The 57,487-nt window shown below is 61.2% G+C and carries 47 protein-coding genes, 7 tRNA genes and 1 pseudogene (2 of these 55 cut by a window edge); 37 read left to right on the top strand and 18 right to left on the bottom strand.

Annotation, left to right across the window (positions count from 1 at the left end):
* From tssH to tssB, 7 genes are all read right to left on the bottom strand, one after another.
* On the bottom strand, window positions 1–663 hold the beginning of the coding sequence (gene tssH, locus AWM79_RS21115; RefSeq protein ID WP_060783718.1) for a type VI secretion system ATPase TssH. It extends 1,896 nt beyond the left edge of the window; only the first 663 of its 2,559 coding nucleotides appear in the window; it begins with the start codon at window positions 661–663; its stop codon lies beyond the left edge, outside the window.
* A 2-nt stretch (window positions 664–665) separates the two neighbouring features.
* A complete protein-coding gene (gene tssG / locus AWM79_RS21110) occupies window positions 666–1,685 on the bottom strand; it encodes a type VI secretion system baseplate subunit TssG (RefSeq protein WP_060783717.1) in 1,020 nt (339 codons plus the stop codon).
* Window positions 1,649–3,442, bottom strand: a complete 1,794-nt coding sequence (gene tssF / locus AWM79_RS21105; RefSeq protein ID WP_060783716.1) for a type VI secretion system baseplate subunit TssF — start codon at window positions 3,440–3,442, stop codon at window positions 1,649–1,651. Before tssF ends, tssG begins: the two co-directional genes overlap by 37 nt.
* On the bottom strand, window positions 3,426–3,875 hold the full coding sequence (gene tssE, locus AWM79_RS21100) for a type VI secretion system baseplate subunit TssE (protein WP_060783715.1): 450 nt from the start codon (window positions 3,873–3,875) through the stop codon (window positions 3,426–3,428). The genes tssF and tssE overlap by 17 nt, the downstream gene beginning before the upstream one ends.
* A gap of 15 nt (window positions 3,876–3,890) precedes the next feature.
* Window positions 3,891–4,388 carry an Hcp family type VI secretion system effector gene (locus AWM79_RS21095; protein ID WP_017133680.1) on the bottom strand — a complete coding sequence of 166 codons (498 nt, stop codon included), beginning with the start codon at window positions 4,386–4,388 and terminating at the stop codon, window positions 3,891–3,893.
* 76 nt (window positions 4,389–4,464) lie between these two features.
* Entirely contained in the window at window positions 4,465–5,952 is a 1,488-nt protein-coding gene (gene tssC, locus AWM79_RS21090) for a type VI secretion system contractile sheath large subunit (RefSeq protein WP_017133679.1), read from the bottom strand.
* A 28-nt stretch (window positions 5,953–5,980) separates the two neighbouring features.
* Window positions 5,981–6,529: a type VI secretion system contractile sheath small subunit gene (gene tssB / locus AWM79_RS21085; RefSeq protein WP_017133678.1), complete on the bottom strand. Its 549-nt coding sequence runs from the start codon at window positions 6,527–6,529 to the stop codon at window positions 5,981–5,983.
* Window positions 6,530–6,832: 303 nt separating this feature from the next.
* Here tssB and AWM79_RS21080 point away from each other — a divergent pair, with 303 nt between their 5' ends.
* From AWM79_RS21080 to AWM79_RS21055, 6 genes are all read left to right on the top strand, one after another.
* A complete protein-coding gene (locus tag AWM79_RS21080; RefSeq protein ID WP_244159586.1) occupies window positions 6,833–7,207 on the top strand; it encodes a type VI secretion protein in 375 nt (124 codons plus the stop codon).
* Window positions 7,208–7,250: 43 nt separating this feature from the next.
* The gene (tssK, locus tag AWM79_RS21075) at window positions 7,251–8,582 is read left to right on the top strand and encodes a type VI secretion system baseplate subunit TssK (RefSeq protein WP_026013368.1); all 1,332 of its coding nucleotides are present in this window, start codon (window positions 7,251–7,253) and stop codon (window positions 8,580–8,582) included.
* A gap of 18 nt (window positions 8,583–8,600) precedes the next feature.
* Window positions 8,601–9,362, top strand: coding sequence for a DotU family type IV/VI secretion system protein (locus AWM79_RS21070; RefSeq protein ID WP_017133675.1), 762 nt, complete (start codon window positions 8,601–8,603; stop codon window positions 9,360–9,362).
* Window positions 9,359–13,168: a type VI secretion system protein gene (locus AWM79_RS21065; protein WP_060783713.1), complete on the top strand. Its 3,810-nt coding sequence runs from the start codon at window positions 9,359–9,361 to the stop codon at window positions 13,166–13,168. The genes AWM79_RS21070 and AWM79_RS21065 overlap by 4 nt, the downstream gene beginning before the upstream one ends.
* Window positions 13,165–14,256 carry a type VI secretion system protein TssA gene (tssA, locus tag AWM79_RS21060; protein ID WP_060783712.1) on the top strand — a complete coding sequence of 364 codons (1,092 nt, stop codon included), beginning with the start codon at window positions 13,165–13,167 and terminating at the stop codon, window positions 14,254–14,256. Before AWM79_RS21065 ends, tssA begins: the two co-directional genes overlap by 4 nt.
* A gap of 322 nt (window positions 14,257–14,578) precedes the next feature.
* Window positions 14,579–16,786, top strand: coding sequence for a PKD domain-containing protein (locus AWM79_RS21055; RefSeq protein WP_026013367.1), 2,208 nt, complete (start codon window positions 14,579–14,581; stop codon window positions 16,784–16,786).
* Window positions 16,787–16,845: 59 nt separating this feature from the next.
* Here the strand turns inward: AWM79_RS21055 and AWM79_RS21050 are convergent, their stop codons facing one another.
* From AWM79_RS21050 to AWM79_RS21040, 3 genes are all read right to left on the bottom strand, one after another.
* Window positions 16,846–18,168 (bottom strand): Nramp family divalent metal transporter, encoded by a 1,323-nt coding sequence (locus AWM79_RS21050; RefSeq protein WP_017133672.1) that lies wholly within the window; start codon window positions 18,166–18,168, stop codon window positions 16,846–16,848.
* 244 nt (window positions 18,169–18,412) lie between these two features.
* A complete protein-coding gene (locus tag AWM79_RS21045; protein WP_017133671.1) occupies window positions 18,413–20,239 on the bottom strand; it encodes a glycoside hydrolase family 15 protein in 1,827 nt (608 codons plus the stop codon).
* A gap of 334 nt (window positions 20,240–20,573) precedes the next feature.
* Complete coding sequence (locus tag AWM79_RS21040; RefSeq protein ID WP_060783711.1) at window positions 20,574–21,518, bottom strand: 2-hydroxyacid dehydrogenase; 945 nt, start codon at window positions 21,516–21,518, stop codon at window positions 20,574–20,576.
* Between the two features lie 374 nt (window positions 21,519–21,892).
* On the opposite strand from AWM79_RS21040, the gene AWM79_RS25135 reads away from it, so the two are divergent.
* The 9 genes from AWM79_RS25135 (at window position 21,893) to AWM79_RS20995 (ending at window position 27,521) form a co-directional block, all read left to right on the top strand.
* The gene (locus tag AWM79_RS25135; protein ID WP_167375438.1) at window positions 21,893–22,801 is read left to right on the top strand and encodes an HET-C-related protein; all 909 of its coding nucleotides are present in this window, start codon (window positions 21,893–21,895) and stop codon (window positions 22,799–22,801) included.
* Between the two features lie 235 nt (window positions 22,802–23,036).
* Window positions 23,037–24,518: a glutamate--tRNA ligase gene (gltX, locus tag AWM79_RS21030; protein WP_017133668.1), complete on the top strand. Its 1,482-nt coding sequence runs from the start codon at window positions 23,037–23,039 to the stop codon at window positions 24,516–24,518.
* Window positions 24,519–24,739: 221 nt separating this feature from the next.
* Window positions 24,740–24,815, top strand: a tRNA-Ala gene (locus tag AWM79_RS21025).
* Window positions 24,816–24,901: 86 nt separating this feature from the next.
* Window positions 24,902–24,977, top strand: a tRNA-Glu gene (locus tag AWM79_RS21020).
* Window positions 24,978–25,033: 56 nt separating this feature from the next.
* Window positions 25,034–25,109, top strand: a tRNA-Ala gene (locus AWM79_RS21015).
* A gap of 80 nt (window positions 25,110–25,189) precedes the next feature.
* Window positions 25,190–25,265: transfer RNA gene (locus AWM79_RS21010), tRNA-Glu, on the top strand.
* Window positions 25,266–25,489: 224 nt separating this feature from the next.
* Window positions 25,490–25,924, top strand: a complete 435-nt coding sequence (locus AWM79_RS21005; protein WP_060783710.1) for an acyl-CoA thioesterase — start codon at window positions 25,490–25,492, stop codon at window positions 25,922–25,924.
* A gap of 76 nt (window positions 25,925–26,000) precedes the next feature.
* Window positions 26,001–26,960: a tRNA dihydrouridine synthase gene (locus AWM79_RS21000; protein ID WP_060783709.1), complete on the top strand. Its 960-nt coding sequence runs from the start codon at window positions 26,001–26,003 to the stop codon at window positions 26,958–26,960.
* A 111-nt stretch (window positions 26,961–27,071) separates the two neighbouring features.
* On the top strand, window positions 27,072–27,521 hold the full coding sequence (locus AWM79_RS20995) for an Hsp20 family protein (protein ID WP_017133665.1): 450 nt from the start codon (window positions 27,072–27,074) through the stop codon (window positions 27,519–27,521).
* Between the two features lie 47 nt (window positions 27,522–27,568).
* Here the strand turns inward: AWM79_RS20995 and AWM79_RS20990 are convergent, their stop codons facing one another.
* Both AWM79_RS20990 and AWM79_RS20985 read right to left on the bottom strand, forming a co-directional pair.
* On the bottom strand, window positions 27,569–30,853 hold the full coding sequence (locus AWM79_RS20990) for an EAL domain-containing protein (RefSeq protein WP_017133664.1): 3,285 nt from the start codon (window positions 30,851–30,853) through the stop codon (window positions 27,569–27,571).
* A gap of 69 nt (window positions 30,854–30,922) precedes the next feature.
* Window positions 30,923–31,813, bottom strand: coding sequence for a LysR family transcriptional regulator (locus AWM79_RS20985; protein WP_060783708.1), 891 nt, complete (start codon window positions 31,811–31,813; stop codon window positions 30,923–30,925).
* A 152-nt stretch (window positions 31,814–31,965) separates the two neighbouring features.
* On the opposite strand from AWM79_RS20985, the gene leuC reads away from it, so the two are divergent.
* The 18 genes from leuC (at window position 31,966) to AWM79_RS20895 (ending at window position 49,964) form a co-directional block, all read left to right on the top strand.
* Window positions 31,966–33,384, top strand: a complete 1,419-nt coding sequence (leuC, locus tag AWM79_RS20980) for a 3-isopropylmalate dehydratase large subunit (RefSeq protein ID WP_060783707.1) — start codon at window positions 31,966–31,968, stop codon at window positions 33,382–33,384.
* Window positions 33,385–33,394: 10 nt separating this feature from the next.
* Complete coding sequence (gene leuD, locus AWM79_RS20975; protein ID WP_060783706.1) at window positions 33,395–34,039, top strand: 3-isopropylmalate dehydratase small subunit; 645 nt, start codon at window positions 33,395–33,397, stop codon at window positions 34,037–34,039.
* Window positions 34,040–34,207: 168 nt separating this feature from the next.
* The gene (leuB, locus tag AWM79_RS20970) at window positions 34,208–35,290 is read left to right on the top strand and encodes a 3-isopropylmalate dehydrogenase (protein ID WP_060783705.1); all 1,083 of its coding nucleotides are present in this window, start codon (window positions 34,208–34,210) and stop codon (window positions 35,288–35,290) included.
* 68 nt (window positions 35,291–35,358) lie between these two features.
* Window positions 35,359–36,471: an aspartate-semialdehyde dehydrogenase gene (asd, locus tag AWM79_RS20965; RefSeq protein ID WP_017133661.1), complete on the top strand. Its 1,113-nt coding sequence runs from the start codon at window positions 35,359–35,361 to the stop codon at window positions 36,469–36,471.
* Between the two features lie 265 nt (window positions 36,472–36,736).
* Entirely contained in the window at window positions 36,737–37,738 is a 1,002-nt protein-coding gene (locus AWM79_RS20960; RefSeq protein WP_060783704.1) for an aspartate-semialdehyde dehydrogenase, read from the top strand.
* 205 nt (window positions 37,739–37,943) lie between these two features.
* Window positions 37,944–40,466 carry a FimV/HubP family polar landmark protein gene (locus tag AWM79_RS20955; RefSeq protein ID WP_060783703.1) on the top strand — a complete coding sequence of 841 codons (2,523 nt, stop codon included), beginning with the start codon at window positions 37,944–37,946 and terminating at the stop codon, window positions 40,464–40,466.
* Window positions 40,467–40,640: 174 nt separating this feature from the next.
* Complete coding sequence (gene truA / locus AWM79_RS20950) at window positions 40,641–41,465, top strand: tRNA pseudouridine(38-40) synthase TruA (protein WP_060783702.1); 825 nt, start codon at window positions 40,641–40,643, stop codon at window positions 41,463–41,465.
* 64 nt (window positions 41,466–41,529) lie between these two features.
* Window positions 41,530–42,150, top strand: a complete 621-nt coding sequence (locus tag AWM79_RS20945) for a phosphoribosylanthranilate isomerase (protein WP_060783701.1) — start codon at window positions 41,530–41,532, stop codon at window positions 42,148–42,150.
* Window positions 42,151–42,257: 107 nt separating this feature from the next.
* On the top strand, window positions 42,258–43,178 hold the full coding sequence (gene accD / locus AWM79_RS20940) for an acetyl-CoA carboxylase, carboxyltransferase subunit beta (protein ID WP_060784031.1): 921 nt from the start codon (window positions 42,258–42,260) through the stop codon (window positions 43,176–43,178).
* Window positions 43,175–44,482 (top strand): bifunctional tetrahydrofolate synthase/dihydrofolate synthase, encoded by a 1,308-nt coding sequence (gene folC, locus AWM79_RS20935; protein ID WP_060783700.1) that lies wholly within the window; start codon window positions 43,175–43,177, stop codon window positions 44,480–44,482. Before accD ends, folC begins: the two co-directional genes overlap by 4 nt.
* Entirely contained in the window at window positions 44,466–45,140 is a 675-nt protein-coding gene (locus tag AWM79_RS20930) for an SPOR domain-containing protein (protein WP_060783699.1), read from the top strand. The genes folC and AWM79_RS20930 overlap by 17 nt, the downstream gene beginning before the upstream one ends.
* Window positions 45,141–45,234: 94 nt before the next feature.
* Window positions 45,235–45,792: a CvpA family protein gene (locus tag AWM79_RS20925; protein ID WP_017133655.1), complete on the top strand. Its 558-nt coding sequence runs from the start codon at window positions 45,235–45,237 to the stop codon at window positions 45,790–45,792.
* 41 nt (window positions 45,793–45,833) lie between these two features.
* Window positions 45,834–47,339 carry an amidophosphoribosyltransferase gene (gene purF / locus AWM79_RS20920; RefSeq protein WP_017133654.1) on the top strand — a complete coding sequence of 502 codons (1,506 nt, stop codon included), beginning with the start codon at window positions 45,834–45,836 and terminating at the stop codon, window positions 47,337–47,339.
* A 63-nt stretch (window positions 47,340–47,402) separates the two neighbouring features.
* Window positions 47,403–48,614 (top strand): O-succinylhomoserine sulfhydrylase, encoded by a 1,212-nt coding sequence (locus AWM79_RS20915; RefSeq protein WP_017133653.1) that lies wholly within the window; start codon window positions 47,403–47,405, stop codon window positions 48,612–48,614.
* Window positions 48,611–49,390: an SDR family oxidoreductase gene (locus AWM79_RS20910; RefSeq protein ID WP_017133652.1), complete on the top strand. Its 780-nt coding sequence runs from the start codon at window positions 48,611–48,613 to the stop codon at window positions 49,388–49,390. Before AWM79_RS20915 ends, AWM79_RS20910 begins: the two co-directional genes overlap by 4 nt.
* Window positions 49,391–49,537: 147 nt before the next feature.
* A tRNA-Val gene (locus AWM79_RS20905) sits at window positions 49,538–49,613 on the top strand.
* A gap of 83 nt (window positions 49,614–49,696) precedes the next feature.
* A tRNA-Asp gene (locus tag AWM79_RS20900) sits at window positions 49,697–49,773 on the top strand.
* Between the two features lie 114 nt (window positions 49,774–49,887).
* Window positions 49,888–49,964 (top strand) — tRNA-Asp (locus AWM79_RS20895).
* Window positions 49,965–50,269: 305 nt separating this feature from the next.
* On the opposite strand, the gene AWM79_RS20890 is transcribed toward AWM79_RS20895, so the two are convergent.
* The 4 genes from AWM79_RS20890 to AWM79_RS20875 all read right to left on the bottom strand — a co-directional run bounded on the left by AWM79_RS20890 (window position 50,270) and on the right by AWM79_RS20875 (window position 52,046).
* Window positions 50,270–50,728 carry a RidA family protein gene (locus tag AWM79_RS20890; RefSeq protein WP_017133651.1) on the bottom strand — a complete coding sequence of 153 codons (459 nt, stop codon included), beginning with the start codon at window positions 50,726–50,728 and terminating at the stop codon, window positions 50,270–50,272.
* Window positions 50,729–51,089: 361 nt separating this feature from the next.
* A complete protein-coding gene (locus AWM79_RS20885; protein ID WP_017133649.1) occupies window positions 51,090–51,410 on the bottom strand; it encodes a putative quinol monooxygenase in 321 nt (106 codons plus the stop codon).
* Window positions 51,411–51,436: 26 nt separating this feature from the next.
* Window positions 51,437–51,712: a hypothetical protein gene (locus AWM79_RS20880; RefSeq protein WP_060783698.1), complete on the bottom strand. Its 276-nt coding sequence runs from the start codon at window positions 51,710–51,712 to the stop codon at window positions 51,437–51,439.
* Between the two features lie 70 nt (window positions 51,713–51,782).
* Complete coding sequence (locus AWM79_RS20875) at window positions 51,783–52,046, bottom strand: thioredoxin domain-containing protein (RefSeq protein ID WP_156430136.1); 264 nt, start codon at window positions 52,044–52,046, stop codon at window positions 51,783–51,785.
* Between the two features lie 296 nt (window positions 52,047–52,342).
* Here AWM79_RS20875 and AWM79_RS20870 point away from each other — a divergent pair, with 296 nt between their 5' ends.
* A complete protein-coding gene (locus AWM79_RS20870) occupies window positions 52,343–52,927 on the top strand; it encodes a TetR/AcrR family transcriptional regulator (protein WP_017133646.1) in 585 nt (194 codons plus the stop codon).
* Window positions 52,928–52,962: 35 nt separating this feature from the next.
* Here the strand turns inward: AWM79_RS20870 and AWM79_RS26010 are convergent.
* Window positions 52,963–53,419: pseudogene (locus tag AWM79_RS26010) on the bottom strand (zincin-like metallopeptidase domain-containing protein); the annotation flags it as partial.
* A 262-nt stretch (window positions 53,420–53,681) separates the two neighbouring features.
* On the opposite strand from AWM79_RS26010, the gene rbsK reads away from it, so the two are divergent.
* From rbsK to AWM79_RS20850, 3 genes are read left to right on the top strand one after another with little or no spacing between them, the layout of a single operon-like run.
* A complete protein-coding gene (gene rbsK / locus AWM79_RS20860) occupies window positions 53,682–54,602 on the top strand; it encodes a ribokinase (RefSeq protein ID WP_060783696.1) in 921 nt (306 codons plus the stop codon).
* 57 nt (window positions 54,603–54,659) lie between these two features.
* Complete coding sequence (fucP, locus tag AWM79_RS20855) at window positions 54,660–55,991, top strand: L-fucose:H+ symporter permease (RefSeq protein WP_060783695.1); 1,332 nt, start codon at window positions 54,660–54,662, stop codon at window positions 55,989–55,991.
* Window positions 55,988–57,061, top strand: a complete 1,074-nt coding sequence (locus tag AWM79_RS20850; RefSeq protein WP_017133643.1) for an aldose 1-epimerase family protein — start codon at window positions 55,988–55,990, stop codon at window positions 57,059–57,061. Before fucP ends, AWM79_RS20850 begins: the two co-directional genes overlap by 4 nt.
* Window positions 57,062–57,067: 6 nt before the next feature.
* On the opposite strand, the gene deoR is transcribed toward AWM79_RS20850, so the two are convergent.
* Window positions 57,068–57,487 carry the 3' portion of a DNA-binding transcriptional repressor DeoR gene (gene deoR, locus AWM79_RS20845; protein ID WP_017133642.1) on the bottom strand. It continues 345 nt past the right edge of the window, so 420 of the gene's 765 nt are visible here — the last part of the coding sequence; the start codon falls outside the window, past its right edge — the gene reads right to left on this strand; it ends in the stop codon at window positions 57,068–57,070.

Genomic DNA, 57,487 nt, shown 5'->3' with positions numbered 1-57,487 from the left:
GTTGTTCTGCCGGCGCCGCAGGAGGATATCGATGCACTGGCGGATCTCGCCGTCGCGGCCGACGATGGGGTCGATGCGCCCAGCGTGGGCATCGGCGGTGAGGTCCTGGGTGTATTGGTCGAGCACTGAGTCCCGCGCCGTGTTCTGCTGGGCGGGCTTCTCCTTGGCAGCGGCAGTCGAACGTTTCGGCCCGCTGTGTTCGCGAGAGTTCTCCGTCCATTCCAGCAGATTGGCGCGCAGGGTATCGCGAGGAATCTTCAGCAGCGACGAGGCGCTGTTGAGCAGCAGGCTGCGCCGCTCATCGCGATCGAGCAGGGCCAATAGCAACAACCCCGAGCGAATGCTATCGAGGCCGAGCACGCTGGCCTGGACCACCGCATCTTCCAGCAGGCCGATGGTCTGTGCCGACAGGGCCGGGGTGCGGGTGCTGCCGGACTTGAACAGTTCCAGCGCCTGGTTGATCTGCGCCGACAAGGCATCGCGCTCCAGGCCGAAACGCGGCAGCAGCCAGGCAAAGTCACCGCCTTCGATCTCCAGCAGTTCCAGCAACAGGTGCTCGATTTCCACATAGTGATGCCCCCGTTGCAGGCAGCGCTGGGCAGCCTTTTCCAGGGCGCGACGGTTGTCGGCATTGAGGCGTCCGATCAGGCTGCCCAGTTCCATGCTCAGGTGATCTCCTGTGGGCGCAAGCGAGTTTCGATTCGTTGCACATGATCAGTGGGTTGCGCTTGCAGGCCGCCATTCCAACTCAGTTGCGGCGGTGCGCCGCTGTCGAGGGTCAATGGCCTGGCGTCGCTGATCAGCAGGGTCAGGTTGCAGTCCAGGTCAGGGCCGAAGTACAGGCCGGCGAGAGCGGCCAGGGCCGGATGGGCCTCGCCGTCGGGGAGAAAGCGCGCAGCCTGGCGGTTGCGCAGCGGGCCCAGGGTCAGGCGGATACCGGCATGTTCATCCCAGACCCGTGTGCCGGCGACGGCATCGCGCCCCAGGGTCAGATTGCGGCCACCGGGTAGCATGCGACTGCGACTGGCCGAGGGGATCTCCCGCCAGGCACCGATATAGGCCTCGACCGCCACCGGTATGTTGAAATGCCCGCGTACCACCGCCGCGAACCCCGCCAATGACCGTCGCCCGCCAGCGAACAGCGCGCTGCGTGCCAGTACCGCCGCATCGGGCAAGGCACCGCGATCATGCAGGGCGTTGGGCAACAAGCCCGTCAAGGCGCGCAACTGGCGGTGTACAGGGGTGGCGGCGGGCAATGCAAAGCCCACGGCGACCCGGTGCTTGCGCATCACCCGATACAGCAGGCTGATCAATCGGTGCTGGAACAGATCGAGGAACTCGGCAGGGGCGTGGTCCTTCTGCCGGGCTCGTTGTTGCAACCATTCCTGGTCGGCGTAGGGCAATGGCCCATCGGGGCCGCCGAGACCGAACACCGGCGTGGTCAACACCGGTTGCCGGCCCTCGGTTTCCTTCAGGCTTTGCACTTCACTGCTGGGGAACAATGGTGTCAACGGTCCGCGCAGGCGCATGGCCTCGGCGTCGGGTGCGGTGCCGGTGCCCAGTGGCACCGCCTGCGGACATTCGCATTCGAGCAACAACAGGGCCTGCAACAATTCGAAGGCCTGCGGGGCGTCGCGCAGTTGTCGACTCAGAGGGACAGTGGCTGGCCGGGTTGGGGTTGCCATGTCTTGACCTCCTTGTCGGACTGGACCAGCACCGTGCGCACGAAGCGATTGGCGGTGGCATAGAGTGAGAAGAACTGTGCCAGCACGGCGCTAAACAGCACCGCACTATGGCCGACAAAGCGTTGCGGATCTAATTGCACGCGCACTTCCAGGCCATTGCGCCAACCGCGCCAGGCATCTTCGCCGACATGCGCGGCCACCCGCTCGCAGGTCATTCCCAGCAGTCCTTCGATCTGCCGACGGACACTGGCCTCGTCGCGCAGGTTATGCAGTTCGAGGATTTCCTTGAGGGCGTCGAGGGCTCGCGGGCCTTCCACCAGCGACAGGTGATTGAGGGTCAGTTGCGACACCAGTTTCCAGCGCGACTCGCCATCCAGGCGCGGCAGGCTCTGCGGGCTGGGCGGATTGCGCAGGCGTGCCCAGGCCACCGGGCCGGGGCGCTCGAAACCCAGTGGCGTACCGGCGCCGAGGCTTTGCGCCAGGTATCGGTTGGTACACAGCAGTTCGGCGGTGACACTGTATTGCGGTGCGTCTTCGCGGGGGTTGAACCGGGTGTCCACCAGGCTCAGCATCAGGTCGCTGCCCAACCGGTTGGGCGTCAGCCCGCTGATGCGCCGGGCATGCCAGTACAGGTGGCTTTCGCCCAGCGCATGCTGGCTGCCGTAGTAGGCCGCAACCTTCTGCACGCCGTGTGGGGTCATGGCACGCAAGCCACGGATGCTGTGGATCTCCACGCTGTTTTCCCGGTGGCTGTCGGCGACCAGCCGGTATTCGCTACGGGTGCCGTCCGGGCGCAGGGGTTCGGATGTGCGCGGAAACAGATTGAGCGCCGGACAGCAGCCCAAGACGATATCGCTGGCCTGCAGGTGCAGACGGCTGCCAGGCGTGCGGTCGAATACCAGGTACAGATAGAGGATGTCACTGTCGTCCCGGCCACCGCCGAAAGGCACATCGAAGAAGCTGAATTTATCCGGGAAGGCAAAGTATTCAGCCAGCAGGCGCAGGCCCGGATGGACGCCGTCTTCTTCCGGCAATAAAGCTTCGTCGCTGGCGAAACCGACTATCTGCGGTAGACCGTCGAGGGGTTGTGGCGGGGCGCCGGGCGGACCGGCGAGTACGTGGGTGGCATGGGCACCGAGCAGGTCGTAGAGCGTGGCGTTGACCACCGGTGAGGCGCCCAGGTGCAAACGCAATTGGTGCGCCGCCAGCTCTGACCAGAGGGTCTTGCCTTGACAGCGAAAGCTCAGGCGCAGGGCCGAGCGTGCCTGGTTCAGCCCGGTCAGGGCCTGGGCTTCATCACGGTCGAGCAACACCGCCTCGGTGATCTCCAGGGGCCACAGATTGACCTCGGCGCTGGTGCGCAAATGGATGCTGTCACCTTGGCGGGTGGTGACGAACAGTGGCGTATCCCGAGGCAGACGATAGCCGGCGGCCAGATTGCCTTTGCTCGGGTCCGGTTGGAACTGGACGATGGCACAGGAGGGTAAAGGGCGCACCGCCAGGGGATAGAGTTGTTCCAGTAGGGCGTCGCTGAATTGCGCATAGTCATCGTCCAGCCGGCGCTGCAGGCGTGCGGTCAGCAGGGCGAAACCTTCCAGCAGGCGTTCGACATGGGGGTCGGGGCATTCGCCGGGCGACAGCTCCAGCCGGCGTGCCACCTTGGGGTATTGTTGGGCAAAGATGCTTCCGGCATGCCGCAGCCAGGTCAGCTCCCGTTGGTAATAATCGAGCAGTTCAGCGTCAATCGAATCGCTCATGGCTGACCTCGAGACCCTGCTGGGTCTGCTCGATGACAAAGGCCACGGGCCAATGTCGATCACCACTGCGCAGAGCACCATGCAGGACGATACTCAGTTGCTGGGGCTGGCCTGTCACGGCACGCACATCGACTTCATCGAGGGCCAGACGAGGCTCGAAGTGCTCCACGGCCTGGCGGATTTCCCGGGCCAGCTTGCGGCGGTCGTCGCTACGCTGGCTTTGCAGTGAGGTCCAGTCGGCGATGCCATAGTCGAGAATGCTGGGTGGCGAGGTCATGGCCGCGCCCGCCCGGCGTGTGTTGAACAGGCGCAGCAGTTCGCTGCGCACCGAGTTGGTCAGTGCCTGGTGATCGAAGGCTTCCAGCGCCTGCGCCTGATCCTCGCCACCGGCAAGGCGCTCAAATAGCGGGGCAAGTATGCCGGTCGCTGCCATGGCCGCCCGGCTCCCTTACTTGACCAGCTTGTTGGCGGCCATGTCCCAGGTCGAGGCGGCGGTGCCTTCCTTGGTGCCGTCATCCTTCTGGGCGGTGAGTTCCCATTTGATCTTGGTGAAGTTCAGCGAGATGGTCTCCACGGGCTTGCCGCCGGCACCGCCGCTGACGCTGACATTGGACAGCACCACGTTGCTCAGGGTGTAGATGATGAACGGCAGCAATTGCCCGCTGCCTTCGGCGGCGTTACGGCCGATGGTGACTTTCGCCTCCGGGATCGGTTTGCCGGCACAGCAGTATTCATTGAGCGACGGGGTCGAGGTGTCGACGAACTTGGTCAGGGTGAATTCGCCGATATGCGGCTTGCCCGACGTCCGTTCCGAGTTGCTGACGTCGTTGGTCACTTGCATCGCCACGTTGTGGCTGTAGGACATGATTTCGATTTTGTCCTTGTAGCCCTCAAGCAAGCTGTCGCCTTTGATGTCGCCGCCGAGGTCGAGAATGATTGCATCCATCGCCTGAAACTCCTGAAAGGATTGTCACTGGAAGGAAGAGGAAAAACCGCCGGTCCGGAGACCGGTGGGCACAGGCTCAGGCCGCGACCGGTGGTGGCAGGCTGGCGACCAGGCGGATCGAAGCCGTCAGCTCCTCCAACTGGAAGTGCGGCCGCAGAAACACCGTGGCTCGGTAGGCACCGGGCTTTCCGGCGATTTCCGTGACGTCGATCCGGGCTTCGCGCAACGGGTATTGCGCCTTGATTTCCTGGGGCGCGTTGTCGTTGATCAGCACGTAGTCGGCGATCCAGTTGTTGAGATAGGTCTGCACGTTGTCGCGGGTCATGAAGCTGCCGACCTTGTCGCGCATGATCACTTTCAGATAGTGAGCGAAGCGCGACGCCGCCAGCACGTAGGGCAACATCGCCGAGATCCGCGCGTTGGCGTTGGCCTCGTTGGTGTTGTAGAGCTTGGACTTATTGGTGGTCTGGCCGCCGAAGAATACCGCCACGTCGCTGTTCTTCTTGTGACACAGGGCGATAAAGCCGAGGTCGTTGAGCTCCTTCTCGCGACGGTCGGTGATCGCCACTTCGGTCGGGCACTTGAGCGACAGGTCGCCGGAGCTGGTGCGGAAAGTATGCGCCGGCAGGCCCGCCACCGCGCCACCGCCTTCGGCGCCACGGATCGCCGCGCACCAGCCGTAGTTGGCAAAGGCTTCGGTGATGCGTTGGGACAAGGCCCAGGCGGCATTGCCCCAGAGGTACTTGCTGTGGTCGGAACCGTTCACGTCTTCGATGTAGTTGATGCCTTCGACCGGCTTGGTGTCGGGGCCGTAAGGCAGGCGCAGCAGGGTGTGCGGCAGCACCAGGGAGACATAACGCGAATCTTCGCTTTCACGGAAGGAACGCCACTTGATCAACTCCTGGCTTTCGAAAATCTTCGACAGGTCGCGGGGTACGGCCAGCTCGGTGAAACTGGTCATGTCGAACAGCTTCGGGCTGGCGGCGGCGATGAACGGCGCGTGGGCCGCGGCCGCGACATTCGACAATTTCTCCAGCAGGCCAATGTCCTGGGGGTGACGACCGAAGGTGTAATCGCCTACCAGCACGCTGTAGGGGTGTCCGCCGAGGGTGCCGTACTCGTCTTCGTAGATTTTCTTGAACAGCGAGCTTTGGTCGAATTCGACGGCTTTTTCCAGGTCGTTTTGCAGTTCTTTCTGGCTGACATTGAGCAGCCGCAGTTTCAGCCGCGAGCTGGTCTCGGTGTTCTGCACCAGCATGTGCAGGCCACGCCATGAGGCTTCGAGCTTCTGCATGTCCGGGTGGTGATAGATCTCATTGAGCTGGGCGCTGATCAGTTGGTCGATCTGGCTGATACGGTCGTTGATCATCGCCACCGTGTCTTTGTCGATCGCCATGCCTTCGTCGAGGACCTGGGTGGCGAACTCCGCGAGCATGTCGCGGGCATATTCCTGTTGGCTGTCGTCATGGGCCATGCGCCCGTCGGCAATGATCTGGTCCAACAGGGATAACGTCTGGGTACTGCCTTCGCTGCTGGTATTTTCGGCACTGGCTGAACTGGGCATGACAAATCCTCCGTGGGTGGGTCGACGATCAGGCTTGCGGCTCTTCGGCTGCGGCGCCGTCTTCATTGGCGACCGGGGTGTCCTGCACGCGGGCGGACGATTTGATCTGCTGCAAGCCTTCGGTGTTGGCGATCACGTCGCGCAGCAGCTTGTCCAGATCGTCGTTGCCGTCGAGCTTGGTCAGTAGATCGCGCAGGCGCTGACGGGCCTCGAACAGGCGGCGCAACGGAGTGACCTGCTCCACTACTTTGACCGGATCGAAATCGTCGATATGGCCGAATTTGAGCTCGATATTGAGCTTGCTGTCGTCATTGGCCAGGGTGTTCTTGACCTGTAGCACCGAGCGCGGAGCAATGGAGGCGAGGACTTCGTTGAAATTGTCGCGATCGATCTCGACGAAGCGTCGCTCGCTGAGTTTCGCCGGCGGGTTGACAGGCTTGCCCGACAGATCGGCGAGAATGCCGACGACCAAGGGCAATTCTTTTTTCTCGATGGCGCCACCGGTCTCCACGTCGTAGGTGATCTGGACGCGCGGCGGACGAATCCGGTCGAGCTTGTGCTGGGTACTTTCGGCCATGTGGGCTGACTCCGATGCGTTGAGCGGGCGCAATGCAGCGGTTACCCGTGATCGCTTCCCTCGCCGAACCGCGAAAGCCAGACAGGGGGTGGAGCACACGATCCCGCCAATCTTTCGTCGGTCCCTCCAATTCGTCGCGATGACGAACTACCCAAGACGCTAGAACAGGTCTATAAAAAAGCAAGGCAAAACACTATGTGACCTACACAAGAAAGGGAAAATTCAATTTTGTCGCAAAAAATTCTTATATTGGTAGTGGTACTGGCATTGTCAGGCTGTTCGTTTTTCGAGCCCAGGGTCGGTATGACGAGGCTCACCCTGGACGTGGCGCCTCTGGCCAACGACAACACACCGATCGCCGTGGATTTCGTCGCGGTGAAGGACCCCGACCTGCTCAAGCAAGTGGTGGGGATGAGCGCCAAGCAGTGGTTCGGCGAGCGTGAGCAGTTTCAGCGCGATTATCGCCAGCAAGTCAGTGTGTGGGGACTGGAGCTGGTTCCCGGACAGTTTGTCGCCGAGCAGGACTTCCCGTTGCGGGGCGAGAAGGCGGCTGGACTTTTGGTGTTCGCCAGCTATAACACTCCCGGTGCGCACCGGCTCAGGCTGGATGATCAGCAGGAGGCTTGGCTGAAGTTCAACAGCCGGGAAATGAGTCTGTTGAATCCGACCGATCACTGATGCGCGTCGCTCAGGTGCACTATCGGATGTCGAGGGGAGGCCTATGAGTCTGTTACCTGATGCGGTCTGCTGGTACGAGGGTATGCAATTGCTGCCCCAGCACTTCCAGTTGCAGGGCCTGCGAGGCGAAGCCCTGGCCGCGCACTTGGTCCAGGCGGGCAATCCGTGGTTCTGGGGGGTCGAACAACTGGAGATCGATCCCTCCGCGCTGTGTGCCGGGCAGGTGCGTATCCTGTCCCTGCAAGCCACCTTTCCCGACGGCTTGCCGGTGAGCCTCGACGCCGCCGACGGCGCGCGCCTTGAATTGGAGGTCGGCGAGGCTATCGATAACTCGACTCAGTCGATGGTCACGGTCTACCTGGCGGTTACGCCGCTCTGGCGGGCTGGGCAATTGCGCGAGCTCCAGGGGCGCCTGCAATCGCTGACCAGCGAGGCGTTGCCGGACTTGACCAGTGGACAGAACCCGCAACCGGTCACGGTCTGGCGGCCGAATCCGCACCTGTGCACCGACACCCAAAGGGCCGATTCGATCTGTTTGCCGCTGCTGCGTATCCGTAAGGAGGGCGGCGGTTTCGTTCAGGTGCCCTATGTCCCGCCTAGCCCAAGATTGCTGCCGGAGTCGCCCTTGGGGCGGCGGGTGGCGGCACTGTGTGCGCGGGCCCGGGAAAAGTGTCTGTTTCTCGCCGGCCGCCTGCGCCAGGCACAGCAGGCGGGCAGTCAGGAGGATGCCGCGCAAATCCGCCGTCAACTGGGTGCGCTCTGGGCTCGCCTGCCGGAAGTCGAAGGCCTGCTGAATAGCCGCATCGCCACCCCTCAAGCGCTGCACGGGGTGTTGTTGGGGATGGCGGGGGGCTGGTCGCTGCTCGATCCGCTGGCCGGGGTGCCGGCGTTCATGCCGCTGGATTACCTGGATCTGCGACGCGGTTACGAAGAGGTACTGAACTGGCTTGAACTGGACCTGGAACTGATCCGTGTCGGTTATCGCTGCCTGCCGTTCGAGCAGACCGGTGAAATGTTCTCCCTGCAACTGCCCGAGCGCCAGCCCCGGCAGCGTCTGGTGATCGGCCTGCGAATGCCTGCTGGCGCCGGCGAAAGCGCGGCGATCGAATGGTTGGAGCGCACCATCATTGCCTCCGACAGCCACCTGACCGTGCTGGCCCGACAACGCATGCCCGGACTACGTCACCACGTCATGAGTCGCCAGGAACAAGTAGCCTACAGCGTCGGCAGCGACACCCGGCTGTTTGTCGTCGAGGCCGAGGGCGAGTGGTTCGATCCCGAACAACCGCTGCGTATTATCGCGCCAGCCTCGAAGCTGGCGATCAACCCGTGGCAGATCGTCCTGTTCGTCGAGCAGGCCAGTGAAGCATCGTAGTCAAGGAAGGGGAAGGCAATGCCAGATGGAAACATCGGAACGGGCTTGCAACAGTCACCCTTGAGCAGCGCCTTTCGCCAGGCCTGGTTGGAGTGGCTGGAGGCCTGGAGCGGCTTGAACAAGGACGACGAGGATGTGCCACGGCAGGTCGGCACGGTGGCGGAGTTTTCCACGAAGATCAGTCGCAAGCTCTGGCGCGGCGCCTTTGCCAGTGTCGGTGACTCGGCCGAGCATCAGGTCAAGGCCACGGTGTATGCCTTTGTCGCATTGGTGGATGAAACCCTGTTGTACGCCACCTGGCCGGGGCAACCGACCTGGCAGAGCGATCCCCTGGAGTCGCTGCTGTATGCCTCGCGCCATGCCGGCGAGCAGATTCCCCTGGCAATCGAGAAACTCCTGGCGGACGAAGTGCCCGCCAGTCGCGACCTCGCCAACGTCTACTTGCAATGCTTGATGCTCGGTTTTCACGGGCGCCTGCGTGGAGAAAGCGGGCTGGTCGTGCATGAAAAGTGGCGCCGTGCGTTGTTTGCCTTCGCCTGGCAGCGTGAGCCGGATTATGTCGATGTCAGCGATTGCCTCGAGCGCCCGAGCAATGTGCCGGCGCGGCGGCTGCCGACTCGCCAATCGCTGCCGGACGGCCTGCGCCTGGCCTTGGCGATTCTCGTGGGGACGCTGCTGCTGATCGGCCTCAGCCACTACTTTTGGTACGACATCAACGCGCAGGTGCAATCGGCGATGCGGCAAGACCGTGTCGATGCATCGGCGGAGCAGAACCCTTGAGTACCCCGGCGATTCTCACCGGGGTGGTCGGCGTGCTGCTGGTGCTGGCGTTGCTGGCCCTGGCGATCTGGTGGTTACGCACCCAGAGCGGCGCGGCGATTCGCAGTTTCTACGGCGCCGTTCGGCAGATGGAGCAGGAACAGGGCGTGCGGGACCGCTATCAGTTGCGCTGGTTGTTGATGCTCGGCAACGATGTCCGGGGCGCGCAACTGTGTTCCAGCTGGCATCTGCTGCCCACGGACAAGCCGGCCTGGTTCGGGCGCTGGTGGTCCGATCCCGATGGCGCGGTGCTGGTGGTGCCAGAGGCGTTGTTCCTGCCGGATGAAGGGCTCAAGCTCAAGCGTGGCAGTTGGTGGCGGTTGCTTGGGTTGATCCTGCGCTTACGTGCCCGGCGCCCGCTGGACGGGGTGATCTGGACCGTCTCGGCCAGTCGCCTGTGGGACGATGAGCAGGCAGCGGCCCTGGGTATCGCGGCCCGCCGGCGTTTTATCGACTTATTGCAGTACCTGGGCCTGAGTCTACCGGTGTATGTGCTGGTCACCGACATGGAGCAGATCCCCGGCTTCCAGGAACTGATCGCCGCGTTGCCCAAGGCGTCCCGCGAGCGGATCCTTGGCTGGACTTCACCATTCGCTCCGGAAACCCTCTGGCAATCGGAATGGAGCGACCAGGCACTGGACCAGGTGACACGGGTGCTGGTGGAGGCGATTAGCGAAATCGGCGCGCTGTCTGGGCACTTGGGTGAAGACTTGTACGGCCTGCCGGAGCGTTTCGAGGCCCTGCGCGGCAACCTGCAGACCCTGCTCGATCCGGTTTTCCAGGGCAATGCACAGAACGAGGCTCCGCAGTTTCGCGGTGTGTATTTCACCGCCAGCGAGGCGTCGAGCTCGGCGTCGGCGCTTTGCGCCGGCGATGTCCCACTGCTGCAAAGCACCTTCTCCCGGTCGCTCTGGCAACGGCGGATCGCTGCCGAACAGGGCTTGGCCCAAGTGGTGCCACGTCTGTTACGGTTGCGTCGGCGCTGGCAGCGGGTGGTCGGCGTGACGGCGGCGCTGGTCGGGCTGGTCTGGGCGGTGGCGATGGTCTGGGTCTGGCAGGATTCGCTCAAGGATGCCCGTGAGCTGGCGCAGTTGTTGGAGGGCGCGCAGAAGGGCTATGTCACGGTGGTTGACGAAAATCACCGGCTGGGGCCGACCCGACGCAATGTACAGGCGTTCTGGCAGCTTATGGAACAGTCGCCGCGTTGGCACTTCACCTCGCTGGTATTGCCCAGTTCCTGGTTTTCCTACCTCGATCATGAGCGTGACCGGATGCTGCGCGACATGGCCATGAAGCATATGGTGCTGCCGCTGGGTGAGTTGTTGCAGATGAACCTGACGCAACTCAGGGCAATCCAGAACACCGACCGGCGTCCCAACCTGGAAGGCGAAGACCCGGCGCAGTGGCAGACCTACGTCAAATCCAAGGATCTGGTGGAGCGGGCTACGGCGTTGGAACAGCAATACCTGTTGTTTACCAAGGCGGTGAACAACCACAAAACACCGCTGGATGAGCTGGCGTCCCTGGGCAACCTGGCCCTGGGGCTCAACCTCAATGCCGGGACGCTCCAGCGGGCGGCATTCTATAACCAGCACTTGGCAAAGATGGACCTGTCGAACCTGATACGCCTGGACCTGCCGACCGAGCGCCTGACCATCGGCGAAAACTTTAAGGAGCTGATGGGGCGCTGGTTGGATCAGTACTATTTGGCCGAAAACTTCGTCCGCCAGGCGGGCTACCTGAAGTTGCACCTGGACCAGTTGGAGTCCGGTGCGGTGAACTCCCTGACGGAGCTGGAAGACCTCAAGGCGATGATCGAGGACCTGCAGGCGGTGGTCAGCCTGACCAACTCCACCTGGAGTCGCGGTAAGGGCCAGGATCTGGTCCCCGGCTACAGCGCACTGATGGACAAGGTACGCCAGAGTGCTTTGCTCGGCGCACCGCTGGAGCAGAGCCTGGAAGATCAGGCGGCGAGGCTGCGGCAGAGTTTCCGCGACCAGTGGATCGCCAAGGCCGGTTCTCGGGGCAACCTGCTGATCCAGCAAGGCAGCGGCCAACTGGTGTTGCAGGAGCATGTCCTGCAATTGAACAACGCCATCGCGGCGCTGTTTCGGCGCGATTTTGTCGCCATGGCCATGCGTACCGACGACAGTGCCGGGAGCAGCTATCAGAGCCTCGACAGCGACGACCTGAACAATGCCTTGACGTATTTTGCCAGCTACAAGAGTTACGCCAGCGAGGACATGCCGCGCATCCCGCCGGCCTATCGCGGACCGATGCTGCGTGTCGCCGAAAATGCTGCAGCCAAGGCCATGTGGCTGAGCGTTGAAGGCAATCGCGCTCAGGCAGCGGGGACGGCAGCGTTCAATATCAAGACCGATCAGGCGTTGGCGGTACACAGTGCGTTTATCGAGCTTAAGCGGGCAGACCTGGCGAGCAACCTGCAAAACTCCCTCAACCGCCGGGCGCTGGCCGAGGTCAGCAGCGGCCTGGAGCAGATCAATGCGCAGGCGGTGTTCCACGAGCGGGTCGATATCGACAGTTGGGATGGCTCGAAGAACCTCGGCTTGCAGTTGTTTCGAGCCAACGATGTGCCGGACCTGAAGCTCGATCTCAAGCAGCAGTTCACCGCCATGCAGAATATTGCCGAGGCGCGGGCGCCGGCACTTGAGTGGCTCCGGGTCCAGCAGCGCAACCTTGGGGTGGGGGACTATGAGCGATTCACGCGCCTCAATTCCCTGCACGATGAATTACTCAAGTACAAGGAGCAGAACCCGGCCAGTTCACCAGCGTTGATCGAGCAACTGGTCAGTCGTGATTTTATCGATATGGACGCCGGCAGTTGTGCCCAGATCCTCTCGTCGGCCAACCTGCCGGCCGACCCTGGCGAGTTGGCGTTGCGGGCGGTGACCTTGCAGCAGGAGGCCATGCGTCGCTGCCAGGCGTTGCAGCAGGCACAAGCGATCAGCGCCTGGAATGAGTTGGCCGGTTACTTCAACCAGTACCTGTCCGAGCGTTTTCCGTTTTCCCACGGTGTGCAGGCGGCGGATGCCGAACCGGCGCGGGTCCAGCATCTGCTTGAGCTGATCGACACCCGCTTGCCCAAGGCCCAGGCTGGCCTGCTGCTGAGCCAGTCGCCCGAACGGCTGGCAGCGGCGGATTTCCTCGAACGCTTGAAACAGGCGCGGGTCTGGCTCGGACCGTTGTTCCGGCGAGACCCGAGCGGGATGATCGGCTTTGACATGGAGGTACGCTGGCGCACCGACCGCGAGGAGGAGCGCGGCGCCGATCAGGTGATCGCCTGGAGCCTGAATGCCGGCAGCCAGCAGATCAACTATCCGGGAGAGGCCCAACAGCGCTTGCGTTGGATGCTCGGGCAACCGATCCGTCTGATGCTGCGCTGGGCGCGCAATGGGTCCGAGCGACCGGTCAGCGATCCGCTGCAACCGAGCCTGGCGGTCGCCGACTTGGAAGCCGATTGGGAGTATGGTGGACCATGGTCGTTGTTGCGGATGATGCGTTCACACCTGTCGGTGATACGGCAGCCGAACATGGACTACAGTGACTTCCCCCTGACCTTGCGCCTGCCGGTGCGCGGTTCGATCAACGGTGACAGCCAGACCACCATGTTTATCCGCCTGTCGCTGATGACCCAGGGCGGCAAGCTGCCATTGTCGCTGGTGCCGCTGCCGGTGCGGGCGCCGGCGTCGCCTTTTTCGAATTTTGGCACGGCCAGCACCGTGAGCAGCCATCCGGGGGCCTTATGAATCAGTCGGGCAGCGGATTGTCGCTGTTGGTGGAACCGCTGCTCGTGGCGATTTGCGCAGAGGCGCCGTGTGGGCAGAACCTGCGCTACGAGGCCGACTACGATCGCTTACGCGAACTGCGGCGCGAGGATGACACCAGCCTGCCCAATGGGGTTTGGGAAAAGGAGATCAAGCGGGCCGAGTGGGCCGGCGTCGAACAGTTGGCCAGCGAGATCCTGCGCAGCCGCAGCAAAGACCTGATGGTCGCGGCCTGGCTCGGTGAGGCCTGGTTGCACCGGCATGGGCTTGAAGGGTTGCGGGCGGCATTGGCGTTGCTGCTGGGGTTGTGCGAACGCTACCCCGACCAGTTGCACCCGCAGGCCGAGGAGGGCGACCGGTCCTGGCGGGTGACACCCGTGGACTGGCTAGTGCGGCGCTATGCCGAGGTGCTGCATACGCGGGTGCCGTTGTTTGCCCCCGGTGGCGGCAACGATTTTTCCGGAATGAGCCTGTATGGCTGGCAGCAGTTGCAGGGCCGGCAAGTGCTGACTGGGGACAACAAGAGCGCCAAGGCCATCGTCGAGGCGGCACGGCTGGAGCAGCAGAAGGTCAACGAACTGATTCGCGCCACGCCGCTGTCCTGGTGGCTGCACAACCAGAATCTGTTGCTGGCGTCGTTGCACCAGTTGGAAGCGCTGGAGCAGTGGGTCGACCATTATTTGGCGGAGCTCGCCCCGACTTGCGGGCCTTTGCGTGACGTCATGCAGGCCTTGAGCACACTGACCCAGGAGTTTATCGCCATGCACCCCCAGCAACCTGAGCCGCCCGTGGTACCGACCCCTACCGATGTCGAGGAGGATGAGCCGGTAGCTGCCGCCACCACGCAGCAGGCATCTCGCCCGGCTGCTCCTTGCAGTCGCGAGGAGGCTTACCGGCAGTTGTTGCTGATTGCCGACTACCTGGCCAAGACCGAGCCTCACAGCCCGGTACCCTATGTGGTCAAGAAGGCGGTGGCGTGGGGCAACAAGCCGTTGAACGAGCTGTTGTCGGAGTTGATTTCCTCCGATGCCGAGGCACGGCGGGTGTGGGCATTGCTGGGTGTGTTGTGACAATTGTCGGGCAACCTCGTTTGCCTGGCGATTTTATGTCTAGACTCTCCTGTGCAGTGCAACAGGCCTTTACTGTCCAGGGTACTGGTCGAGGCCGGACGTCTGTTTCACCTGGGAAGGTAGTAGGCGTAGTGATCCAGTCAGCTTCCCGTCGTGTTGAAACGGCTTTCGAATGCCGGCGAGCAGGCGTTTGAGTCGTAGGGTGCGTGCCAGCGCATCCATCATGGTGTAGCGCGTAGTCGATCGTCATCAGCACCCCCACCAAAACACCAATGTACGAACTGCCAAGGCGGCGCTTTGTCCGTTCGAATGGGAGAGTGTTATGACTTGTCACCTGTCCGGTGCGCGATCCGGCTCATGGAAACGCTACAGCTTGTTCGCGTGGATTCTCTGTCTGTTGACCGTTGCCCCTGTCGCCTGGGCGACAGATAGCCTGTTGACCATCGAATCCGCGCAATCCCCACAACAGATGCGACAAACGAATGATCCGGCGTTGGCGGCGATCCTGGGAGTACAGATGTTTACTTCGGTACATCGGGTGCAGACCCATGCGGACCTGTTGTCCGATCAACTCGACGTGGTTCGGATTCCGTTGGGCGATGGTCGTGTTGTTACCGCACGCAAGCTGTTCTACCGTACCACCGCTACCGGATCCATCTGGCGAGGGGAAATCTCCGCGCCGGGCGCAAACGACCCAGGTGGGGCCAAGCACGAGGTACTGGTCGATGAGTTGAATTCGGTGATTCTGGTGCGTAACGCCGATCAGATCACCGGGATCGTCCGGGTGGGCGGCGAAGTCTACAGAATCCTGCCACTCAATCATGGCGGGCAGGTCCTGGTGAAGGTCGATCAGACGAAGAGGGGACGCTTCGACGAGGCGAATGAACAGGGCGAGCTTGTCATTCGCAAGGACTCAGGTGCGGCAACGATGGAGTCGGAGGTCGGGCCACGCCCGCGTGACGGAATCAGCACGATCCGGGTGATGATCGTCGCCACGCCACTGGCTGTAGAGAAGCTCGGTGGCAATGCGGGCCTGCAAGCCCAGGCCGCCCTGGTGATCGAGGAGTCGAACCAATCCTTCGTCAACAGTGACATTCCTACCCGCTTCGAGAGTGCCGGTACTTACATTGTCAATTACGACCAACTGCCCCAGGCGGACGGCGATCGGCTGCTGGACAAGATCGAGAGCCGATCCGACCCGGATCTGGGGGCACCGACCTGGGCGCTACGCGATGAGCATCGTGCGGACCTGGTGGTGCTGGTGGCGGATATCCGCTCCTACTGCGGCCTGGCTACGTTGAATTCGAGCAAGGAAACGGCCTACGGGGCGGTTGACTGGACATGTTTCTCGGACGGTACGACGGTCCAGCACGAAATTGGCCACAATCTCGGTGCCGATCACACGCCCGAAGAAGCACAGGGCAATGTGTTTCCCTTTGGTTCCGGCCATCAGAAAACCTCGGGCGACATTCGTTGGTCAACGATCATGGCGCCTTACTGTTCCCGTTGCAGCGTGATCAATTACTGGTCGAACCCTTATCGCACTTACAAGGAAGCGCCCCTGGGGGTTGTGAATGTCAGCGACAACGCCAGGGTCTGGGCATTGCGGGCGCCGGTAGTGGCGAATTTCTACCCGGATCCGGTGGAAGCCCTTCCCCCCTATGCGGTGGCCAGGGCTGAGCCTTCGGCCGTGACCGGCCCACAGGTGGTCCTGCTCGATGGCTCGCAGTCTTCCGACCCGGCGGGTGGGGCGTTGCGCTATCGTTGGGAGCAGACGGACGGGACGCCGGAGGTCAGCATCACCGGCAGTTCGTCACGGGAGGCGCAGGCACGGGTTCCGGCGGTGGGGCACAGCATGATTTTCAGCTTCCGCCTGACGGTGACCAACAGTGACGAACTCAGCGATAGCCAGACTGTCAATGTCAGCGCCGAGCCTTCCAGTCCCGCTCCCGTGGCCGTCATCAGCGCCCATGAGCAGGTCGAAACCGGTAAGCCCCTTGAGTTTTCGGCGGCGGCCTCGACGGGCAACCAACTGACTTATGCATGGGTCCTGCCTGGTTTCACCCCCGCCAATTCCAGCAGCCAACGTCTCAACGCCACCGCGCCGGCCACCGCGGGAGAGCGTATGGTGCAACTCACTGTGCGTGACGCGCAGGGGCGCAACGACACAAAAACCAAGAAGGTGAGGGTGGTCGCCGGATCCGGTGGCGGAGAAGGCTGTATTCCGACCGACCCGAACGCCGGGCTTTACCCGCAATGGGATACGCTCAGGACTTATGTCGGCGGCGATATGGTGCAGCATAACGGGGTGGTCTGGCGAGCCGGCTGGTCGAGCCGTGGTATCTCGCCGGACAAAACCGATGCCTTTACCCTGATCAGCCACCTGCCGGTGCCTTGGCAGACTGGACGGCCTTATGTCGCGGGCAACCAGGTAATTCACCAGGGCAAGTTGTATCAGGCCAAATACTGGATAAACACTCAACCACCGGGTAGCGCCTGGACATTGCTCGGCGACCACATCTGTCCGTGAGGCATTGATTGAGACACTGATAGAAAGGCGCCCCGACGGAAGTCGGGGGCGTTGTTGCGTCACTCGCTGAACACCTGCGCAATCAGCCAGATATTCGCCCCGCTGATTACAGCGAACAGCCCCCAGGCGAGGCCCTGGGTATACCAACGGTTGACGAACTCGCCCATCAGGCGTTCATCGCCAGTCATGCGGATCAACGGGTACAGGGCAAACGGCAGTTGCAGGCTGAGCACCACCTGGCTCAGGACCAGCAGTTTGCCCACCGCGCCTTCGCCCATCAGCCAGACGCCGATAAAGGCTGGGATCAGGGCCAGCCCACGGGTGATCAAGCGGCGCTGCCAGCAGGGAATCTTCAGGTTCAGGTAACCTTCCATGATCACCTGCCCGGCGATGGTTCCGGTAAAGGTCGAGCTTTGCCCCGACGCCAGCAGGGCGATGCCGAACAGGGTGCTGGCGAAGGCTCCGCCGACCAGTGGATCAAGCAGGTGATAGGCGTCTTGGATCTCCACGACATCGGTGTGCCCGGACTGATGAAAGGCTGCCGCCGCGAGGATCAGAATCGCCGCGTTGACCAGCAGCGCCAGGGCCAGTGAACCGATGGTATCGACCCGCGCCAGGCGGACCGCGTCCTGACGGCTGGCCCGGTCCTTGCCGATTAACCGGGTCTGGACAATCGAGGTGTGCAGGTAGAGGTTGTGGGGCATCACCGTGGCTCCGAGGATGCCGATCGCCAGATACAGCGGCGCGGCGTCGGTCAGCGCCGACATGGACGGCTTGAAGCCGTTGAACACGTCCGGCCAATAGGGTTTGATCAGCACCAGCTCAACAAAAAAACACCCGCCGATGGTCGCCATTAACACCAACATGATCGCTTCCAGGCGCCGGAATCCGCGGTTCTGCAAGGCCAGGATCAACAGGGTATCGAAGGCGGTCAGGACAATCCCGAAAGTCAGCGAACAGCCCAGCAGCAGGTGGAAGGCCAGCGCACAGCCCAGCACCTCAGCCAGGTCCGTGGCGATGATCGAGACTTCCGCCAGCAGCCACTGGGTTCGCGCCGAACGGGGGCTGTAGCGCTCGCGGCACAGTTGCGCCAGGTCGCGACCGGTGGCGATGCCCAGGCGCGAACACAGGCATTGCACGGCCATGCCCGCCAGGCTTGCCAGCAGCACCACGAACAGCAGGTTGTAGCCATAGCGCGAGCCGGCCTCAATCGCCGTGGCCCAGTTGCCGGGGTCCATGTAGCCGATGGACACCAGCAGTCCAGGCCCGGCGAAGCGCAAGACGCGCTTAAAAAACGGCGCAGCGCCGTCGACTGCAATCGAGCCGTTCACTTCGGAGGGACAGAAGGGGGCGGTGGCCACTTTCGGCAAATTGAATTTCACGCGGCGATCCGAGGCTGAAGAGAGGGATTCCCCAGCTTAGACGCTTGCGGGTTCCAGCCCAAGCCCTGTTGGGTGACCTTGGCATCACGCGGGGATTATTGATTGATAGTGAAATGCATATTTAATAATCTATATGATAAGCATTCGTATAATCAAATAAATATTTACACGATCATGTAGTTCGAGGGGATCGAATTCCTGGAACTTCACATCACATACCAGACAGGTATCGACGAGGTATGTCTCACGGCTGCCACGGTGTCATATCACTGCTGAGTTTGCGGTCGAGGAAACACGCCGCGCTGATCAGCGCCAGGTGGGTCAGGGCCTGTGGGGTGTTGCCCAGATGCCGGGCCTGGGGATCGAACTCTTCGGCATACAAACCCAACGGGTTGGCATAGCGCAGCAGTTGCTCGAACTCCAGATGCGCCTGTTCCACGCGGCCAGCGCGAGCCAGGCACTCGACGTACCAGAACGAGCAGGCGGCGAAGGCGCCTTCGGTGCCCGGCAGGCCGTCGATGGGATGATCGTCGTTGCGATACCGATAGACCATGCCGGCGCGCACCAGGCTTTTCTCGATGGCCTCCAGGGTGGCCAGCCAGCGCGGGTCGGTGGCGCCGACAAAACGTACCAGCGGCATCAGTAGCATCGAGCCGTCGAGGCCGGTGCCACCGATATGTTGGACGAAATGCCCGTGCTCCCGATTCCAGAAGTTGTTCCAGATGTCGCTGTGGATTGCCTGGCGGGTCTTGTCCCAACGGGCGAAAGGTGCCGGTAGCGAGCGCTTGGAGGCCAGACGGATGGCGCGGTCGAGGGCGACCCAACACATCAGTCGCGAGTGCAGGAAATGGTGTTTCTCGCCGCGCATTTCCCAGATCCCGACATCGGCGTGGTCCCAGGTTGCGCAGACCTGATCGACAATCTGGCTGACATGCAGCCAGCCTTCCTGGGAAATCGCTTCGCCGTATTTGTTGGTCAGGTACACCGCGTCCAGCAACTCGCCGAAGATATCCAACTGGATCTGGTCATAGGCCTGGTTGCCGATGCGCACCGGGCGGGCATTGCCATGGCCGGACAGATGTTTGAGTTCGGTTTCGGGCAATTGCTGGGTGCCGTCGATGGCATAGAGGATATTCAGTTTCAAGGGCTGGTCACTGCAATCGCCGACGCGCCCACGCAGCCAGCGCATAAAGCCATTGGCTTCTTCGGTATAGCCCAGGCGCATGAAGGCGTAGATGGTAAACGAGGCATCCCGGATCCAGGTGTAGCGATAGTCCCAGTTGCGTTGACCGCCGGGGCTTTCCGGCAGACCGAATGTGGCGGCGGCGAGGATGGCGCCATGCTTGCGCGAGGTCAGCAGTTTGAGCACCAGGGCCGAGCGATTGACCGCTTCGCGCCAGCGACCCCGATAGTTGGAGCGGCCGATCCAGTGTCGCCAGAAGGTCAGGGTCCGTTGCAAGGCGAGGTCGCCGCCGCCGACCTTGATTCGCGGATCGTCGGCGCCGCCGAGGAGGAATTCGGCGTTTTGCCCCTGTTCCAGCCGGAAGGTGGCGACGGCGGCGTTGTGCCGCAGTTGCAACGGTTGGTCGGCACACAGGCGCAGGCTGGGCTGGTCGGGCGCATCGAAGCACACATCATGATCGTCGAGTCGGGCGCGGGTCGCGGCGCGCGCATAGTCATGGCGCACGGCGCAGCACATATGGAAGGTAGCGTGGCCGCTGACCATCCGCACCCGGCGGAGCAGCATGGGCAGGTCGTCTTCGTCGTCGCTGATGGGCAGCAGGTCGGTGATTTCTACCACGGCTCCGGCGCTCAGCCAGCGGGTCTGCAGGACATTGGTATCGGGCAGGTAGATCTGTTCGCGGCGAGCGTCGGGCAGGTCGGGAGCCAGTTGGAAAATCCCCGCCTGCGGACTGTCGAGCAGGGCGCAGAAGATCGAGGGGCTGTCAAAGGCCGGCCAGCAGAAAAAATCGACACTGCCACGGTCGTTGATCAGCGCGGCGCTGCTCATGTCGCCGATGATGCCGTGGGCCTCGATCGCGCTTTGGGGTTCTTTGGAAAGATCGACCATGGCCGCGAAACTCCTGCCTATGTAGGGGGGATGGCACTGTCAGTGTGCGCGTTTGAAGGCACTCACCAAGCTGACTGGCATTCCTCGGCGGAGTTCAGCTCGATTGCTAGTGGCCTGTACGGTGAGTTCGTTAGCTCAAGCTCGGATGCCACGCGTCCATGGCCAAGGCGCTGTGACCCGTCTAGCCGGGCTATGGCGAGGAACAGCAACGCCGGCCAGGGCTTGTGGCGCCGAAATTGACTCATAGAACTCATCACACAGGTCACTAGGTAGTGCCCCGGCGCGTCGCAGGGTTCCGGGGCATCGGCGGTCCCGATCAACGGCGAGTTGGCGGTCAGCCGGGAAGGGGGACGGGCGTGAGTAGCGGCTTACCGGCAAAATATGCCAGAAGATTCTCCGCCACCAGCTTGACCGTGGCTTCGGAGGCCTGCGGCGAAAGGCCGGCGACATGGGGGGTGAGCACGACGTTGGGCAATCCCTTGAGTACCTGCGGCACATTCGGTTCGTCATCGAAGACATCCAGCGCGGCCCCGGCAATCCGGCCTTGTTCCAGCGCGTTCACGAGGTCGGCGGTCCGCACGACGCTGGCGCGGGCGATATTGACGATGAATCCTTCCGGTCCCAGGGCTTCCAGGGCTTGTCGATCGATCAGGCCGTGGGTGCCGGCGCCGCCCGGCGTGGCGACGATCAGGAAGTCCGAGGCCTGCGCGAGTTCGACCGGGGTTGCGCAATAGGCATAGCCGATGTCCTCGCGCTGGCGGCGGTTGTGGTAGCTCACCGACATACCAAAACCGAGGGCCGCGCGTTGGGCAATCGCCACGCCGACCGCGCCCATGCCGAGAATGCCCAGGCGCTTGCCGCCCAGGGACGGGCGCATCAGCTTGCGCCATTCGCCACGGCGTACCGACGCATCGGCCCGGGGAATATCGCGCACCAGCGACAGCAGCAGGGCCATGGCGTGATCGGCTACCGACGAGGCGTTGGCACCGGCACCGTTGGTCACGACGATGCCGCGTTGCGCGGCGGCGTGCAGGTCGACCTTTTCGTAACCGGCGCCAATCACGCAGATGATTTCCAGCAGGGGCAAGGCGGCGATTTCATCGGCGAACAGGCCCAGCGGGCCGCGAGTCAGGACGGCATTGATACGCTGGCCGTGAGCGGCGATGGCTTCGGCTCGCAGCACGGCCGTCGGTGCTCGAATCAGCTCGAAGCCATGGTGCTCGATAATCGGCAAGTATTCGTCGACGGTTTCGGTCAACACCAGAACTACGTTGGACATGCGGCTCTCCGCCTTCGGTCAGTGGATGGCGGCAAACTACTCCTGAGTTGCCGTTGCGGGCAAGCCCGCTCTCGCCCGACGACATGGTTTCTCGCAGGGCAGGCGTTGCCCCCAAAACCCAGAAAGCCGGATCGCCGCCGGGTGCCGGTTTTGCACGGTTGGACGCCGCCGTCTGGCGGGTTACTGCTCGGACACGGCAACTCCGGGACTGAGCTGATCGATCCAGTAGCAAAGCTTATGCGGCCTTTTGCCATGAATTGGCCAGCAGGACTCGGTTTTCTTGCTTATACCTTATGCACCATCCCGAGGTTACTCGAGAGATCAGCTTCTCCCGATGCTCTGGTGGTCCATTTAACAGCAGGGTTGGAAATACCATGAACATCGATGCTAAACCGCACAAAGTAATGCTATTTCTGTGTTTGTTCGGGTTCTTGTCTACAGGGGCGGCGGCTACTGATTCACCGCTTTCTTCAGGAGTAGATCATCCACCTGGAGTTCGCATCTGGAGTGTTCCAGTCATTGATGCTCGTAATACGATGGTTGTTTGTGTCAATTGCTCGCCTGAGCCGAGTTTCAAGTTTCCCGGTCATGAAAGCGCGCTCTCAAGCCTGGTGGCTAATAGATACGTTGGGTCTTTGCGTGCCGCAATGTACTGGCAAGATACCGGGCATCAGATGCAATCCAAGGCCCATTTTGACAACTGCGACTTTTCTGGCGCCGAAGAGTACATTGATCAATTGTTGAGTGAGGTGGGCACCAGAGCGAACTTTGCAAAAGAGCTAGAACTGCAAGGAAGTATGATGGCGTATGAAGCGGCACTTCAGAAAGCTTTCTTTTCTTTAGGCCAGGCGTTACATGCCGTTCAGGATTTTTATGCCCATTCCAATTATGTTGAATTGTCCGAGGAGCAATACAGCACCTGGGCGCAGGTGCCTGCGATCAGTGTATGGACACCCGAGGGCAGGTTACGCGTGCGGGAATTGCGCGAACATGGGCTTGTGTCGGGCTATGTCAGTTGGGGCAGTCCGAAGCGTTGTGCAATCGGCTCGCCAACCCATGGGCAACTCGCAAAGGATAGCGCCAAGGCAGGTTCGCCTGGCGCTTTGCAGAGTTCGCGTTTTCCAAATATGACTCGCTACGCCATGGCTGTGGATCTGGCTAAGAAAGACTCAGCCAATTTGATCAAGTATGCATTTGAGAAATGGCCGATTCTGCTCAAGGCCAATGGCGGCAAAGTAGGTTTTGATGTGTTGGTCGATCGCCGCTTGCTTTCTGCGGGTTAAATGCTGGTCGCAGGAGCCGCTCCGCGCCATGCAACATACCAGGGGCGAGACGAGAAGCCCGTGGGCGTCGACGGAATCATGGCGATTTGCACCACCCGCCCGATTTTAGCGGCCTGGCGCCATTTTTACCGGGCAGCCTGGCTTATGTGCCTTCTGTCCGGCGTCCATGCTGGAGACGAGGCATGTCGGCCTGTTACCATTCGCCCTTTGTTTTATCTCTATTTCGAGACCGCCCATGACCACCGTTCGCACTCGCATCGCGCCATCGCCTACTGGGGACCCCCATGTTGGTACCGCCTACATCGCCTTGTTCAACTACTGCTTTGCCAAGCAGCATGGCGGTGAGTTCATTCTGCGGATCGAAGACACCGATCAGTTGCGCTCGACCCGCGAGTCCGAACAGCAGATTTTTGATGCGCTGAACTGGCTGGGCATCACCTGGGCCGAAGGCCCGGACGTGGGCGGGCCGCACGGCCCGTACCGGCAGAGCGAGCGTAGCGAGATCTACAAGCAGTACACCCAACAATTGGTCGACATGGGTCATGCCTTCCCCTGTTTTTGTACCGCCGAAGAGCTGGACCAGATGCGCGCCGAGCAGATGGCCCGTGGCGAGACCCCACGCTACGATGGTCGTGCGCTGTTGCTGTCGAAGGACGAAGTGGCCCACCGCCTGGCGGCTGGCGAACCCCATGTGATCCGCATGAAGGTGCCGACCGAGGGCATCTGCGTGGTGCCGGACATGTTGCGCGGCGACGTCGAGATCCCCTGGGATCGCATGGATATGCAAGTGTTGATGAAGGCCGATGGCCTGCCGACCTACTTCCTGGCCAACGTGGTCGATGACCACCTGATGGGCATCACTCATGTGCTGCGTGGCGAGGAGTGGCTGCCGTCGGCGCCGAAACTGATCCTGCTCTACGAATACTTCGGCTGGGAACAGCCGCAGCTCTGCTATATGCCGCTGCTGCGCAACCCGGACAAGAGCAAGCTGTCCAAGCGCAAGAATCCGACCTCGGTCACTTTCTACGAGCGCATGGGCTTTATGCCCGAGGCCATGCTCAACTACCTGGGTCGTATGGGCTGGTCGATGCCTGACGAGCGCGAGAAGTTCTCGCTGCAGGAAATGGTCGACCACTTCGACCTGTCCCGTGTCTCTCTCGGCGGGCCGATTTTCGATATCGAGAAGCTGTCCTGGCTCAACGGCCAGTGGCTGCGCGAACTGTCGGTGGAACAGTTCGCCAGTCGCGTGCGCCATTGGGCATTGAATCCTGAGTACCTGATGCGGATCGCGCCGCTGGTCCAGGGCCGCGTCGAGACTTTCAGCCAGGTCGCGCCACTGGCGAATTTCTTCTTCGCCGGCAGCCTGGCGCTGGACGCCAAACTGTTCGAGCACAAGAAGCTCTCAGCGGATGAGGTGCGCAAGCTGATGCAATTGATCCTGTGGAAGCTGGAGAGTCTGCGCCAGTGGGAAAAGGACAGCATCACCGCCACCATCCAGGCAGTGGTCGATGCTTTGGCGCTTAAGCTGCGTGATGCCATGCCGTTGATGTTCGCCTCGATTACCGGGCAGGCGAGCTCGGTGTCGGTGCTTGATGCGATGGAAATTCTCGGCCCCGACCTGACGCGCTTCCGCCTGCGCCAGGCGCTGGACCTGCTGGGTGGCGTCTCGAAGAAAGAAAACAAGGAGTGGGAAAAGCTGCTGGGCACGATTGCCTGAGTCCGTGGCCGCCACGCCACCGCGGTTTCATTGGCAGGAGGCGTGGCCGCCACCCCCGGTTTTTCGCAGAGGCCGGTAAGTGATTGTTATCCCGGAAAATTTCTTTGAAAATTGTTTAAAAAAAATTTGACAGGGAAGTAGGTCACACTTAATATGCGCCCCGTCCACAAGACAACACGCAAACAGGGCAGCCATAGCGCTGTGGCGTGAGTGTTGAATGTGGGGCTATAGCTCAGCTGGGAGAGCGCTTGCATGGCATGCAAGAGGTCGACGGTTCGATCCCGTCTAGCTCCACCAATTTAGAGGTCGCAGGGTAGGCTACACTACTCTGGGGCTTGTACCGAAAGATCGGAATCAGCACCGATCAGGTACACAAGGGTTACGTCCCCTTCGTCTAGTGGCCTAGGACACCGCCCTTTCACGGCGGTAACAGGGGTTCGAGTCCCCTAGGGGACGCCAGCTTTACAGAAGTGATAGCGCAAATTGCCGTCACTCCGCCGCGAGGCGAAAAACCTGGGGCTATAGCTCAGCTGGGAGAGCGCTTGCATGGCATGCAAGAGGTCGACGGTTCGATCCCGTCTAGCTCCACCAAATTTACAGTTCAGGGCCTGGCCACACTGGCCTTGAATTGATCGGTATTGAGTGCCGATCAGCTGTATAGAAGGGTTTGTGTCCCCTTCGTCTAGTGGCCTAGGACACCGCCCTTTCACGGCGGTAACAGGGGTTCGAGTCCCCTAGGGGACGCCACGATTGCCCGCTTTGCGGGATTTTATAAGGGTCATTCACTTATTGAATGGCCCTTTTGTTTGTCTGGCGTTTGACCTTTTCGCGCTGAATTCCGTTTTTGTTGCACGCCGCCCAGTCGGCGGCGTTCTGACAGGTTGCACCTCTGGTCCGAGGTGGCACGCAATGAGCACTTTGGGCTGGATCCGTTACACTGCCCCGGTCTTTGAATTGACCGGGAGTGATACATGAGCTGGGATCTGGCGACACCCTTCACCCTCGACCTGCAGGTGGCCGCCGAGGACATCGACGGCCTCGGGCACGCCAATAACGCGGCGTATGTCACCTGGCTGGAACGTTGTGCCTGGCGTCATTCGCAGCGCCTGGGGCTGGACCTGGCCGAGTATCGCCGGCTGGACCGAGCGATGGCGGTGGTGCGGCACGAGATCGATTACCTGGCGCCAGCCTATGAAGGCGACGAACTGCAACTGTCCACCTGGATCGTCGAGTGGGACCGGCGCCTGAAAATGACTCGCCGGTTCCAACTGGTCCGTCCCAGCGACAACCTGACGCTGTTGCGCGCGCAAACCACCTTTGTTTGCATCGAGCTGTCCAGTGGCCGGCCCAAGCGCATGCCGGCGGAGTTTCTCGAAGGCTATGGTTCGGCGGTGCAGCCGGTCTGAGGAGGTACCGGTTTACGCAAGAAGCCCGTAAACTGCGGCCCTTTTTCTGTGACCGTTTTTTTCGATGAGAGTACCGATGCAAATTGCCCTGGCGCCCATGGAGGGATTGGTCGACAACATCCTGCGCGATGTCCTGACTCGGGTTGGCGGCATCGACTGGTGTGTCACCGAGTTTATCCGGGTCAATGACTCGCTGTTGACGCCAGCCTATTTCCACAAGTTCGCCCCCGAATTGCTGAGCGAAGCCCGGACCGCTGCCGGCGTGCCGCTGCGGGTGCAGTTACTGGGTTCCGATCCGGTGTGCCTGGCGGAAAATGCGGCATTGGCGTGTGAGCTGGGGTCGCAGGTCATCGACCTGAACTTCGGTTGTCCGGCCAAAACGGTGAACAAGTCCCGGGGCGGGGCGGTGCTGCTCAAGGAGCCGGAACTGCTCAACAGTATCGTCGAGCAGGTGCGCCGGGCGGTGCCTGCGCATATCCCGGTGACGGCGAAGATGCGCCTGGGCTTCGACAGCCCGGATGGTGCGCTGGTCTGCGGCATCGCTCTGGCCGAAGGCGGCGCATCGCAGATTGTCGTGCACGCACGAACCAAGGTCGACGGCTACAAGCCACCGGCTCATTGGGAGTGGGTGGCGCGGGTACAGGAAGTGGTCAAGGTGCCGGTGTTCGCCAATGGCGATATCTGGTCGGTGGAAGATTGGCGGCGTTGCCGCGAAGTCAGCGGCGCCGAGGACTTCATGCTCGGTCGCGGCCTGGTGTCACGCCCGGACCTGGCCCGACAGATCGTGGCGGCGCGGGCTGGCGAGGAGGTGGTCGAGATGAGCTGGGCCGACCTGCAACCGTTGATCCGCGACTTCTGGGCACAAGTGGTCACGCAACTGACGCCACGCCAGGCGCCCGGCCGCCTGAAGCAGTGGCTGGCGATGTTGACCCGCAATTACCCGCAGGCCGTCGAGCTGTTCAATACCGTGCGCCGGGAGACCGATTGCGACGCGGTCGGGCGCCTGGTGAATGCGCCGCTGCCTGAAGTCGCTTGAAAAAAATCTGCACACTCTCTTGAAATGCATGGCGGTGCTCCTATCTAAGGAGTACGCGATGCCGAATTCGGGTCGCGGCTAAAACCACTCGCTGAACTTCAGGAGATTGACATGACTACTGCATTTTCCCTGGCTCCACTGTTCCGTTCTTCCGTCGGCTTCGACCGTTTCAACGATCTGTTCGAAACCGCGCTGCGCAATGAGCCGGGCAGCAGCTACCCCCCATACAACGTCGAGAAACACGGCGAAGATCAGTACCGCATCGTCGTCGCGGCAGCCGGTTTCCAGGAAGAAGACCTGGAGCTGCAAGTCGAAAAAGGCGTGCTGACTGTCAGTGGCGGCAAACGTGAGCCCAAGGCTGAAAGCGTCAGCTACCTGCATCAGGGTATCGCCCAGCGCGCCTTCAAGTTATCGTTCCGCCTGGCCGACCATATCGAGGTCAAGGCCGCTGGCTTGAGCAACGGCCTGTTGAATATCGACCTGTTGCGGGTCGTGCCGGAAGAGGCGAAAGCCAAGCGCATCCCGATCAACGGCGCGCAACAAGCGGCTTTGCAGCACTAAGCGCAAGCCCACAAGACCAGAACCCCGCTTCGGCGGGGTTCTGTGTTTCAGGGGATGCTGGTCAGCAGCTTCCTGAATTCCTCCATGGGCAATGGCCGGCTGTGTAGGTAGCCCTGGTACAGGTGACAGCCCAGCCCCTCAAGGAATACCAGTTGTTCGGCCAGTTCCACGCCTTCGGCAATCACCGTCAGCCCGAGGCTGCGAGCCATGGCGACAATCGCACGGATGATCTCCGCGTCGTTGGGGTCATGGGTCGCATCACGGACAAACGACTGGTCGATTTTCAGCGCGTCCACCGGCAAGCGCTTGAGATAGGTGAGTGACGAATAGCCGGTGCCGAAATCATCCATGGCGAAACTGACGCCGATCTTGTTCAGGCGACGCATCTTGCTGATGGTGTCTTCCATGTTCTGGATCACGATGCCTTCGGTGATTTCCAGCTTGAGTATCGATGACGGCACGTTGTGCCGCACCAGCGTGTGTTGCACGCGCTCGACGAAGTCGGCCTGGCGGAACTGGCGCGGGCTGATGTTCACGCACAGGCTGAAGGAGCGTGGGATCAGCCCGTCGCGCAGCAGCACGCCAAACGCCTCGCAAGCATGATCGAGGATCCAGGTGCCGACCTCCAGGATCAATCCGCTGTCTTCCAGCACTTTGATGAACTCGGTGGGCGATTGCGCGCCCAGCTCGGGGTGATGCCAACGCACCAGGGCTTCGGCGCCGACAATGCTGTTGTCGCGGGCGTCGACCTGGGGCTGGAAGTGCACGCTGAATTCGCCCCGGGAAAGCGCCTGGCGCAAGTCGTTTTCCACGCGCAGGCGTTCGCTGGCGGCCTTCTGCATGGTGCTGTGGAACATCTGGGTGATATTGCGTCCGGAGTCCTTGGCCCGATACAGCGCGATATCGGCGCGCTTGAGCAGGTCGGCAGGGGTTGAGCCGTGGTCTGGGATAAGGGCCACGCCGATGCTCGGGGTCACCTGCAAGCGGTGGCCGTCGAGAAACATCGGCTCGGCCAGTAGCTCACGGATCGTGTCCGCCAGATCGCGGACCTTCTGCGTGACTTCACTACGCGAGCCATCGAGGCCGCTGAGCAATACCACGAATTCGTCACCGCCGAGACGGGCCACGGTGTCCTCGGTGCGCACGCTGGCTTCCAGGCGCGCGGTGACCACCTTGAGCACCGTATCGCCGACCGGATGACCGAGGGAATCGTTAATGTGTTTGAAGTGGTCCAGGTCGAGGAACAGCAGGGCGCCGCGCAGGTGGTGCTGCTTGAGCAGGGCGATCTGCTGGCTCAGGCGATCCATCAACAGAGCACGGTTGGGCAGGTTGGTTAGCGAGTCGTGGTAGGCCAGATGACGAATCTGCGCCTGGGCGTTCTTGAGTAGGCTGATATCGCGGGCGGTCAGCAGCAGGCAGGCGGTTTCGTTGAGGGTGATGGGCTCGACCGAGAGCTCCACCGTCAGCACATCGCCGCGTTTGTTGCGCCCGAGCATATCGCGATGGTGGACGTGGCCCCTTTCCTTGAGTTCGTTGAGCAGGGCGGTACGCTGTTTGTGGTCGGCCCAGATACCGAGTTCATACACGGTACGCCCGATCACCTCGCTGCTGGTGTAGCCGGTCAGCCGGCAGAAACCGTCGTTGACCTCCAGATAGCGCCCGCTATCGCGCTCGGTGATGATGATGGCGTCGGGACTGGAGTGAAAGGCTTTGGCGAATTTCTCCTCGCTCGCCTTGAGCGCGGCCGCGGCCCGTTGCTGCTGAGTGATGTCATGCAGGGTGGTGACGATGCAGGGTTGTTCCTCGACCACGATCTGCCGGCTGATGATCACACAGGTCAGGGCCTGGCCGCTCTTGTGGTGGACGATGACCGCCACATTGTTCAGCGCCTTGTCGCGGATTAGCTGTTGGATGCGGTACAGGCGCTTGTCCGAGTCGTCCCAGAGGCCGATCTGTTGTGCGCTGCGATGGCGGATCTCGTCGATGTTCCAGCCAAAGGTCTGGGTGAACGCCGAGTTGATCTCGATAAACTGTCCGCTGTCCTGTAGGGTCACGCAAATCGGATCGGGGCTGGCCTGGAACAGGCTGGCGAACTTCTCTTCCGACGCCTGCAGGCGCCTTTCACGCTCGACCTGCTCGGTGATATCGAGCAGGGTGCCGGCCATGCGCAGCGGGTTGCCCTCGCTGTCGAGGTAGAGCCGGGCACGGCTTTCCAGGTAGCGCGAGGTGCCGTTTTCCAACTGCACCCGGTAGGTCAGTTGGTAGTTGCCCTCCGGGCCTTCGCGCAGGCTGCGATAGGCCTGGCGCATATTGTCGCGTTCTTCGGTAGGAACGCTGTCGAAGAACGCGTCGAAGGGCTCATGGAACGGCTGTGGCTCCCGACCGTGCAACTGCGCCGCCCGCGCCGAACCATAGAGCATGCCGCTGGGGATATGCCAGTCCCAGGTCCCCAGTTGGGCCGAATTCAGCGCCAGATCGAGGCGTTCCTGGCTGTCCTTGAGCGCTTGCTCGGCATTTTTCTGTTCGGTGGTGTCGAGAAAGGTGCTGAGCAGGTAGGCCTGCCCTTCCAGTTCGACCCGCTGGGCACTGAGGATGCCGTCGTGAATTCGCCCGTTGCTACCGCGCAGTTGTACTTCCTGGCTAACCGACTCGCCCTTGGCCCGCAGGGATTTGACCAACCGCTCGCGCTCTTCGGGATGCACCCACAAGTCCAGCTCGACGGTGGTCAGGCCGATTACCTGGCGCGCCGGCCAGCCGAACAGGCTTTCGAAATACTGGTTGGCCTCACTGATCAGGCCATCTTCCTCGCGAGTCAGCAACACCATGTTCGGACACAGGTGGAACAGCGTGGCAAAGCGCTTTTCCGAGCTGCTAAGGGCGTGTTCGCGCTGGCGCTGGTGAGTGATTTCGCGGATCACGCCGATCATCCGTGGCTTGCCGCTCTTGTCCGGCAGCAGGCTACCATTGACCTCCAGCCAGTGCAGGCTGCCGTCCGGCCACTGAATGCGATGACGCATCGCCTGTTCCAGTGGCTCTCCGGCCAGCACGGCATGAAAGGCTCGCACTGTACGGGCACGGTCCTCGGCCGGCAGCAGTTCAAGGTAGTCGAGGTCCTTGGGCAGCGGCTGGTGGGGGTCGAAGCCAAACAGCGCCTGAGTGCCACGGGACCAACTGATCAGACCGCTTTCGATGTCCCAATACCAGGCCCCGAGACGCGCACCATTGAGGGCGGCCAATAATTGTGGTGCGCTTTCCCAGCTCTTTTCCGATTCGTTGGGGTCAAGGGCATGGATGCGTGGCAATGGCGGAATACGGCTAGCATGCTTGGGCATCAACAGCAGTCCTTGGGATGAAAGGAATGTTTTTGCTGCAAAGACCTGATGGGGTCAGCCAGCTCCGACTTATGCCGATAAGGCTGGCAAATCCGTCTGTTCATCCAATAAAGCCATAAAGGCCCGCGCGGCGTTCGACAACGTCCGTTCAGTGTGCAAGATATAGCCTAGCTGGCGACTCAGTTGTATGCCCGGTAAAGGTATGCGTACCACCTGATCGTCGAGCATGGTGCGCGGTAGTACGCTCCAGGCCAGGCCGATGGAAACCATCATCTTGATGGTTTCCAGGTAGTTGGTGCTCATGGCGATATTCGGTGTAAGACCCTGACCCTCGAACAGACGCTGGACGATATGGTGGGTAAAGGTGTTGCCGCCGGGGAAAACTGCCGGTTGGTGGGCAATGTCCCTGAGGCTGACCGTGCCGTTTCTGGCCAACGGGTGCTCGGGGGCGACGACAAAATCCAGGGGGTCGTCCCAGACCGGCACCGCGCGGACCAGATGATGCGGTTCGGGTGCCAGGGTGATGACCGCCAGCTCGGCGCGCCCATGGAGGATTTCCTCATAGGCCACCTCCGAGTCGAGGAACTGAATATCCAGCGCCACCTGGGGATACCGGCGGGTGAAGGCTCGCAGCAGCGGGGGAAGGCGATGCAGGCCCAAATGATGGCTTGTGGCTAGTGTCAGGCGTCCGCTGACTTCGCCGTTGAGGTTGGTCAGCGCTCGGCGGGTGTCATCCAGTACATTGAGGATTTGGTAGGCACGGGGCAGTAGCGCCTGGCCGGCTTCGGTCAGGCCCACCTCGCGGCCCAGCCGGTCGAACAGGCGCACCTTGAGTTGCTGCTCCAGCACCGCAATTCGTTTGCTGATGGCCGGCTGGGTCAGGTGCAGGCGTTCGCCGGCACCGGAGAAGGTGCCCGTCTCGGCAATGGCGATAAAGGCGTTGAGGTTGGCCAGGTCCATGATGGTATTCCGTTAGGCTATCCAAAGCATAAAAATTATGAATTTGAGTTATTCACTCTAACGCCCTAGGATCGACCTCACAAGCCAAAGGGTTATTGAGAACAGTGATCAATAGACCGGGGCATAGAAACACGCTGATGAGGAAACGTCTGATGGCCGGCAAAACGCTTTACGATAAGCTTTGGGATTCCCATGAAGTGAAACGGCGCGACGATGGGTCGTCGCTGATCTATATCGACCGTCACATCATCCACGAAGTGACCTCGCCGCAAGCGTTCGAAGGCCTCAAGCTGGCCGGGCGCAAGCCTTGGCGGGTCGACTCGATCATCGCCACCCCCGACCACAACGTGCCGACCACCCCTGAACGCAAAGGCGGTATCACGGCGATCGCCGACCAGGTGTCGCGCCTGCAGGTCCAGACCCTCGACGATTATTGCGATGAATATGGCATCACCGAATTCAAGATGAATGACGTGCGCCAGGGCATCGTGCACGTCATCGGCCCGGAGCAGGGCGCGACCTTGCCGGGCATGACCGTTGTCTGTGGTGACTCCCATACCTCGACCCACGGCGCCTTCGGCGCCTTGGCCCACGGTATCGGCACTTCCGAGGTCGAGCATGTGTTCGCCACCCAGTGCCTGGTGGCGAAGAAAATGAAGAACATGCTGGTGCGCGTTGAGGGCCAGTTGCCGTTTGGCGTGACCGCCAAGGACATCGTCCTCGCTGTGATCGGCAAGATCGGCACCGCCGGCGGTAACGGCCACGCCATCGAGTTCGCCGGCAGTGCGATCCGCGAGTTGTCCATCGAAGGCCGTATGACCATCTGCAACATGTCCATTGAAGCCGGTGCTCGCGTGGGCTTGGTGGCCGCCGATGAAAAGACCGTGGCCTACGTCAAGGGTCGCCCGTTCGCACCGAAAGGCGCCGAGTGGGACCTGGCTGTTGAAGCCTGGAAAGACCTGGTGTCCGACGCCGATGCGGTGTTCGACACGGTGGTCGAGCTCGACGCGACGCAGATCAAGCCGCAAGTCAGTTGGGGCACTTCGCCGGAAATGGTCCTGGCGGTTGATCAGCACGTGCCGGACCCGGCCAAGGAAACCGACCTGGTCAAGCGCGGCTCCATCGAGCGGGCGCTCAAATACATGGGCCTGCAGGCCAACCAGGCGATCACCGATATCCAGCTCGATCGCGTGTTCATCGGTTCTTGCACCAACTCGCGTATCGAAGACCTGCGTGCGGCGGCGGCGATCGCCAAGGGGCGCAAGGTGGCTTCGACCATCAAGCAGGCCATTGTGGTGCCGGGTTCGGGCCTGGTGAAGGCCCAGGCGGAAGCGGAAGGCCTGGACAAGATTTTCCTCGAGGCCGGTTTCGAGTGGCGTGAACCGGGCTGCTCCATGTGCCTGGCGATGAACCCCGACCGCCTGGAAAGCGGCGAGCACTGCGCATCGACCTCCAACCGCAACTTCGAAGGGCGCCAGGGCGCTGGCGGGCGTACCCACCTCGTCAGTCCCGCCATGGCGGCGGCGGCTGCCGTCAACGGTCGTTTTATCGACGTTCGCGAATTGATCTGAGGAAAACCCCATGAAAGCCTTTACCCAGCACAGCGGTCTCGTCGCCCCATTGGACCGTGCCAACGTCGATACCGACCAGATCATTCCCAAGCAGTTTCTCAAGTCGATCAAGCGCACCGGCTTTGGTCCGAACCTGTTCGACGAGTGGCGCTACCTGGATGTCGGCTACGCCTACCAGGACAATTCCAAGCGTCCCTTGAACAAGGACTTCGTGCTCAACGCCGAGCGTTACCAGGGGGCCAGTGTCCTGCTGGCGCGGGAAAACTTCGGTTGCGGTTCCAGTCGCGAGCATGCGCCGTGGGCCTTGGATGAGTACGGTTTTCGCAGCATCATCGCGCCAAGTTATGCCGATATATTCTTCAATAACAGCTTCAAGAATGGTCTGTTGCCGATCATTCTCGATGAGAGCGAAGTCGATGAGCTGTTCCAGCAGGTCGAAGCGACCCCAGGCTACCAGTTGACCGTCGATCTCGCCGCTCAGACCGTGACTCGTCCGGACGGTAAGGTCTATCGTTTCGAAGTCGATGCGTTTCGCAAGCACTGCTTGCTCAACGGCCTGGACGATATCGGCCTGACCTTGACCGACGGCGACGCGATCGCGGCCTTTGAGGCCAAGCATCGGGCCAGCCAACCGTGGTTGTTTCGTGACGTTTGAGTTGCTGCAGTGGCCTCCACGCTCACGCAGGTTGTCGAGCAAAAAAAAAGCCCTTCGGTGAACAGGTCGCCCGCACATGCGTCAGGCGCACTGCCGTGGGCCGAGCACTAGATTTTTTCCAGGTTGTGCCGTGATCACGGGCGCACCGACAGATAACATGAGGAAAACATGAGCAAGCAGATTCTGATTCTCCCGGGTGACGGTATTGGCCCGGAAATCATGGCCGAAGCGGTCAAGGTGCTGGAGCTGGCCAACGAGAAGTACGGTCTGGGTTTCGAGTTAAGCCACGATGTGATCGGCGGTGCCGCCATCGACAAACATGGCGTGCCCTTGGCCGATGAAACCCTGGACCGCGCCCGTGCCGCCGATGCGGTGTTGCTCGGTGCCGTGGGTGGACCGAAGTGGGACAAGATCGAACGGGATATCCGTCCCGAGCGCGGCCTGCTGAAGATCCGGGCGCAACTGGGCCTGTTTGGCAATTTGCGTCCGGCGATCCTCTACCCGCAATTGGCCGATGCATCGAGCCTGAAGGCAGAAATCGTCTCGGGCCTGGATATCCTGATCGTCCGCGAACTGACCGGCGGCATCTACTTCGGCGCCCCACGCGGCAGCCAGACGCTGGCAAACGGCGAGCGCCAGGCCTACGACACCCTGCCGTACAGCGAAAGCGAAATCCGTCGCATCGCCCGTGTCGGCTTCGACATGGCTCGCGTGCGCGGCAAGAAGCTCTGCTCGGTGGACAAGGCCAACGTTCTGGCCTCCAGCCAGCTATGGCGCGAAGTGGTCGAGGAGGTCGCCAAGGACTACCCGGACATCGAGCTGAGCCACATGTACGTCGACAACGCCGCGATGCAACTGGTGCGCGCGCCCAAGCAGTTCGACGTGATTGTCACCGACAACCTGTTCGGCGACATTCTTTCCGACGAAGCGTCGATGCTCACCGGCTCCATCGGCATGTTGCCGTCGGCCTCGCTGGATGCCAACAACAAGGGCATGTACGAGCCTTGCCACGGTTCGGCTCCGGACATCGCCGGGCAGGGCATCGCCAACCCGTTGGCGACCATCCTGTCGGTGTCGATGATGCTGCGCTACAGCTTCAATCTGCACGACGCCGCATCTGCCATCGAGCAGGCTGTGAGCCGGGTGCTGGATCAGGGCCTGCGGACCGGCGACATCTGGTCGGCCGGCTGCAGCAAAGTCGGAACGCGGGAAATGGGCGACGCAGTAGTCGCCGCGCTGCGGAATCTGTAATCTCTCGGGCCCGCCGTTTCTTTCATCCCTGGAAGCGGTGACCCACTTTTGTAAAAGGTGTAGTTGCGATGAAACGTGTAGGTCTGATCGGTTGGCGCGGTATGGTCGGTTCCGTGCTCATGCAGCGGATGCTGGAAGAGCAGGACTTCGATCTTATTGAGCCGGTGTTTTTCACCACTTCCAATGTCGGTGGCCAAGGTCCGTCCGTGGGCAAGGATATTGCCCCGCTGAAGGATGCCTACAGCATTGAAGAGCTGAAAACCCTCGACGTGATTCTGACCTGCCAGGGTGGCGACTACACCAGCGAGGTTTTCCCCAAGCTGCGCGAGGCCGGCTGGCAGGGTTATTGGATCGATGCCGCCTCCAGCCTGCGCATGCAGGATGACGCGGTCATCATCCTCGACCCGGTGAACCGCAAGGTCATCGACCAGCAACTGGATGCCGGAACCAAGAACTACATCGGCGGCAATTGTACTGTCAGCCTGATGCTGATGGGGCTGGGCGGCCTGTTCGAAGCCGGCCTGGTGGAGTGGATGAGCGCCATGACCTATCAGGCGGCATCCGGTGCCGGCGCGCAGAACATGCGTGAGCTGATCAAGCAGATGGGCGCCACCCACGCCGCCGTTGCCGAGCAACTGGCCGATCCGGCCAGCGCCATCCTCGACATCGACCGCCGTGTGGCCGAAGCCATGCGCGGCGACGCCTACCCGACCGAAAACTTCGGGGTGCCATTGGCCGGTAGCCTGATTCCGTGGATCGACAAGGAGCTGCCGAACGGCCAGAGCCGCGAAGAATGGAAGGCCCAGGCCGAAACCAACAAGATCCTCGGTCGCTTCAAGAGTCCGATCCCGGTGGACGGCATCTGCGTGCGCATCGGCGCCATGCGTTGCCATAGCCAGGCGCTGACCATCAAGCTCAACAAGGATGTGCCGATCGCCGATATCGAGGGGCTGATCAGCCAGCACAACCCATGGGTCAAGCTGGTGCCGAACCAGCGTGATATCAGCATGCAGGAGCTGAGTCCGACCAAAGTCACCGGCACCCTGAATATCCCGGTGGGGCGTCTGCGCAAGCTGAACATGGGCTCGCAGTTCCTCGGTGCGTTCACGGTGGGTGATCAGTTGCTGTGGGGCGCGGCCGAGCCGCTGCGGCGCATGTTGCGGATCCTGCTGGAGCGTTGATACGCCGAAGGATCGAAAAAACCGCGCCTCGTCAGGGTCGCGGTTTTTTTTGGGGTTTCGGCTAGCGCAATGCTACTTTTTTGTCGTCAGTGGCTTGTTTGTGGCTGGTGGGCTTGCCGGCCCTAGGCTCGCAGACCCCGGTGTGTCAGTCGCTCCGACAAGCCGGCTCGCCACCATCACCGTGTGAGGCCTGCGGGCATTCAATTGCCTGTCCGCGCCGTCACGGGTAAAGTGCCGCTCCCCCGCGTTGCCAGAGATCAAACCCATGAGACAGTCCTTTGATATTGCCGTGATCGGCGCCACCGGCTCGGTGGGCGAGACCTTGGTGCAGATTCTCGAAGAGCGCGACTTTCCCGTGGCTGACTTGCATGTGCTGGCCAGCAGCGAGTCCGCCGGTCACTCGGTGCCATTTCGCGGCAAGAACGTGCGTGTTCGTGAGGTCGATGAGTTCGATTTCGCCAAGGCCCAGTTGGTGTTTTTCGCTGCCGGTCCGGCGGTAACCCTCAGTTTTGCCCCGCGTGCCGCCATGGCCGGTTGCACGGTTATCGATCTGTCCGGCGCCTTGCTCGCGCCTCAGGTGGTGCCGGAAGCCAATGCCCAGGTGTTGGCCACGCTGAGAAAGCCGGTGCAGGTGTGCAGTCCGAGCGCGTCGGCCACCGCTCTGGCCGTGGTGTTGGCACCGCTCAAGGGCCTGCTCGATCTCCAGCGCGTGACCTTGACCGCTTGCCTGGCGGTGTCCAGCCAGGGCCGCGAAGCCGTCGGCGAACTGGCCCGGCAGACTGCTGAGCTGTTGAATGTGCGCCCGCTGGAGCCGCGCTTCTTCGATCGGCAGGTGGCGTTCAACCTGTTGGCCCAGGTCGGCAAGCCGGATAGCGAGGGGCATGTTGCCCTGGAAAAACGCCTGGTCAGCGAGTTGCGTGAACTGCTCGCAACACCTTTACTAAAAATTTCAGTCACTTGCGTTCAAGCCCCAGTGTTTTTTGGCGATAGCTATAGTGTGTCTCTGCAAGCGGCGGCTGATGTCGATCTGCAAGCGGTGAACGCCGCGCTGGAAGCCGCGGACGGCATCGAGCTGGTGGACGTCGGTGATTATCCGACCGCCGTCGGTGACGCCGTGGGCCAGGATGTGGTCTATGTGGGGCGGGTTCGTCACGGTGTTGATGATCTTTCGGAATTGAATCTGTGGCTGACCTCGGACAATGTCCGCAAAGGTGCCGCGCTAAACGCTGTGCAATTGGCCGAATTGTTGATAAAAGACCCGCTGTAAAAGATACTTGGCGACAATTTGCAGAATGATTCGAGCCTGACGCTATGCTCAGGCTGGTTGCTGAAGGTGAGCTGCCCTCGGGCACTTGCAGCGGTATCGGCTAAAACAGGGTGTTGCGGTGGTTTTTCAGGGCCGCACGCCATGCCGCAAGGCAGCTACACCACCTTCTCGCTGGCCGAGGAATGCACTAACAAAGGAAGAGGCTATGGTTCAAGTTCGCAAACTGGTGTTAGCAATAGCGGCCGCTTCGGCGCTGTCCTCCGGTATGGCGCATGCGCTTGGGCTGGGGGAAATGACCCTCAAGTCGACCCTGAACCAGCCGTTGCTGGTGGAAATCGAATTGCAAGATGTCGGTGGCCTCAGCGCTTCCGATATCGTTCCCAGCCTGGCTTCTCCCCAGGCGTTCAGCGACGCTGGCGTCAACCGCCAGGACTTCCTGAACGACCTGACTTTCACCCCGGTGCTGAACCCCGCCGGGCGCAGCGTGGTGCGTGTCACTTCGAGCAAACCGTTGTCTGAAGCCTATGTGCGGTTTTTGGTCCAGGTGCAGTGGCCCAGTGGCCGGCTGATGCGTGATTACAGCGTACTGCTCGATCCGTCGAAGTATGCCCCGGCGGGCGATGCCGGCCAGTCGGCGCCCGTTGTCGCACCCAGCGCGCCAGTCACCGCGCCGACCCAGGTCAAGCAATACACCACCGGTCCCAAGGATACCCTCTGGGAAATTGCCGCCCAGGAGCGCAATGGCGCTTCCGTGCAGCAGACCATGCTGGCTATCCAGGCATTGAACCCGGATGCCTTTATCGATGGCAACATCAACCGCATGAAAACCGGCCAGGTGCTGCGCCTGCCGGATCCGGTGCAAAGCACCCGCCTGGCGCCCTCCAAGGCGATTGCCGAGGTGGCCGCGCAGAATGCCGCGTGGCGCCAGGGGCGTCGTTCTTCCCATACCGGCAAACAGCAAGTGGATGCCAGCCGACGCCAGGGCGGTGAAGCGGCACCAGCCCCCGGCGCCGACAAGGATAACCTGAGCCTGGTCTCGGCCGAGAGCGCCAAGAAGGGCGGCAAGGGCGCGGCTGGCGACAGCAAGGCCTTGAGCGACAAATTGGCGGTGACGCAGGAAAGCCTCGATGCTGCCCGTCGCGACAATGCCGAGCTGAAAAGCCGTATGGACGACCTGCAGAGCCAGTTGGACAAACTGCAGCGACTGATCCAACTCAAGAACGATCAACTGGCCAAGTTGCAAGCGCAAGGTACGGACGTCGCACCCGCCGCCGGCCAGCCGGCAATGCCGGCCGAACTGGTGGCCAAGCCGCAAGTGGCGCCTGCGCCAAGCGAGCCGAGCAAGCCGGTTCAGGCCGACGTTGCGCCCGGCAAAGAGCGCAAGCTCGACGACTTGCTGTCCAGCCCGATTCTGCTGGGCTTGATCGCCGGTTCCGTGGTGCTGGTGTTGTTGTTGCTCATGCTGCTGCTGATCCGTCGCCGCAAGGCTCAGCAGGAAGCCGAAAAGCACCAGCGCATGGCACGGGCGCTGTCTGAAGAAAGTGACTTCGCGGCAGACCTGTCTCTACCGCAAAGCAGTTTCGAGGGCCTGGAGGTGCCTGCGCCCAGCGTAAAGCTGACGCCGGCCCAAGCGCCGGCTCCCGTCGCTGAGCGCCCAACCGATGTGTTGGGGCAGGCAGCACTGCATATCGAGCGCGGCCACCTGAACCAGGCCGCCGATCTATTGGAAGAAGCGGTCAAGCTCGAGCCGCGGCGTAGCGATCTGCGGCTGAAACTCATGGAGGTTTATGGTCGCCAGGGCGATCGTGACGGCTTTGTCGTCCAAGAACGACAGCTGGTCGCCAATGGCGATAACCATGCCCAGGTCGAGCAGCTCAAGAGTCGCTTTCCCGGCATGATCGCCACGGCGGCGGTCGCCGGTCTTGGCGCGGCGGCCGTCGCGGCCGAGCTGGACGAACAGTTTGTCCAGGCACTGTTGCAGGATGAGCCGCCAGCCGCGGTTGCGGCACAAGAACCCGTAGTTGCGCAGGCGCCCGCGACTGCTCCGGTGGTGGAGGGGTTCGACAGCGACTTCGACCTCAGTCTGGATGACCTGGAGGCAGCTTCGCCTTCGGTGGTTTCGGCTCCGGTCGCCGATCTGGGCCTGGATGACCTGCAACTCGACGACGACCTGAGCTTCGAATCGGTGCTGGGGCAACAGACTAAAGCCTCGGCGAGCTCCGACGACCTGTTGGACTTCGATCTGGATCTGGGGGGTAACGAGCCGGCCCCAATCGAGGCACACGAGGACTTTCTGCTGGGCTTGGCCGACGATTCCCTGGCGCCACAGGGCGCAGTACCGGCTCTCGATGCGCTGGATGAGTTAGGGCTGGCGGACGATTTCGACCTGTCGTTGGCCGACGAATTGGCGGTTGATACCGGGTCGAATGCTTTCACCGACGAGCTCGATGATGTCAATGCCGAGCTGGAGCGTCTGTCTCAGGGGTTGGAGCAGCCATCGCCGGTGGCACCGACCTCGACCGTTGATAAGGCGGCTCTGGGGAATGACGAACCGGAGTTCGACTTCCTCTCGGGAGCCGACGAGGCGGCGACCAAGCTCGATTTGGCCCAGGCCTATATCGACATGGACGACAAGGATGGCGCACGGGATATTCTCGCTGAAGTCCTGAGTGAAGGCAGCGAAGTGCAAAAAAACCAAGCCAAGGAAATGCTCAATCGTCTGACATGAGTTGATCTGCTGGCGCTAAAGACAACGGCGGCCTTCGGGCTGCCGTTGTCGTTTGATCGAACTAAAAAAGCGCTCGATGCATGGCGTCCGCGGGCGCGCGCTTTATAATGCACGCCTTTGCGCAAATTATCAGGCTGTAAGTCCTTGGCAAATATAGATAACCCGGCTGCCGAAATGGCGGCTGACGGCTTTTCCCGGATCGCCCTGGGTGTCGAATACAAAGGCTCGCGTTATCGCGGCTGGCAGCGTCAGGCCTGCGGTGTGCTCACGGTGCAGGAAACCCTGGAAAACGCCTTGTCGAAAGTGGCGGCTTCGCCAGTTTCGCTGATGTGTGCCGGGCGCACTGATGCCGGGGTACACGCTTGCGGGCAGGTGGTGCATTTCGACACACAGGCCGAGCGCTCGCTGAAGGCGTGGGTCATGGGCGCCAATATCAATCTGCCCCATGACATCAGCGTCAGTTGGGCCAAGGTTATGCCGGCACATTTCCATGCGCGCTTCAAGGCCATCGCTCGGCGTTATCGTTATGTGATCTATAATGACTCGATCCGTCCGGCGCACCTCAATGAGGAAATCACCTGGAATCACCGGCCACTGGATGAGCAGCGCATGGCCGAGGCGGCCCGCCATCTGGAGGGTATTCACGATTTCAGTGCGTTCCGGGCCGGGCAATGCCAGGCCAAGTCGCCGATCAAGGAAGTCCACCACCTGCGAGTGACCCGCCATGGCAAGATGATTGTCATCGATATCCGTGCCGGTGCCTTCCTGCATCATATGGTGCGCAATATCGCCGGGGTGCTGATGACCATCGGTGCCGGCGAGCGACCGGTGGCGTGGGCGCGCGAGGTGTTGGAAAGCCGTATCCGCCGTACAGGCGGCGTAACGGCTCATCCGTTCGGTTTGTACCTAGTGCAGGTGGAATACCGGGAGGAGTTCGCTTTACCGCAGCGTTATATCGGGCCGCACTTCCTGACGGGATTTTCGGAACTTGCCGGCTGACGCCTGGAAAAGCATTTGCTACCATCCGGAACTTTACTCGAAAAACCCTAGGGGTTCTGCCGCCATGTCCATCGTTCGCAGCAAAATCTGCGGGATCACCCGCATTGAAGATGCGTTGGCCGCTGTCGAAGCCGGTGCCGATGCCATTGGTTTGGTGTTCTATGCCCAGAGCCCAAGGGCAGTGACCTTCCAGCGGGCGCGAGCGATCATCGCTGCCTTGCCGCCGTTTGTGACCACCGTAGGCCTGTTCGTCAATGTCAGCCGTTGTGAACTGGGCGAGATCCTCGATGCGGTGCCGCTGGACACGCTGCAGTTCCATGGCGATGAAACCCGCGAGCAGTGCGAGGGCTTTCACCGCCCCTACATCAAGGCGCTACGAGTCAAGCCTGGCGACGATATCGCCGCAGCGTGCCGGGCCTATCCCAGTGCCAGCGCGATACTGCTCGATAGCTATGTCGAGGGCGTTCCCGGTGGCACCGGCGAGGCATTCGATTGGTCTTTGGTGCCGCAAGGATTGAGCAAGCCGATCATCCTGGCTGGGGGGTTGGATGCGCAGAACGTGGCGGACGCGATTGCCCAGGTCAGGCCGTATGCCGTGGACACCAGCGGTGGGGTAGAGCGCAGCAAGGGCATCAAGGACCCCGCCAAGATCAAAGCGTTCATCCAGGCGGTGCGCGCCTGTTGATCGCCGATGTGACGGACGACAGCCTGCCACCGTCCATGCATACCGCCGCTAGAAAACAGGCGGGCCCGGTTGTTGGACGGGCCGAAAACGAATTGGAGAAAGAAAGCATGAGCAACTGGTTAGTAGACAAACTGATCCCTTCGATCATGCGTTCCGAGGTGAAGAAAAGCTCGGTGCCTGAAGGTTTGTGGCACAAATGCCCCTCGTGCGAGGCGGTGCTCTATCGTCCTGAGCTGGAAAAGACCCTGGACGTCTGCCCCAAGTGCAACCACCACATGCGTATTGGTGCCCGTGCCCGCATCGATATCTTCCTGGACGCCGAAGGTCGCACCGAGCTGGGCGCGGACCTGGAGCCCGTGGACCGGCTGAAATTCCGTGACGGCAAGAAGTACAAGGACCGCTTGAGCGCGGCGCAGAAGCAGACCGGCGAAAAAGACGCGCTGATCTCCATGAGTGGCACGCTGCTGGGGATGCCGGTGGTGGTTTCGGCATTCGAATTCTCGTTCATGGGCGGTTCCATGGGCGCTATCGTCGGCGAGCGCTTCGTTCGTGCCGCCAATTATGCCCTGGAGAACCGTTGTCCAATGGTTTGCTTCTCGGCTTCCGGTGGTGCGCGGATGCAGGAAGCGCTGATCTCGCTGATGCAGATGGCCAAGACTTCGGCGGTGTTGGCGCGTCTTCGTGAAGAAGGGCTGCCGTTCATCTCCGTGCTGACCGATCCGGTCTACGGCGGTGTTTCCGCCAGCCTGGCGATGCTCGGCGATGTGATCGTCGGCGAACCCAAGGCGCTGATCGGTTTCGCCGGTCCGCGAGTGATCGAGCAGACCGTTCGCGAGAAGCTGCCGGAAGGCTTCCAGCGTAGTGAGTTCCTACTGGAGCACGGTGCCATCGATATGATTATCCCGCGCCAGGAACTGCGTCCGCGCCTGGGTAGCCTGCTGGCCCAGATGATGGGGCTGCCGACGCCGGTGTATGTCGCCGCTCCTGTGGACTCCATCGTTATCCCGCCGGTGCCGGCAACCGTATGACCCAACGGACCCTGGCCGACTGGCTCACCTACCTGGAGCAATTGCACCCCTCGGCTATCGACATGGGGCTGGAGCGTTCGCAAGAGGTAGCGAAACGCATGGGGTTGGGCAGGCCGGCGCCTCGGGTAGTGACCGTGACCGGCACCAATGGCAAGGGTTCGACTTGTGCTTTTGTCGCCGCTTTGCTGCAGGCCCAGGGCCTCAAGGTCGGGGTCTACAGTTCGCCGCACCTGCTGCGCTACAACGAGCGCGTGCAGATCGACGGCGTGGAAGCGAGCGATGCGCAGTTGTGCGAGGCCTTCACGGCGCTGGACGCTGGCCGTGGCGAGATTTCCCTGACCTACTTCGAAATGGGCACCCTGGCGGCGTTCTGGCTGTTCGAGCGTGAGCAACTGGATGTCGTGGTCCTGGAAGTCGGGCTCGGCGGGCGTTTGGACACGGTCAATGTGGTGGATGCCGACCTGGCGCTGGTGACTGGTATCGGTGTCGATCATAGCGAATACCTGGGCAATACCCGCGAATCGGTAGCTTATGAAAAGGCCGGAATCTTTCGTCAGGGCCGGCCGGCACTGTGCGGTGACCTGAATCCGCCGCAGGCCCTGCTGGACAGGGTGCGGGAGCTGGGTTGCCGGTTTTTCCTGCGCGGTCGCGATTTTGATCTTGGCATCACCGAGTCGCATTGGCAGTGGCGCGGCCTGGACGGCAAGGGGCGGGTGCTGGAGCTGCGTGACCTGCCATTGCTCGACCTGCCGATGGAGAACGCTGCGTTGGCGCTCCAGGCCTATGCCCTGATGGATTTGCCGTGGCAGCCGGAGCGGATCGCCGCCGCCTTGCGGGCGACCCGTATCGTCGGTCGCCTGGATCGCCGTACCGTCAACTGGCGGGGCAAATCGTTGCAACTCATGCTGGATGTCGGGCACAACCCCCATGCCGCCCAATACCTGGCGGAGCGCCTGGCCCGCCGCGTCCCCGGCGGGCGGCGCCTCGCGGTGTTCGGCCTGCTGTTGGACAAGGATCTTGACGGCGTGGTGTCGCCACTCGATGCTTATGTGCAAGAGTGGGCGGTGACGCCGTTGCAATCGCCGCGCAGCCGGCCGGCGGTCGATCTGCAGGCTGCCTTGCAGGCTCGCGGAGCGTCGGTGACGGCCTACGAAAGCGTCGCTGCGGCTCTGGAAGGGCAATGCGACCTGGCGACGGCTGACGATGAAATTCTGTTGTTCGGATCGTTTTTTTGTGTGGCCGAGGCGCTGGAATGGCTCGCCCGGCGCGCCACGGAGGAAGCTGCATATGGCATTGCTGGATAAAGCGTACAAGCAGCGGATGGTGGGTGCCCTGGTTTTGGTGGCGCTGGCGGTGATCTTTCTGCCGATGCTGTTTTCCCGTCAGGACGAGCGACGTCAGATACGCGTCGATCCGCCCGCCGCGCCGCAGGCTCCGGCCATGCCTCAGGTACAGGTCGAGCCGGTAGCGGTGCCCGAGCCGCAAAGCCTGCCCCAGGAACCCGTGCCGGAAGAGCAGGACGAGATGGCGGTCACGCCACCCCCAGTGCCATCGATGCCGATTCCGGCCACCAAGCCGCCAACGGCGGTCGCCGCGACCAAGCCTGCCGCCCCGCCGGCCACACCCAAGCCCGCCACCGCGCCCGCGCAGACGCCAGCCCAAGCGGTGGCGGTAGCGCCGGCGAAGCTCGATACCACGCAGAGCCGAGTGGACCCCAACGGTCTGCCGATCACTTGGTCGGTGCAATTGGCCAGCCTGTCGAGCCGTGAAAGTGCCGAAAGCCTGCAAAAAAACCTGCGTAGCCAGGGCTACAACGCTTATATCCGCTCCGCAGACGGCAAGAACCGGGTATTTGTCGGTCCGCTGATCGAGCGTGCGGAGGCCGATCGCCTGCGTGACTTGCTCGGTCGCCAGCAGAAGCTGAACGGTTTTGTCGTAAGATTCCAACCTGAACGCGGTTAAGCGGCGGCTTGTATCGAAATGCACTGACAATCGCCTTACCAGCAAGGCGGCGCTCTGCTAAAATGCGCCGCCTTATCCGTTCGTAGGCTGCACTGTGCCATTTACCTGGGTTGACTGGGCGATTATCGCGGTAATCGTCGTTTCCGCTTTGATCAGCTTGAGTCGCGGCTTTGTCAAAGAGGCCTTGTCCTTGCTTACCTGGATCATCGCCGGCGTCATTGCCTGGATGTTCGGTGGCTCGTTGTCCGTGTACCTCGCCGACTATATTCAGACACCTTCGGCTCGCGTGATCGCGGGTTGTGCCATCATGTTCGTCGCTACCTTGTTGGTCGGCGCCATGGTCAATTACCTTATCGGCGAGTTGATTCGCGTTACCGGGCTGTCCGGCACCGATCGATTTCTCGGCATGGCCTTCGGTGCCGCGCGTGGCGCGTTGCTGGTGGTCGTGGCGGTCGGGCTGCTCAGCCTGGGGCCGGTACAGCAGGATGCATGGTGGCAGGAGTCCCGACTCGTGCCACAATTTCTATTGGTTGCCGACTGGTCCAAGAACCTCATCCTGGGGTGGAGCAGTCAGTGGCTGGCCAGCGGGATCAGCGTACCTGCTGACCTTCCGTTCAAGGAACATCTCTTACCGGCCAAAGCGCCCCAGTAAGTGCTGTTCAGTTCAGATTCATTAAGTAGGGGTTGCGTCGCATGTGTGGCATCGTCGGTATCGTCGGTAAGTCGAACGTCAATCAGGCGCTGTATGACGCGCTAACCGTACTCCAGCACCGCGGCCAGGACGCTGCCGGTATCGTGACCAGCCATGACGGCAGGTTATTCCTGCGCAAGGACAACGGCCTGGTCCGTGATGTGTTTCATCAGCGCCATATGCAACGCCTGGTTGGCCACATGGGCATCGGCCACGTGCGTTACCCGACCGCCGGCAGCTCGACCTCGGCCGAGGCCCAGCCGTTCTACGTCAACTCGCCATATGGCATCACCCTGGCACACAACGGCAACCTGACCAACGTCGAACAGTTGGCCAAGGAGATCTACGAGTCCGACTTGCGTCACGTCAACACCAGCTCCGACTCGGAAGTGCTACTCAATGTGTTCGCCCATGAGCTGGCCCAGCGCGGTAAGCTGCAACCGACCGAGGAAGACGTTTTTGCCGCCGTGACCGACGTACATAACCGTTGTGTCGGTGGCTACGCCGTGGTGGCGATGATCACCGGCTACGGCATCGTTGGCTTTCGCGACCCCCATGGCATTCGCCCGATCGTTTTCGGCCAGCGTCACACCGACGAAGGCGTTGAGTACATGATCGCCTCTGAAAGCGTGTCCCTGGACGTACTCGGTTTTACCCTGATTCGCGATCTGGCGCCCGGCGAAGCGGTTTACATCACTGAAGAGGGCAAGCTGCACACCCGTCAGTGCGCGAGCAACCCGAGCCTGACCCCATGCATCTTCGAGCACGTCTACCTGGCGCGTCCTGATTCGATCATCGACGGCATCTCGGTGTACAAGGCGCGTCTGCGCATGGGCGAGAAGCTGGCGGAGAAGATCCTGCGCGAGCGTCCAGAGCATGACATCGACGTGGTCATCCCCATTCCCGACACCAGCCGTACCGCGGCCCTGGAGCTGGCTAACCACCTGGGCGTGAAGTTTCGCGAAGGTTTCGTGAAGAACCGCTACATCGGTCGGACCTTTATCATGCCGGGCCAGGCGGCGCGCAAGAAATCGGTAAGGCAGAAACTCAACGCCATCGAGCTGGAATTCCGTGGCAAGAACGTGATGCTGGTGGACGACTCCATCGTGCGCGGCACCACCTGCAAGCAGATTATCCAGATGGCCCGTGAAGCTGGCGCGAAGAACGTCTACTTCTGCTCGGCGGCCCCGGCGGTGCGTTACCCCAACGTCTACGGCATCGATATGCCGAGTGCCCACGAACTGATCGCCCACAACCGTTCCACCCAGGATGTCGCGGACCTGATCGGTGCCGACTGGCTGATCTATCAGGACCTGCCGGACCTGATCGAGGCGGTGGGCGGTGGCAAGATCAAGATCGAACAGTTCGACTGCGCGGTGTTCGACGGCCAATACGTCACTGGCGATATCGACGAGCACTACCTGAACAAGATCGAGCAGGCGCGCAATGATGCGTCTAAGGTAAAGACCCAGGCGGTCAGTGCGATCATCGATCTGTACAACAACTGAGTAAGAACCGGCCCCAAGGGGCCGGTTTGGTATCTTCCAAAGATCAGAGCAAGGAGTGGCAGCATGAGTCAGGAATGGGATGCCGGTCGGCTGGACAGCGATCTCGACGGCGTAGCCTTCGACACCCTGGCCGTTCGTGCCGGTCAGCACCGTACCCCGGAAGGGGAGCACAGTGACCCGATGTTCTTCACCTCCAGCTACGTTTTCCGCACTGCCGCCGATGCGGCTGCACGGTTTGCCGGGGAAGTGCCGGGCAATGTCTATTCACGCTATACCAACCCGACCGTGCGTGCGTTCGAAGAGCGCATCGCCGCCCTGGAAGGCGCCGAGCAGGCCGTTGCGACCTCGACCGGCATGGCCGCGATCATGGCCGTGGTGATGAGCTTGTGCAGTGCCGGTGACCACGTGCTGGTATCGCGTAGCGTATTCGGGTCGACCATCAGCCTGTTCGAAAAGTACTTCAAGCGCTTTGGCGTCGAAGTCGACTACGTGCCCCTGGCGCAATTGTCCGGCTGGGAGACGGCCATCAAGGCCAATACCAAGCTGCTGTTCGTCGAATCGCCATCGAACCCGCTGGCCGAGCTGGTGGATATCGCCGCCCTGGCGGATATCGCCCATGCCAAAGGGGCGTTGCTGGTGGTCGACAACTGCTTCTGCACGCCCGCCGTGCAACAGCCGCTGCAACTCGGTGCGGACATCGTGGTGCACTCGGCGACCAAGTACATTGACGGCCAGGGCCGTTGCATGGGCGGGGTGGTTTGCGGTCGTGGCGAGCAAATGAAGGAAGTCGTCGGCTTCCTACGTACCGCCGGGCCGAGTCTCAGCCCGTTCAATGCCTGGATCTTCCTCAAGAGCTTGGAAACCCTGAACTTGCGCATGCGCGCACACTGCGCCAATGCCCTGGCCCTGGCCGAGTGGCTGGAGCGGCAGGACGGTGTCGAGGCGGTGTACTACGCGGGCCTCAAGAGCCATCCGCAACATGAGTTGGCCCAGCGCCAGCAGCGCGGCTTTGGCGGCGTGGTGAGCTTTGAGGTCAAGGGCGGCAAAGAGGGTGCCTGGCGCTTTATCGACGCTACCCGGTTGATCTCGATCACCGCCAACCTGGGTGACACCAAGACTACCATCACCCATCCGAGCACCACCTCCCACGGTCGCCTGTCGCCGCAGGAGCGTGAAGCGGCGGGGATTCGCGACAGTCTGATTCGCGTTGCGGTTGGCCTGGAAGACGTGGCGGATCTGCAAGCCGATCTGGCACGCGGTCTGGCCGCGCTGTGATCGAGCTGTCCCTCGAAGCCGGCGTTGGCAACAACGGCCGCGTCGCGCTGGTCACTGGCGCGGCGCGGGGCATCGGATTGGGTATCGCCGCTTGGTTGATCAGCGAAGGCTGGCAGGTGGTCCTGAGCGACCTCGACAAGGCTCGGGGCGCCAAAGTCGCCGATGCCCTGGGCGAGAATGCCTGCTTCATCGCCATGGATGTTTCCGACGAAGCGCAAGTGGCCCAGGGTGTGGCCGATGTATTAGGGCGGTTCGGTCGGTTGGATGCGTTAGTGTGCAATGCGGCGATTGCCGATCCGCACAACATCACCCTCGAAAGCCTCGACCTGGCGCATTGGAACCGTGTGCTGGCGGTCAACCTCAGCGGGCCGATGTTGCTGGCCAAGCATTGTGCGCCGTACCTTCGCGCCCATTGCGGGGCCATCGTCAACCTGGCGTCGACCCGAGCGGCGCAGTCGGAGCCTGATACCGAGGCTTATGCGGCGAGCAAGGGTGGGTTGCTGGCATTGACCCACGCCCTGGCAATCAGTCTCGGCCCGGAAGTTCGCGTCAATGCAGTCAGTCCGGGCTGGATCGATGCTCGTGATCCTTCGGTGCGTCGTGCCGAGCCGCTCAGCGATATCGACCATGCCCAGCATCCGGCGGGCCGGGTCGGCACGGTCGAGGATGTGGCGGCGATCGTGGCATGGTTGTTGTCGAAAAGTGCGGGCTTTGTCACTGGCCAGGAATTTGTGGTCGATGGTGGCATGAGCAAGAAAATGATTTATTGCGACTAGACGGCTGTGGGTCGTGTGGCCAGGGTTTTTCATCCCGACGGGGCGCCGATGGTGCTGACATTAATTGGTCTTTTTCAGAAAAACTTCAAGCAGGCTATTGACTTAGATTCGTTATCTGCGTAAATTTCGCGGCCTCGACGAAGCAAAGGGTGATTAGCTCAGCCGGGAGAGCATCTGCCTTACAAGCAGAGGGTCGGCGGTTCGATCCCGTCATCACCCACCACTTCCAGAGTCTTTCGTCAGAAAGCATCTCGCAAGAGAGTGGCAAGAAAATCGGAAATTCCGCAAGGAGTCTCCAACCGACGCGCAGCGGTAGTTCAGTCGGTTAGAATACCGGCCTGTCACGCCGGGGGTCGCGGGTTCGAGTCCCGTCCGCTGCGCCATATTTGTACAGATCGACTACTTGGTAAACGAGTGACCGGTCTGCGATTGACAGCCACCGAAGGCTTTCGATCACGGGTTTAAAGGTTTCAAACAGACGCAAGTCTGAGCGATACGCAGCGGTAGTTCAGTCGGTTAGAATACCGGCCTGTCACGCCGGGGGTCGCGGGTTCGAGTCCCGTCCGCTGCGCCATATTTGCTTCCATCAGGGCCACTGAACGCCCGGAAGCTACGAAAATAGCGGCCATGGGCCGCTTTTTTTCGCGTCTGAAAAAATCCACTGTCCCGTCCTGAATAAGGGTTTACACCTTCTGATCTATTTTCAGGGGGCGCGAGTCAGGGGAACTATGACGAGCCTCATCTTGATCTGCGGCCCCTGCGCCTTATCGATCTCAGTGCGCTAGCGCACACACATGACACCGACAGCATCTTCGATCTCATCCGAAAAGACTGGCTCGAACGGGCATACGGTTCCAGTGGATATCAATCCGCGTCTGGCTATGTTGGAGGTAGCACCGCCTTGAAGACGATTTCGATGAGCTGCTCAGGAAAGGCCAATCTCGATACGCCAATCAGATTGCTGGCGCACTGAGGGCGCGCCGTGGCGTAGGCTTCTTTGCGCACCTTGCCCGCCACCGCGAACGCCTCATCGACATCGAGGACATAGAGCGTCTCTTCCACCACGTGGTCGAGGGTGGCTCCGAACTGTGCCAGGATCTTCGCGGCGTTTGCATAGGTCACTCGCATCTGCTGCGCCATCATCGAGAAGTCGGCTGGCTTGCCGGTTGCATCGAGCGTGGCAGGTGCGATCATGGCACCTTTATCGTCGTGGCTGAGCTGGCCGGACACATAGATCATGTTTCCGGTCTTGATCGCCTGTGCATAGCCATAATTGTCTTCCGCCGGCAGACCGTGATAGGCCGCCTCTTTGAATTTCGTTGCGTTCGTGTTGGTCATGGCTGATCTCCTGTTGAATAAACCGGCCCGGTATTCGGGCCATGTGCTTCATCCCTACCTCTCCGGGATTGTTCTAGGCTGCTGCCGCTTCCAGTCTGCGCCGGACCGCGATCGGGCTCTGCGCGAAAGTCGCCAGCCTATTCGGGGTGAATCCGAGGCTCTTGCTGAATGCATCGAGAGTCGGTTTCAAACCGGCCGGCACTGGGTCCGGGTTTAGCGCCTCAGTTCTTACCATCGTAGTCTTTCTTTTCAGTGATCCGCTTTACCTAGGCTCTGGCCGACATGCAGCTGCGCTCGCTCATGCGGCGTTGAAAGCCGGCTCGCCTGGCAAACATTGCGTACAGACCCTGGGAAGCAGGAATCAGGTGGCTTTGGGATATTCTTTGAACGGCACGAGGAATTCGAAGCTGCGCTCTGTGCGCAGTACCTTCGACAGCACCGCCTCATAGTCGGCGCGGTACGAAGCTTTCATGTGATGGGACATGAAATATTCCATGCTGCAGTCCCAGGTTTCGTAGAGAACGATTGTGTCGGGATCGTCGACCGGGTGATGAATCCAAGTGGTGACGAAATCGGGTTCGTTGGCCATCTGGTCGGTGACGAAGAGCAAGCCCTTCTTAAGTTCCTCGACATGGCCGGGCTTGGCAGGCAGGCGGACGATGAATGAGATGCGATCGGACATGATGTGATCCTTATGGGCAAGTAAAGTTAAAAAAACGCGTCAAGCGGGAGTTCCGGCGTCACCATCCGCCCGTGGGCGAACGGCAGTGCAAGCGCGGCAGCACGCCGACGTGAATGTTGGGCTGTGAGCAGGCCGGCTGTCGGTACGGAGGCGCTGAGATCGCTCGCCATGCCGATGAGGCCGATGAACGAGGCGAAGCCGACAAGATGTGCTGCGTCGCCAACGACGCTAATGCCCATCGCAGGGCTGCCGCGTTTGGCGACGACAGCCTTGGCGACGGCAACTTCACTGCTAAGTTTCATGGAGTGATCCTCTTAACATTGTGAACCTATCGGTACATTTCTAGGCGAAAAAATATCAGGCGCTCGCTGGCTAACCCACCAGCTTGCGGATCAAGGTCTTAAAGGCGTCGATCAACTGATCCCCCATCACCGTTTTGTGTTCCTTGAAGACAAGGGTCGGTGCCGACCGAATTCCACGCTTGATCCATGCCTGCTTGCGTGCTCGAACCTCGGCTGTGAACAGGCCCGTATCCAGGGCCTCTTCGGGATCGATTCTCGCCTCGGCGACCCGTGCCACAAGCAGGCCGCGACCTTCGGTGCAATGAGCGCGCAACAACAATCTATTCTGGACCAATTGGTATCCAATTATTCAGAGATGTCGGACGGATGTCAACATGCCGTTGACGGCTCCTCGTCGCCTAGTGGGCACGCAGTGGTTCCCTCTGAGGCTGGTTGTTCGGTTCGGACCCGGCCTAAGGCCCGATCAAGGCGAGCCACGGGCCACCCGAAGCGCAGCTTCAGCGATGGGTCCATGAGGTTCGGGTAGCTCGATGCGAAAGCCGGGCGCTACCCCGCGGTAGCCAAAGTTCGGTAAGCTAGTGGAATCGGAACCGATTGGTCCCTATTCACACTAGGAAAACAGGCAAGCAAATGGCACGTCCGCGAGAGTTTGATGAAAATGAGGTTTTGCAGGCTGCCCTTCAGGTCTTCTGGGAGAAAGGTTATGAGGGCACCTCGCTAAGTGATCTGCTCGAGGCGATGGGGCTGACCAAATCCAGCCTCTACAAGGCCTTCAGCAGTAAGGAGGCGCTATTCCGGCGCGTTGTCGAGCGATATTATCGTGACTTTCTGGGTTTTCGGCAGGAGGCACTTGCAGAGCCGACGCCGCGTCGTATCGCCGAGCGGCTGCTCTACGGAATGACGCAGTTGCACAGCGCTGAACTAACCCCGCCGGGCTGCCTCGAAACCAACGCCGCGCTGGCCTGCTCCACGGACGCCGAGCTGATCAGATTGGAACTTGCACGTAACCGCGAGCGATTCAGACTGAAGCTACGGGACCGGTTCGAAGAAACGGTCGCGGTGGGCCCACTGCCACCGGGCATGACCTGCGACGATGCCGCCTCACTCATAGTCACGTTGATCCAGGGCATGGCTGTCCAGGCGAAAGCCGGTTTTTCGAGGGAGGCGTCCCGCCGGGTGGTACACGCCGCACTATTGTCCTGGCCTGAATCCTGACGCCTCGCCCCACGAATTGCTTTTGCACATCAGACGGCGCCCCTCTCGACGATCAACGCCGCAAACGCGCCGCCTGGCGACCCGGACGAACAGGCTGACGTCACGTCTTCGCGCTGCAACGGAGAGTGATGTCCAGCCCACTGCGCCCGCTCGTGAAGGGCAGTGGCGTAGTGCCCACCTACATCGTGAAATTACGCTTTTGGCGGCAGTTGAATGAGCTCCCTGATCGCGTGCCAAACCGCTTCGTCAGCAGGCCGATCAACGATTTTTGCATCCGAACTCAACAGCAGGTTTTCGCGGGGTTGTTGACCGCAAAGGGATAGTTCGGGTCCGTCCTTAGTAAGGTTTCATTGACTGTTCCGATTTCCTCCGTTGACTCGATGTCGAACAGAAAATGTGTCCTGAGAGTGCCGAGGTGAGCAATTTTGGGCTGACTGTTTTCATCGAACAAGGGTTGGCTGACTCGGTCTGTTCCTCGCGCTCCCTCGGCTTCCGGCCTCAGCCCGGAGCAGCGCTAAATGGTTACCCGAATACGGACCACGCGTGATCGGAGCGTTCGAGCAGTACTGCGCGCTGCCACGCATCGGGCAATCGAAGGGGATTCAGTGTTTCCGGTGCCCAACATCCTTGTCGCGTTGATCTTTTTTTGCGGGTTTTGATAAAAAAGGTTGAATAGTCACAATAAATGTTATTTAAATAACAAAAATAATGACGTCGTGGTGCCTGCCACAACGTGCACAAGGTAAAAATATCCATGAACAAGATCGCGGTCATCGGCAGCAACATGGTGGACTTGATTACCTATATCGACCGAATGCCTCGCCAGGGCGAGACCCTGGAGGCGCCAGGCTTTGCCATGGGCTGCGGCGGTAAAGGCGCCAACCAGGCAGTAGCTGCCGCCAAGCTCGGCACCGAGGTGTTGATGCTGAGTAAAGTGGGCGACGATCTGTTCGCCGATAACACCCTCGCCAATTTTCAGCGCCATGGCATCGATGCCCGCTACGTGACGCGTGTGGCGGGCGTGTCCAGTGGCGTGGCGCCGATTTTTGTCCAGAGCGATTCCCACAACAGCATCCTTATCGTCAAAGGCGCCAATGCCCATTTGAAGCCTGCCGATATCGATACCGCCGAAGCGGCGCTGCGCGAGTGCAGCCTTATCGTCCTGCAGTTGGAAATCGAGCTGGCGACCGTCTACCACGCCATTGATTTTGCCAAGCGCCATGGCATTGCGGTGTTGCTCAATCCCGCACCCGCGGTCGCGGGGTTGAGCCGCGAGCATTTGGCGCAACTCGATTTTTTGATCCCCAACGAAAGCGAGCTGGCGCTGATCACCGGCAAGCCTGTCGACGGTCCCGACACGGCGCTGCTGGCTGCGCGTGAGTTGTCCGCGCAAGGCATCCGCCATGTCATCGTTACTCTTGGGGAAAAAGGCGCGCTATACGTGGGCGCGGAGGGTGAGTTTCACGTGCCGGGTCGCTCGGTCGTCGCGCGTGACACCACCGGCGCTGGCGATGCGTTCATTGGCTGCTTCGCTCATTACTGGAATCGGGATGGCGACATGCGTGCGGCAATGACACGGGCAGTGGCGTATTCCGCTTGCTCGGTCACCGCCTTGGGCACCCAAAGCTCGTACCCCGACGCTGGCAGCTTTACGCGGTTTCTTGACGGCGTCTAATCCGATGATCGCGGCCGGTATGGCGCTGACGCGCCCTATTTCCCACGGAGAATAACAATGACAAAAGTCCCGCTCCAACAAACCCCCGATGGTTTTTACCTCAACCGCACACCCTGGTTTGCGTTCCTGTTGTTGTGCAGTATTTTCGCGCTATGGGCGGCTGCCGCGAGCATGAATGATGTGCTGATCGCGCATTTCAAAAAGGCGTTTTTGCTCAGCGATTTTCAGACGGCCTTCGTGCAGTCGGCGTTTTACCTGGGTTATTTTTTCGTGGCGATGCCTGCGGCGATGGTCGTGCGACGCTTGGGCTATAAAAGCACGATTCTGCTCGGTCTGATGTTGTATATGTTGGGCTGCGCGCTGTTCTTTCCTGCGGCTTCGACGGCAACGTATGGCATGTTTCTGATGGCGCTGTTCGTCATCGCGTGCGGGTTGTCGTTTCTGGAAACCGCCTGCAACACCTATTCGACGTTGATGGGCCCGCGTGAAACCGGCACCCGTCGATTGAACATCTCTCAGACCTTCCACCCGTTCGGTGCCATGGCCGGCGTGTATGTCGGCAGTTTCGTCATGTTCAAGGACACCGACGCCACGCGTGAACAACTGACGCAAATGAGCGCTTCGCAGGCGGCTGTCCAGCAGCTGGAGATGATCCAGTCGACCCTGCTGCCGTACAAATGGATGATTGCTGTCCTGGTGCTGATGTTCATCTTGATCGCCATCACGCGGTTCCCGGCGTGCCGGGGCAACGCCACGGCGAACGTAAAGACGCGCAGCCTCGGGCAGAGCCTTGCACGACTATCGCGCAACCCGCGCTTTAGCTTTGGTGTACTGACGCAATTCCTCTATGTGGGCGCCCAGGTCGGGGTGTGGAGTTTCACCATTCGTCTGGCGATGCAGATGGGCGGGATGAATGAGCGCAGCGCGTCATGGTTCCTGCTCACCACGTTTGCCGCCTACTTTTTGGGCAAGATGATCGCCAATCTGTTAATGCGCAAACTTCATCCAGCCAAGGTATTGGCGATCTACGGCGTGCTGACCATTGTGCTGCTGGCCTACACCATCTTGGTGCCAAACATAACCGCTGTGTATGCCGCAGTGGGGGTCAGCATTTTCCTCGGACCGTGCTGGCCAACCATCTACGGTCTCACCATCGATGGGTTGGGTGAGGACACCGGCGTTGGCGGATCGCTGTTGGTGATGAGCATCGTCGGCGGCGGGGTGATTCCGGTCTTCCAGGGCCTGTTGTCGGATGCCACCCACGGCAACATGCAGCTCGCCTATAGCGTGCCGTTGCTGTGCTTCGTGGTGATTGTTGTCTACGCCTATTCGTGCCTGCGTCACAGTCGTGCCACGCTGTCTGGGGTCGGAACAGTGGTGGCCTCATGAAAAGCGTTACGCTGGCGTTGTCTCCCGAACAATTCACTGGGGCTGAGAAGACCCTGCTGGAAACCGCCGATTTTCGCGTGTTGGCCTGGACCTATCCCAGTGGCGTGAAGGCGCTGGCATTGGAAAACGCCCGTGGACGTGTGGTGGCCTTACCGTATCAGGGGCAGATGATCTGGTCGGCGATCTTTGATGACTGCGACCTGACCATGCGCAATATGTTCAGTCAACCCAAACCAAGCCCGACGGTGATCGGCACCTACGGCTGCTTCATGTTTCACGCCGGGCTGTTGCGCAATGGCTGCCCGGCGCCGGACGATGATCACACGTTGCACGGCGAGATGCCCTGCGCGCTAATGGACACAGCGTGGTTAGAGGTCGGCGAGGACGCCGTTGGCCCCTACCTGCTGCTGAGCGGACAGTATGAATACGTGCAAGGGTTTGGCGATCACTACCGTGCGATGCCCTCGATCACCTTGCGTGCCGGCCTGGGCGTGTTCGATATCGACATGCAGGTCACCAACCTGGCGGGCAAAGCCATGGAGTTGATGTACATGGCTCACATGAACTACGCCTACGTGCCCGGCGGGCGTCTGTTCGAACCACTCGGCGGAGCCTGCGCGCGCGTGCGTCAGAGCGTTCCTGCCCATGTGCAACCGACACCTGAATGGTCGGATTATATGGCGCGGTTGAGCGAGGATCCGTCACGGTTGAGTACCCTGGACACGCCAGCTTTGTATGATCCGGAAATCGTCTGTTTCTTCGAAGGCGTGCCAGCGGATGCGTCAGGTTATGCGCATTTTCTCCTCGATCATCCCGCCGGATCGGCGTTCTACACCTGCTACCGGCCTGAGCAGTTCTCCCACGCGACACGCTGGATTCTGCACAACGCCGACCAGGGCGTCGCCGCATTCGTGCTGCCCGCTACCTGCGAACCCGAGGGCTACCGGGCGGAAAAAGCCAAGGGCAACGTTCGCTCATTGGCGGGTGGGCAAAGCGCCGTCTTCAGTGTCACTACCGGATATTTGTCGGTTGAAGAGCGGCGCCGGCTAGGCCGAACGTGGGGCGAATGACCGGATTCAAACCACGCATTGCGCGCCGTTCTTGGCGATCAGTTCGCGATAGGGCTTGGGCAGTTTCTTGTCGGAAATTACCACGTTGAACTGTTCGAGGTTGGCGAAATGCGCGGTGCGCACAGCGTCGAACTTGCTGTGATCGGCCAGCAACATGCTGTGCTGCGCCTGGCGCAGGACTTTCTGCTTGACCTCGACTTCATTGAAATTGAAGCACGTCACGCCGAAGGTTTCGCTCACGCCCGCCGCTGAGATGAACGCCCAGGTCAAGCGTATACGGTCGAGGATACTGCTTTCGTCCGCATGGTCGAATACCTGGTTTTTGCGATGAAAAGTGCCGCCGCACAGTACGATGTTGCAGTTGGGTTTTTGCTGCAGTTTGAGCAGGACGTTGAGCGAGTTGCACACAGCCGTGAACTCCAGTTC

Origin of the sequence: Pseudomonas agarici, assembly GCF_001543125.1 — a bacterium.
In the GTDB taxonomy this organism is placed as follows: domain Bacteria; phylum Pseudomonadota; class Gammaproteobacteria; order Pseudomonadales; family Pseudomonadaceae; genus Aquipseudomonas; species Aquipseudomonas agarici.
Note: the sequence above shows the minus strand (reverse complement) of the source record. Positions and strands in the feature narration are given on the sequence as shown.

What these genes read in the sequence shown, in the direction of transcription:
- AWM79_RS20870 (WP_017133646.1), top strand. Translation starts at nt 52,343, where the DNA reads ATGGCACGTCCGCGAGAGTTTGATGAAAATGAGGTTTTGCAGGCTGCC.
- AWM79_RS20995 (WP_017133665.1), top strand. Translation starts at nt 27,072, where the DNA reads ATGACTACTGCATTTTCCCTGGCTCCACTGTTCCGTTCTTCCGTCGGC.
- AWM79_RS25135 (WP_167375438.1), top strand. Translation starts at nt 21,893, where the DNA reads ATGAACATCGATGCTAAACCGCACAAAGTAATGCTATTTCTGTGTTTG.
- accD (WP_060784031.1), top strand. Translation starts at nt 42,258, where the DNA reads ATGAGCAACTGGTTAGTAGACAAACTGATCCCTTCGATCATGCGTTCC.
- leuD (WP_060783706.1), top strand. Translation starts at nt 33,395, where the DNA reads ATGAAAGCCTTTACCCAGCACAGCGGTCTCGTCGCCCCATTGGACCGT.
- tssF (WP_060783716.1), bottom strand. Translation starts at nt 3,442, where the DNA reads ATGAGCGATTCGATTGACGCTGAACTGCTCGATTATTACCAACGGGAG.
- AWM79_RS21040 (WP_060783711.1), bottom strand. Translation starts at nt 21,518, where the DNA reads ATGTCCAACGTAGTTCTGGTGTTGACCGAAACCGTCGACGAATACTTG.
- AWM79_RS21080 (WP_244159586.1), top strand. Translation starts at nt 6,833, where the DNA reads ATGACGAGGCTCACCCTGGACGTGGCGCCTCTGGCCAACGACAACACA.
- tssK (WP_026013368.1), top strand. Translation starts at nt 7,251, where the DNA reads ATGAGTCTGTTACCTGATGCGGTCTGCTGGTACGAGGGTATGCAATTG.
- tssE (WP_060783715.1), bottom strand. Translation starts at nt 3,875, where the DNA reads ATGGCAGCGACCGGCATACTTGCCCCGCTATTTGAGCGCCTTGCCGGT.
- AWM79_RS20960 (WP_060783704.1), top strand. Translation starts at nt 36,737, where the DNA reads ATGAGACAGTCCTTTGATATTGCCGTGATCGGCGCCACCGGCTCGGTG.
- AWM79_RS21000 (WP_060783709.1), top strand. Translation starts at nt 26,001, where the DNA reads ATGCAAATTGCCCTGGCGCCCATGGAGGGATTGGTCGACAACATCCTG.
- AWM79_RS20930 (WP_060783699.1), top strand. Translation starts at nt 44,466, where the DNA reads ATGGCATTGCTGGATAAAGCGTACAAGCAGCGGATGGTGGGTGCCCTG.
- leuC (WP_060783707.1), top strand. Translation starts at nt 31,966, where the DNA reads ATGGCCGGCAAAACGCTTTACGATAAGCTTTGGGATTCCCATGAAGTG.
- tssC (WP_017133679.1), bottom strand. Translation starts at nt 5,952, where the DNA reads ATGCCCAGTTCAGCCAGTGCCGAAAATACCAGCAGCGAAGGCAGTACC.
- AWM79_RS20885 (WP_017133649.1), bottom strand. Translation starts at nt 51,410, where the DNA reads ATGTCCGATCGCATCTCATTCATCGTCCGCCTGCCTGCCAAGCCCGGC.
- tssG (WP_060783717.1), bottom strand. Translation starts at nt 1,685, where the DNA reads ATGGCAACCCCAACCCGGCCAGCCACTGTCCCTCTGAGTCGACAACTG.
- truA (WP_060783702.1), top strand. Translation starts at nt 40,641, where the DNA reads ATGGCGGCTGACGGCTTTTCCCGGATCGCCCTGGGTGTCGAATACAAA.
- AWM79_RS21095 (WP_017133680.1), bottom strand. Translation starts at nt 4,388, where the DNA reads ATGGATGCAATCATTCTCGACCTCGGCGGCGACATCAAAGGCGACAGC.
- tssA (WP_060783712.1), top strand. Translation starts at nt 13,165, where the DNA reads ATGAATCAGTCGGGCAGCGGATTGTCGCTGTTGGTGGAACCGCTGCTC.
- AWM79_RS20990 (WP_017133664.1), bottom strand. Translation starts at nt 30,853, where the DNA reads ATGCCCAAGCATGCTAGCCGTATTCCGCCATTGCCACGCATCCATGCC.
- AWM79_RS20880 (WP_060783698.1), bottom strand. Translation starts at nt 51,712, where the DNA reads ATGAAACTTAGCAGTGAAGTTGCCGTCGCCAAGGCTGTCGTCGCCAAA.
- AWM79_RS21055 (WP_026013367.1), top strand. Translation starts at nt 14,579, where the DNA reads ATGACTTGTCACCTGTCCGGTGCGCGATCCGGCTCATGGAAACGCTAC.
- AWM79_RS21045 (WP_017133671.1), bottom strand. Translation starts at nt 20,239, where the DNA reads ATGGTCGATCTTTCCAAAGAACCCCAAAGCGCGATCGAGGCCCACGGC.
- AWM79_RS20850 (WP_017133643.1), top strand. Translation starts at nt 55,988, where the DNA reads ATGAAAAGCGTTACGCTGGCGTTGTCTCCCGAACAATTCACTGGGGCT.
- purF (WP_017133654.1), top strand. Translation starts at nt 45,834, where the DNA reads ATGTGTGGCATCGTCGGTATCGTCGGTAAGTCGAACGTCAATCAGGCG.
- AWM79_RS20890 (WP_017133651.1), bottom strand. Translation starts at nt 50,728, where the DNA reads ATGACCAACACGAACGCAACGAAATTCAAAGAGGCGGCCTATCACGGT.
- folC (WP_060783700.1), top strand. Translation starts at nt 43,175, where the DNA reads ATGACCCAACGGACCCTGGCCGACTGGCTCACCTACCTGGAGCAATTG.
- AWM79_RS20955 (WP_060783703.1), top strand. Translation starts at nt 37,944, where the DNA reads ATGGTTCAAGTTCGCAAACTGGTGTTAGCAATAGCGGCCGCTTCGGCG.
- fucP (WP_060783695.1), top strand. Translation starts at nt 54,660, where the DNA reads ATGACAAAAGTCCCGCTCCAACAAACCCCCGATGGTTTTTACCTCAAC.
- AWM79_RS21070 (WP_017133675.1), top strand. Translation starts at nt 8,601, where the DNA reads ATGCCAGATGGAAACATCGGAACGGGCTTGCAACAGTCACCCTTGAGC.
- AWM79_RS20985 (WP_060783708.1), bottom strand. Translation starts at nt 31,813, where the DNA reads ATGGACCTGGCCAACCTCAACGCCTTTATCGCCATTGCCGAGACGGGC.
- AWM79_RS20915 (WP_017133653.1), top strand. Translation starts at nt 47,403, where the DNA reads ATGAGTCAGGAATGGGATGCCGGTCGGCTGGACAGCGATCTCGACGGC.
- gltX (WP_017133668.1), top strand. Translation starts at nt 23,037, where the DNA reads ATGACCACCGTTCGCACTCGCATCGCGCCATCGCCTACTGGGGACCCC.
- leuB (WP_060783705.1), top strand. Translation starts at nt 34,208, where the DNA reads ATGAGCAAGCAGATTCTGATTCTCCCGGGTGACGGTATTGGCCCGGAA.
- rbsK (WP_060783696.1), top strand. Translation starts at nt 53,682, where the DNA reads ATGAACAAGATCGCGGTCATCGGCAGCAACATGGTGGACTTGATTACC.
- AWM79_RS20945 (WP_060783701.1), top strand. Translation starts at nt 41,530, where the DNA reads ATGTCCATCGTTCGCAGCAAAATCTGCGGGATCACCCGCATTGAAGAT.
- tssB (WP_017133678.1), bottom strand. Translation starts at nt 6,529, where the DNA reads ATGGCCGAAAGTACCCAGCACAAGCTCGACCGGATTCGTCCGCCGCGC.
- AWM79_RS21005 (WP_060783710.1), top strand. Translation starts at nt 25,490, where the DNA reads ATGAGCTGGGATCTGGCGACACCCTTCACCCTCGACCTGCAGGTGGCC.
- asd (WP_017133661.1), top strand. Translation starts at nt 35,359, where the DNA reads ATGAAACGTGTAGGTCTGATCGGTTGGCGCGGTATGGTCGGTTCCGTG.